We start from the raw sequence: 51,731 nt of genomic DNA, 5'->3' as shown, positions 1-51,731 counted from the left end.
GGCGCTTTCCGCGGGAATTTCCTAGCCGCCGCCATCGGCGGGGTTTGTCTCGCGCTGGCCGCGCAAGCCGGTGCCGTCACGTTCGCCACCGGCGATGCGCGCGCTGTCGCGCAACCTGCGATTCCCTCCCTCTGCCAGCCCGCGTTGAAGGCCAGCCAGACGCCGAACGGTCGCTTGTTCGAGGCGGCGCTGGAAAGCGCGCCGCCCGATACCACAACCATCCAGGCGGCACTCACTGCGTGCAAGAACGGCGCAGTGTTGCTCACCAGCGGCAGCGGCAACGCCTTTCTGACCGGGCCGCTGACGATTCCCGCTGGCGTCACCCTGGTCGTCGACCAGGGCGTGACCGTGTACGGCTCGCGCAACCCGGCCGATTATGGCAGCGGCTGCGGCAGCGCCGGTTCCAAGAGCGTCAGCTGCCTGCCGTTGATCGGCATCAAAGGTGCGAACGCGGGCGTGATGGGCATGCGCACCGGCGGGCGCCAGGGCACCATCGACGGGCGTGGCGACCTGGCCATGCTCGGCAAGAGCGCCACCTGGTGGGAATCCGGCGAAAACGCCAAGAACGCAGGCCAGGTGCAGAACAGCCCCGACCTGATCAAGGTGCAGAACGCCACGGCATTCACGCTCTACAACATCAACCTGATCAATGCGGCGTATTTCCATTTCTTCGCGCATATCGTCGACGGCCTGACCATCTGGGGCGTGCGGGTGAAGTCGCCGGCCACCAGCCCCAATACCGACGGCCTGGATCTGGACAGCGTGGTCAACGCTACCATCCACGACAGCGATGTGATGGGCGGCGACGACTGCGTGGCGATCAAGACCATCGCCTCCAAGTCGGCCAACATCACCGTGCGCAACTCGCGCTGCTACGGCACCCACGGCATCTCGATCGGCAGCGAAGTGATGTCCGGCGTCAGCAATGTGCTGGTCGACAATAATGCGCTGGTGTCCACCGACGATATGGGCAACCGCAGCACCGACAACAGCGGCCTGCGCATCAAGACCAGCCTCGCCAAGGGTGGTCCGGTCAGTCTGATTACCTATCGCAACACCTGCCTGTACGGCGTCAGCAGCCCGTTGGTGATCAACCCGTTCTACGCCGCCGCAACCAGCGGTACCAGACCGACCTTCGGCCAGATCGTGGTCGATGGGCTCAAAACCGACAACGATGCCGGCGGCAAGGGCTGGATCCTGAAAGGCTTCGATGCGCAGACACCGCTGGATCTAGTGTTGGCCAACGTGGCGCACAGCGACGCGTCGATCAGCGCCAGCAACGCGCAGATCGGGCTGAGCAACAGCGCCGTCACGCCGTCGGGGGCTGGCGTCACCACCGGCACCGTGCAGGTCGGCGGTGCGGTGCCCACCTGCTCGGGCGCACCGCGCTTCCCCGCGCTGTGATTTCGCTGGCGCTGCCGTCACTCGCCGCGCCAGACCCGCTGGCGCCTCGCCCGCGAACGTACGTCCTTCAGCATGGCAGATAGGGCTGCGGCCCCACACATCACCACCGCCCCGTGCCGGAACGTTCCGCCCGCAGGCGCCACCGAAACCGCATCCCGAATCCCCTGCCGCAAACGCAGCAGGCTTGACCTTGACTAAAGTCTTTGCGTTTCATGGCCTTATTGCCAGAAGTTCATCTGATGTCTGTTACCCTCGGCCGATGATTCGACGCACACTGACCTGCCTGCTCACCCTCGGCCTTGTCGCCTGCGCGACCCAGCCCAGCCCGCCATCCCCGTCACCGGCCGCCAGCGCGCCGCCGGCCAAGCCACCGCTTGCGCCATCGACGTCAGCGCCGCCGGCAAGCGCCGCCGCCGAGGCGCCTGCGCTTCCGCCAGTCGACCTGACCCCGGTCCCGTTCGAGATCGCCCGCGCCAACTTCGTGCGCGACACCTCGGCCAAGTACGGCATCGATGCCGCGCAGATCGAAGCGGTGCTGGCGCAGGCGCAATTCAAGGACGCCATTGTCACTGCGATGTCGCGCCCGGCCGAACGGGTCAAGCCGTGGAACGAATACCGGCCGATGTTCATCACCCAGGCGCGTATCGACGGCGGCCGCAAGTTTCTCGCCGAACATCGCGCCGAGCTGAGCAAGGTCGAAGCGGCCACCGGTGTGCCGGCACAGGTGATCGTGGCGATCATCGGGGTGGAAACCAGCTACGGCAGCAACGCCGGCAAGTACCGCGTGCTGGACGCGCTGTACACGCTGGCGTTCCGCTATCCGCGCAGCGGCGACCCGGCCAAGCTCGAACGCGAAGTGCGCCGCGAACTGTTTTTCCGCGATGAACTCGGCCAGTTGTTCGCGCTCGGCAAAGAGGAACAGCTCGACGTCACCACGTTGATCGGCAGCTACGCCGGCGCGATGGGCATGGGCCAGTTCATGCCGTCCAGCTATCGCCAGTTCGGCGTGGACGGCGATGCCGACGGCAAGCGCAATCTGTTCACCGACTACAACGACGTGTTCGCCTCGATCGCCAACTACTTCGTCAAGAAGGGCGGTTGGGTGCGTGGCGGGCAAGTTGCGGTGCCGGCCACGCTGGCCGCTGGGCACGAAGAATTCAATCCCACCGACTGGTCGCCGGTATACACGCTGTCCGAGCTGTCGGCGCGCGGCTATCACCCGAGCGCACCGGTGGTGGCCGGCAGCACCGCCACCCCGATCAGCCTGGACGACGCCAACGGCAAGCAGTACTGGCTGGGCTTCCAGAACTTTTACGCGATCACCCGTTACAACATTTCCAAGATGTATGCGATGGCCGTGTTCCAGCTGTCCGACGCCATCGCCGGCAAGGAGTTACCCCCGGCATGAACAGCATTGCAGGCCCCAAGTGGCTGGTCCCGATGGCGCTGATGCTTGGCCTGGCGGCCTGTAGCAGCGCACCGAAGAAAACTGCCGGCGGCAACGGTAGCGGTGCGATCAAGGGTGTGAAGGTCGAAGGCAAGGGTCCGGCGTATGTCGCCACCGGGTGCCCGTCCACCTCGCCGTATGCACCCGCAAAGGAAGACCCGTCCACGCGCGGCGACTACACCGCTGGCGGCTTGTACAAGCCCGGCGTGAAAGACTCCACGCCCGATCATGTGCCCAACGTGGCCTGCATCCCAGAGCCACTGGTCACCAATGAGCCGCGCTCGGCGGTGGGGAATCGTTCGCCGTATGAAGTGCTGGGCAAGCGCTATGTGGTGATGGACAACCCTAGCGACTATGTCGAACGCGGCACCGCCTCGTATTACGGCAACAAGTTCCATGGCCGGCTGACCTCCAACAAGGAGGTGTACGACATGTACGCCTTCACCGCCGCGCACAAGACCTTGCCGCTGCCCAGCTTTGCGCTGGTCACCAACACCGACACCGGCCAGTCGGTGGTGGTGCGCGTCAACGACCGCGGCCCATTCCACGACGGCCGCGTGATCGATCTGAGCTACGCCGCGGCAGTGAAGTTGGGCATCACCGGCAAGGGCACCGGCAATGTCGAAGTCCGCGGCCTGACTGAAGCCGACAACGGCAATCTGCTCGCCAAGCGCCGCAGTGGCCAGGCCCCGGTGAATACCGCCGTGGCCACGGCGCGGCCGGCTGCCGGCGCCAGTCAGATCGATGGCCTGGTGCAGCGCCTGCCGACACGCACCGTGCCGCCGCGTGCGGTCGCCACCGGTGCCGGCACCGGCGCCGCGGTGACCGCCTCCGCCACGGCACCCACTGGCGGCGCGCCGGTCGCTGCGGCTGGCGAGCGTTGGCGTTACCGCGTTGCCGACTCGCGCCAGCCTGGCAATGCCGACAACTTCGATGCCTGGATGAAGGCGCAGGGCGTGCGTGTGGCCACCGGCAAGCCGGCCGCTGCGGCCCCGCGACCGGCCGCGTCAGCGTCCGCCGCCGTACCCGCCGCAGCGCCGCCGGTCGCGGTTGCGGCGGTCAAGCCGTCCGAGAGCACTGCCTCGCGCCCGCTCAAGGCCGAGCCAGCGCCCGCCAAGGCACCCAGCGTGGCCGAAGCCGCACTCGGCGACATCCTGCTGCAGGTCGCCAGTTTCGCCAGCCGCGAAAACGCCAATCGCGCACTGTCGCAACTGGCCTCGGCGGGGATCGCCGGTGCCAGCGTCAGCGACATCGTCAGTGGCGGGCGCACGCTGTGGCGGCTACGCGTCAATGCGCGCGACCATGCAAATGCGTCGGAGATTGCCCAGCGCATCGCCGGACTCGGTTTCGGTCGTCCGCAGATCGTGGCCAATTAATGCGCATGGGTCGGTCAGCGCGTGGCTGATCGAGCGTGAGCGCACCCGCTGCGTGCGCATTGGCTGCATCGGCGTTACCGGGAACGGCTGAGCACACCCAATCGGCGGGCAAACATCGCGCATCTGCAAGGCGGATGCGGCCAAGGTCGGCTTCGGCATGCACGTCGCGGCCCCTCGCGTCGTCTGCATCCAGCCAGCGCCTGCGCGCCAGCGTCGCCTCGTTGGACGCGCTGCAAGCAATGCCCGTACCTGCGTGCCGCTTCCGGCAGCTCGCCTGAGGCACCACAAGCGTCCGTACGACCGCCGCCATCGCTGAACTGCGCAAGCGCATGCATCGTGCAACGCGTCGCCCTGATCGCCGTGGCGTCTTACAATTTCGCATTGCCCGGCTTTCGGGCCCGTCAGGAGTCGTTCTTCAATGAAATTCCGCTTCGCCGCCGCTGCCGTGGCCACGTTCGCCTTCGGCCTGGTCTGCGCCCAGACACCTGCGCCGCAGCCGACTCCTGCCGTGGCTGCCTCCCCGGCCGCCTTGCCGGTGCCGCCGGCACCCGCACCGGCCGTGTCCAAGTCCTGGATCCTGATGGACTACGCCACCGGGCAGGTGCTGGCCGGTGAAAACATCCACCAGCAACTGGCGCCGGCCAGCATCACCAAGGTGATGACCTCCTACGTGGTCGCCGCCGAGATCAAGAACGGCAAGGTCAAGCGCGACGACCAGGTCATGATGAGCGAACGCGCCTGGCGCGAAGGCGGTGCGGGCACCGACGGCAGCTACAGCGGCTTCCCGGTCAACCAGACGGCGCGTCTGGAAGACATGGAAAAGGGCATGGCGATCCAGTCCGGCAACGATGCCGCCATCGCGCTGGCCGAGCATGTGGCCGGCAGCGAAGAAGCCTTCGCCTCGCTGATGAACAGCTACGCCGCCAAGATCGGCATGAAGGATTCGTACTTCGTCAACGCGCACGGCCTGAGCGCCGAGGGGCATCACTCCACCGCCTACGACCTGGCCCTGCTGGGCCGCGCGATGGTGCGCGATTACCCGGAGACCTACGCCTATAACAAGATCAAGGAATTCCAGGTCGGCAGCATCAAGCAGAGCAACCGTAACCGGCTGCTGTGGCGCGATCCGGCGGTGGACGGCATCAAGACCGGTCACACCTCCGAAGCCGGCTACTGCCTGCTGAGCTCGGCCAAGCGCGGCGATCAGCGCCTGATCGCCGTGGTCATGGGCGACAGCTCCGAAGAACAGCGCGCCACCGATAGCCTGGCGCTGCTCAACTGGGGCTTCCGCTTCTTCGAAACCCACAGCCTGTACGCGCCCGGCAAGGTCGTCACCAAGCAGAAGGTCTGGAAGGGTCAGCAGGACGAAGTGCAGCTCGGCGTGGCACAGCCGCTGCTGGTCAGCCTGCAGCGCGGCCGCTACAACGACCTCAAGCCCAGCATGGAAGTACCCAAGAACCTGCAGGCACCGATCAAGCAGGGCCAGCAGGTTGGCACCGTGAAGGTCAGCCTGGACGGCAAGGTCATCGCCCAGGCCCCGCTGGTCGCCATCAACGCCGTCGAAGAGGGCGGATTCTTCAAGCGCCTCTGGGACGCGTTCTGGATGTGGTGGGAATCGGAGTAATCCAAACAAAAAAGCCGGCTTTCGCCGGCTTTTTTGTTTGCGGGATTGGGGATTGGGGATTCGAAAAAGCGAGGGCAGCGGCGAAGCCCCGCGCTGCTCTTCCAAATCCCGCTGGCCCGCTCTTGCGAATCCCCAATCCCCAATCCCGAATCCCGAATCCCGAATCCCGAATCCCGAATCCCAGCCGTCAAAGCATCCGGCTAATCGTAAAACTGCCATACACCGGCGTTTCGCGCTGGGTGTCGAATTCGCGGGTGCGGTGGTAGCGGGCAAGGGCGAATTTCCAGCGGCCGTACATCACCGCCAGGCCGTAGCCCACGTCGCCGACGAACGGGCGCTTGTCCACGCTGTGGCTGTTGCGGAAGGTGTTGCCGTCCAGCGTGATGTCGCGGATCACCCAGCGCGCGTCGGTGGTGACGAACAGGTGGCCGGACCAGCCGCTGGCGCGCCCGAGCCGGCTGGGAGCCGTGTTTTCGCCCGCGGGTCGGGTGGGGGTGCTGCCGAAGTCGTCCGGCAGTTTCCAGCCAAAGCGGGCCTCGCCGCCGGCATTCAGATGCGTGGCCATGTTGCCGACCGCGCCGCCCCAATGCGAAATGAAGTCCCAGCCGAATCCACCGGCATTGCCGCTGGCATCGGCCGGCCAGCGATGCATGCGCTCGTGCACCAGGTTGATCAGCGGCTCGTTGTGCAGCTGGTTGTCCCAGCCCTGGAATTTCTCGTCCCCGAGCGCATCGTGGATCGCATCCTGCGCTTCTTTCGCAAGCGCCCACGGACCGACAATGCCGACCTGCAGCTGCGTGGTGCGCAGGTGTGCATCGTTACGCGCGTTGTAGCCGAAGCTCGCCAGCAGGATGCCCGCATAAGGGCGGTCGTCCGGGATGACGTCGCGGCGGGTGTAATCGGTCGGGGTGAAGATCGCCTGGCCGAGCGAGAACACCATGTTCTGCTGATCGAATTCGCCCGGGTGCAGCCGTTCCAGATAGCTGTTGACCCACCGCGCAGTCCGCGGCAGGCACGGGTCGTCGGTGTAATCGACCAGGTTCGGCGACACCAGCGTCAGCACCGCACCGTTGGAATACCCCTGGTCCTGATCTTCGCCGCCGAACAGGTCGTTATCGACCCGGAAGTTCACCGCAGGCGGCGTGCGCCCAAGGCGGCTGGAATCGCACTGATCCGCCGCCAGGGCCGGCAGCGACAGCCCGGAAAGAGAAAGCAGCAAGGCAGCAGACAACGCGCGCGGTCGGAGCATGGAGGGCCTGGAGAGGGGAGCTGGAATCGGAAAAATGCCTGTGTCTTCTGTTGCGCTGTGTGAAGTGTGTGGTCGCGACTGCAGCCTCTGCCGCTTCGGCTCGCGACCGCGCTGCCAACTACCCATGGCTGGGTTCGGTTCAGCAGCGCAATCGCGTCACATTTTTAAAAGTTCGGTGCAGCTCGCATGGTTGCACTCCAGACCAGCCAGGCGCGTCGATCGGTCGCAGAGGCTTGGGTTTGCCCATCGCCGGCCCGATAATGGGCGGATGGATATCAGCACCGACAGCCCCGATCACGGCTTTCAGTTTCCCGGCACCTTCGAGCTCAGCGCCATGGGCACGGCTGAGCGTGGGCTGGAAACCGAGCTTCCGCGCCTGCTTGCCGCCACCGGCGTGGAGCTGCTGCAGGAGAGCGTGAGCTGGAAGCATTCTTCCAGCGGAAAGTATGTCTCGGTCAAGATTGGCTTCCGTGCCCAAAGTCGCGAGCAGTTCGAGGCCGCACATCAGGCGCTGCGCGATCATCCGGAAGTGAAGTGGACGCTGTAGCGGCCGAGCCTGTGAGCAGCTCCATGGCTGGCCTGCCTGCGCAATTACGCGACCTCGGCCCGCAAGACTACGCGCCTGTGTGGCGTGCAATGCAGCGTTTCACCGATGCGCGCGAAGAGTACACGGTCGATGAGATCTGGGTGGTCGAGCATGCGCCGGTGTTTACGCTGGGCCAGGCCGGCAAACCCGAACACGTGCTGGCCCCGGGCGAGATTCCGGTGCTGCAGGTTGATCGCGGCGGGCAGGTTACGTATCACGGCCCTGGCCAATTGGTGGTGTACCCGCTGCTGGACCTGCGCCGGCTGAAGATCGGCGTGCGCGATTACGTGTGCAAGATCGAACAGGCGCTGATCGATACGCTGGACGAGTGGAACATCGTGGCCGAGCGCCGCGACGGTGCTCCTGGCGTGTATGTGGGCGGGGCCAAGATCGCCGCGCTCGGGATCCGCGTGCGGCGTGGCTGCACCTTCCATGGGTTGTCGTTCAACGTGGCGATGGACCTGCAACCGTTCCACCGCATCAACCCGTGTGGCTACCAGGGTCTGCAGGTGACCTCGGTGCTAGACTTGGGCGGCCCCTCCGGGATGGACGCCGTCAAGGCGGTGCTGCTCGACCAGCTGGCGCGCCAGTTCGGCCTCGTTCTGCAGCCCACTTCCGCATTGCCCGACCTTTCGCTTCCGGCCTGAGCGCCCCGTATCGTCATGACCCAGCCTATCGCCCGTTCCATTCCCTTGCAGGTCGTCTCCGGCGACACTGCCGCGCCTGCGCCGCTGCAGACCGGCGTCAAGCAGATCGGTGGCGACAAGATCAACCGCTCGCCGGTGCAGTTTGTGGATGCGCCGGTGCTGCGGAAACCGTCGTGGATCCGGGTGCGGATTCCGTCCGGCAATGCGGTACAGAACCTCAAGGCCAAGCTGCGCGAAAACCGCCTGGTCACGGTGTGCGAAGAAGCCAGCTGCCCGAATATCCACGAATGCTTCAGCCACGGCACCGCGACCTTCATGATTTTGGGCGAGGTGTGCACCCGGCGCTGCTCGTTCTGCGACGTAGCGCATGGCCGGCCCAAGCCGCCCGACGCGAACGAGCCGGCCAGCCTGGCCGCCACTGTGGCCGATATGGGCCTGAAATACGTGGTGGTGACCAGCGTGGATCGCGACGACCTGCGCGACGGTGGCGCGCAGCATTTCGTCGACTGCATCTCGGCGATCCGGGCCAGCTCGCCCAACACGCGTATCGAAATCCTGACCCCGGATTTCCGTGGCAAGGGCCGCATGGACCGCGCGCTGGAGATCCTGGCATCGAGCCCGCCGGACGTGTTCAACCACAACATCGAAACCGTGCCGGACCTGTACCCGAATGTGCGCCCCGGCGCGGACTACCAGTGGTCGCTGACGCTGTTGCAGCGCTTCAAGGCGCAGCATCCGTCCATCGCCACCAAGTCCGGCATCATGCTGGGCCTGGGCGAGACGATGGACCAGGTGCAGGCTACGCTGCGCGACCTGCGCGCGCACGATGTGGACATGATCACCATCGGCCAGTATCTGCAGCCGACGCCGCACCATCATCCGGTGATGCGTTACTGGACGCCGGAGGAATACAAGGCGCTGGAAGACTATGGCAATGCGCTGGGCTTCAGTCATGTTGCCTCCGGCCCGATGGTGCGTTCCTCGTACCACGCCGATCGTCAGGCTGCAGGCGCCGGCGTAGCCGCCTGAGTCGGCAACAGGCGACCGGACGACTGCCGCGGCGGGTGGGCGATCGGTGCTGGCAGCAACACCGCGATGCTGGTGCGCTCAATGCCGGACGGCCTCGCGTATTGCGAGTGGACCGCTGACTCGACAGTCGCGACGTTCTTCGGCCGGCCACATCGCAATGCCAATCGACGACAGCCCCGTGCATCGCGCGGGGCTGTCGTCGTCTCTGGCCGTGCGGCGTGCAGCCGCAAGGTACGGTCTCGTTCACAATCCGCTACGGGCCCGGCGCTAGGCTGATTCAGCCAGCGGATGACAACGCCAGCAACTTTCGGCACTGTCATGCTGTCTGATCCGTTCACCGCCTCTCTTTCGTCGGCCCCGTGCCGAGAGCCATTCGATGACCTACAACGTTTCTTCGTGCATGAAGGCCGGCCTGCTGGCGCTGGTGTTGACCACTCCGATGGCTTTGCTCGCACGCGCCGATACTGCGCTGCCGGCCGCTGCCACGCCCGATCAGGCGACGGCCACCAAACTCGTGTATGGCCTGCTCTCCGACAGCCGCTATGCCTACCGGCCGCGCACGCTGGACGAGGCGATGTCCAAGGACGTGTTCAAGCGCTATCTGGAAACGCTGGATGGCGGCAAACAGTTCTTCACCCAGGCCGATATCGACAGCTTCGCACCCCTCCAGGCCGGTGTTGGCGACGCGTTGCGCGGCGGCAACCTGGAGCCGGCGTTCCAGGTGTTCTCGGTCTACAAGAAGCGCGTCGATCAACGCGTCAAGTATGCGCGCGACCTGCTCAAGCAGGACTTCGATTTCAGCGGGAACGACAAGTTCGAGTACGACCGCAAGGACGTGCCGTGGGCTGCAGACGACAAGCAGTTGGACGTGCTGTGGCGCCAGTCGGTGATGAACGATTGGCTGCGCCTGAAACTGGCCGGCAAGAAGCCCGACGACATCCGCAAGACGCTGGATAAGCGGTATGTGGCACTGGCCGATTCGGTCAAGCAGCTCAAGGGCGAAGACGTGTTCCAGTTCTTCGTCAACGCCTATACCAACGCCGTCGACCCGCACACCGATTACTTCACCCCGCGCACTGCCGAAACGTTCAACCAGCAGATGTCGCTGTCGCTGGAAGGCATTGGCGCGCAGCTGCAGAAACAGGACGACATGGTGGTGATCCGCGAGGTGATCCCGGGCGGTCCGGCGGCAGTGGATGGCACGCTCAAGCCGGGCGACCGCATCGTCGGCGTTGGACAGGCCAAGAGTGGCGCGATCGAAGATGTGATTGGCTGGCGCATCGACGACGTGGTGGCCAAGATCCGCGGCAGCAAGGATACCCAGGTGCGCCTGGAGTACATCCCGGCCGAGTCGGGCATCGATGGCAAGCACCGCACGGTGACCCTGACCCGTCAGAAGGTGCGCCTGGCCGAGCAGGCTGCCAAGGGCGAAACCATCACCTTGCCGGCCACCGGCAGCGAGCCGCAGCGCCGCATCGGCATCATCAAGCTGCCGGGCTTCTATCAGGATTTCGAAGGCCGCCGTCGCAATGCAACCGACTACGCCTCGGCCACGCGCGACGTCGCCAAGCTGCTGGCCGGCTTCAAGACCGACAAGGTCGATGGCGTGGTGCTTGACCTGCGCAATAACGGCGGTGGTTCGCTCGACGAGGCGATCGAACTGACCGGCTTGTTCATCGAGCAGGGGCCGGTCGTGCAGGTCCGCGAATCCGGCGGCCGCGTCACCGTCAATGGCGACAGCGACCCCAAGGTCGCCTGGGACGGCCCGCTGGCTGTGTTGATCAACCGCGGCTCGGCGTCGGCATCGGAAATCTTTGCCGGTGCGATCCAGGATTACGGTCGTGGTCTGGTGATCGGCGAAACCAGCTTCGGCAAGGGCACCGTGCAGAACATCGTCGACCTGGATCGCTGGCCTGCTGCCGAAGGGCAGCGGTATGGGCAGGTCAAGCTGACGATCGCGCAGTTCTTCCGCGTCAGCGGCTCCAGCACCCAGCACAAGGGTGTGGTGCCGGATATCGCCTTCCCGGCCAGCGTGGATGCCACAGAGTTCGGTGAGAGCACCTACGACAATGCGTTGCCGTGGACGCGTATCGCCGCTGCCCCGCATACCCAGTACGGCAACTTCGCAGCATTGCTGCCCAAGTTGCAGGCCCTGCACACTGCGCGGATTGCCACCGACAAGGAATTCCAGTGGTGGGAAGAGGACGTCAAGCAGTTCCGCGACGAAAAGGCCAAGAAGTACATTTCGTTGAATGAGGCCGAGCGCGTTGCCGAGCGACAGAAGCAGGATCAGCAGCGCAAGGATCGCCAGCAGATTCGCAAGCAACTCGGCCTGCCGCTGGATCCGCTTGCCGAAGACAGCGACGATGGCCTGACCGGTAACGAGCGCGACATCGTCAAGGACACTGCACGCGAAAAGGCGGCCGAAAAGCGCCCGGATCCACTGCTGCATGAATCGGCGGCCATCCTGGCCGATGCGCTGGGCTTGCTGTCGCAGGACAAGCCGTTGTCGGCGCAGGTGCTGCCGAAGTCGACCTCCCCGGGACGTTGGGCAGACTGAGCCACGCTGCCGATTCAATGCATGGACGCCACCGCTTGCCGGTGGCGTTTTCATTTAGCCAATAGCGTTGCCGCTGGCAGCGTCTCAGCCGATCGCCTGCCAGCAGGCCTGCAGGCCGAGCAGCAGCAAGGTGCCGAAAAATATCCGGCGGAATACCTCGGGAGAGATGCGGCGTCGCACCTTCGTGCCGGCCCACACTCCCACTGCGGTGGGCAGCAGCGCCAGCAGCGATGGCAGGCCGGCCGAGAGCGGCATTCCACCATGCCAGACCAGCGCCGTCGCCAGTGCAAGCGTTGCCGTGCCGAAGCACGCGGCCAGTGCGCGGATCAGCAGGTCGCGTGGCAGGCCCAGCGCAGAGAGGTAGGGCACCACCGGGAGGACCAGCACGCCGGTGGCGCCATTGAGCAGGCCACCGACCAGGCCGATCAGCGGGCTGCCCCAGCGCTCGTGACGTGGCGGCAGGGTCCATTGTCGGCGGGCAAGCCCAAGCAGGGCATAGGCGACCAGCAGGACCCCAAGCGCGCCGCGCAGGTGACGCGGATGACCGCCAATCATCAACCCGGCGCTCAACCAGGTGCCCGCCACCACCATGGCCAGCACCGGCCACAGACGCCGCAACAGCTCGGTCGCAGCTGGCCCCCAGGCCTGCTGCAGATTCGTCACCAACGAAGGCAGCACCAGCAGCGCGGCGGCCTGGCTGGGCGGCAGCCACAGCCCCAGCAGTCCCATTGCCACGGTTGGCAGCCCCATGCCGGCGACGCCTTTGACCGCGCCGGCCAGCAGGAACACAGCGGCAACCATGACCAGTTGCGACACGTCTTCATTCATGGGCAGCAGGATCGGTGCGGCAGCGGTGTCCGGCAAGCTGTCTTTGTTTGAGGCAGACTTCGGCCACGCCGAAGGCTGGAGGTGCAGATGCAGGTGGAATTCACCGACTTGCGGATCTTTGTTGCGGTGGCCGACACCGGCAGCATCACTGCCGGCGCCGACCGCGTGGCGCTGTCGCTGGCGGCCACCAGTGCGCGTATTCGCGCGCTGGAGCTGCAGATCGGCGCGGCCCTGTTCGAGCGTGGTCGGCGAGGCGTGACGCTCACCGCCGCCGGCCAGGTCCTGCTGCGGCATGCACGGGCATTGGCACGCCAGGAACAGGCCATGCGCAGCGAGCTTGGCGATTACGGACCCGGTGGACAGGTCACTCTGCGATTGGCTGCGAACACCGCCGCACTCTCCGAATGGCTACCCGAGTGCGTTGCGGATTTTTTGCTGGCCCATCCGCGGGTGGACCTGACCCTGGCCGAATGGGGCAGCGAGGAGGCTGCCGATGCCGTGCGCGATGAACGTGCCGACCTTGCCGTGGTGGCCGGGCATGCCAACTTCACCGGCCTGCAACGGCGTCCGTTCCGACAGGATCGCCTGGTGGTCGCGGTGGCCGCCAGCCATCCGCTTGCCGGCGCAGGCAGCCTGCGTCTGGCCGATATCGCGCCGATGCAGTTGCTGGCGTTATCGGCCGACAACGCCTTGCAGCGCCACCTGCGGACTCATCTGGCCCGGGCCGGCGTACAGCTGCGCATCCGTGCGCGCGTGCCGGGTCTCGAAACGCTGTGCCGCATGCTGGCACGCGGCGTGGGCGTGGCCATCGTGCCGCACGCGGCGCTGGCGTGCTCCAGTGTCAGGCAGCAACTGACGGCGGTGCCGCTGGAGGAAACCTGGGCGCGGCGCGAGCTGTCCATCATCTGGCGCGACGCCCCCTCGGTCACCCTGCAGGCCTTGCTGGAATGGCTGCAGGCCAGCGCCACGCATGCCGGCATTCATCCGGCCCGATGACCGCAGCGCTGCGGGCATCGGGTGGCCGTGTCACAGCCGGCACGCGCCTCGCTGCCGGCCAACGGCTCTTGCGCGTCCGTGTTATCAGCGTGGCCAGTCGAACTCGGCCATCACCGGATAATGGTCCGACGGCAGAATGCCGCCGGGACGATCGTCCAGGGTCGCAAAGCGGGAAGGACGCAATCCGCGATACAGGATCCAGTCGATGCGCCGGGTCGGGTGCGTGGTGAAATCCTGGAAGGTATTTTCCGGCCCGCTGCGCTTGCTGGCCTGTGCACGCGCATCGCGAAGCACTGCGGTCAGCGTGGGGTAGGTGATCTTGTCCGGATCGCTGTTGAAGTCGCCGGTCAGCACCACCGGGATAGTGGCAGGCAATTGCGCGATGCGCGACAGGATCAGGCGCGCGCTGCGCTCGCGGGCGGGCTCGTCCTCATCGCGATACGGAAAGTGCGTGTTGAACAGGTAAAAGCGGCGTTTGTCGCTGCGGCGCTCGAACAGCGCCCACGTGGCCATGCGTGGCAGTACATTGCCCCAGGTGATGCTGCCGGCGCGTTCGGGCGTGTCGGACAGCCAGAAGTTGCCCGACTCCACCACCTCCAGGACGCGCGCGTCCTAGAACACGCCCATGTGCTCGTCGCTGTCATCGCCGCGCCGGCCCTGGCCGAACCAGCGGTAGTCGGGCAACTGTTCGGCCAGAAAGGCCGCCTGTTCGCTCACCAGTTCCTGGGTGCCGAACACATCGGGATGCGTCTGTTTGATCAAGGCGACCATGGCAGCGCGACGCACCTGCCAGCGTTTGTCGCCATCGGTATCGGCCGGCACGCGCACGTTGAACGACATGACCCGCAGTGGCGCAGCCGGCGTGCCAGCCAGCGCGGGTAAGGCGATGCACAACAGTGCACCGATTGCCAGAAGGCAGCGCAGCACCTGCGCGATGGAGCGTGGCATGCAGGGAAATTCCTTGAAGAAGCAAGAGCGCCGAGTCTAGCCAGAGATGATGACCGCTGCGTCACGGCGACGATCGCCGATGCAGAGGAAATCGGCCGCTTGACGCCGTCGTGCATCGGCGTAGCATTTCACCAAGCCGGCGGACAGACCGCCAGCTCACCACTCAACCGTGAGGGATTCTCATGGCAACACCGTACGACTATCTCGTGTTTATCGGGCGTTTCGAGCCCTTTCATAACGGCCACGCCGCCGTCGCCCGCCACGCGCTGGGCAAGGCGAAAAAGCTCATCGTGCTGATCGGCTCGGCCGACACGCCCCGCACCATTCGCAACCCTTGGACCGTCGCCGAACGTGCGGTGATGATCGAATCTGCGCTGCCGGGCGAGAACGCGCGCTTGCTCGTGCGCCCGCTACGCGACCATCTGTACAACGAAAGCCTGTGGATCGCCGAAGTGCAGCGGCAGGTTGCCGAAGCGGTGCAAGCCGATGGCGGCACGCTGGATGCGAAGATCGGCCTGATCGGCATGGACAAGGATGCCAGCAGCTACTACCTGCGTGAGTTTCCGCAGTGGCCGCTGGAGGACGTGCAACACACCGCAACGCTGTCGGCCACCGAATTGCGCCGCTATCTGTTCGAAGCCGGCGACATCGGTTTCCACGGCGGGCTGTTGATGTTGCGTGGCAATGTGCCGGCGCCCGTCTACGACATGCTGGAGGCCTTCCGGCGCAACTCGCCCAGCTACGCGCAACTGGTGGCCGAATACCGTTTCATCGAGCAATACCGCGCCGCGTGGAAAGACGCGCCATATCCGCCGACATTCGTGACCACCGATGCGGTGGTGGTGCATTCGGGCCATGTGCTGCTGGTGCGGCGTCGCGCCGAACCGGGGAAGGGATTGTGGGCGTTGCCCGGCGGTTTCGTCGGCCAGGAGGAAGGGCTGCTGGATTGCTGCCTGCGCGAGTTGCGCGAGGAAACCCGGCTCAAGTTGCCGGTGCCGGTGCTCAAGGGCTCGTTGCGTGGCAAGCAGGTCTTCGATCATCCCGAGCGCAGTCAGCGCGGACGCACCATTACCCATGCATTCCATTTCGAGTTTCCGGCCGGGGAGTTGCCTGCGGTGCGCGGCGGCGACGATGCCGACAAGGCACGCTGGATTCCGATCGCCGAAGTGATGGCGATGGGCCCGCGCCTGTACGAAGACCACCTGCACATTCTTGAATTCTTCCTGGGCCGTGGCTGACGCGCAGACGACGACGTGCTGCCGCAATACCACCAGGGCGCACATGCCGTGACCGCTTGAACCGTGACCTCCCGCCGGCGGACAGACCGCCGGTTCACTCGACGCGAAGGAGCTTCCGTCATGCATTACCTCGATAACCTGCTGCTCAACACCGATAGCTACAAGGCCAGCCACTGGCTGCAATATCCGCCCGGTACCGATGCCTCGTTTTTCTATGTCGAATCGCGCGGTGGGCTCTACGAGCAGACCGTGTTTTTCGGTCTGCAGTCGCTCCTGAAGGACGCGATCAACCGGCCGGTGACGCACGCCGACATCGACGATGCGAGAGACTTGCTGGCTGCGCATGGCGAGCCGTTCAACGAAGCCGGCTGGCGCGATATCGTGGACCGGCTTGGCGGGCAGTTACCGATCCGCATCCGCGCGGTGCCCGAGGGCGCCGTGGTGCCAACGCACAACGTGCTGATGACCATCGAGTCCACCGACGCCAAGGCGTTCTGGGTGCCGTCGTATCTGGAAACCTTGTTGCTGCGCGTGTGGTACCCGGTGACGGTGGCCACGGTGAGCTGGCAGGTGAAGCAGATCGTGCGCGACTACCTGGAGCGCACCAGCGACGATCCGGAAGGGCAGCTGCCTTTCAAACTGCACGATTTTGGCGCGCGTGGCGTGTCCAGTCTTGGCTCGGCCGCGTTGGGCGGTGCCGCGCATCTGGTGAACTTTCTCGGCACCGACACCTTGTCGGCATTGCTGCTGGCGCGTGCGCATTACCACACGCCGGTGGCCGGGTATTCGATTCCCGCTGCCGAGCACAGCACCATCACCAGCTGGGGGCGCGAGCGTGAGGTGGATGCGTATCGCAACATGATGAGGCAGTTCGCGCGCCCCGGTTCGATCGTGGCGGTGGTGTCGGACAGCTACGACATCTACCGTGCCATTTCCGAACATTGGGGTACCACCTTGCGCGAGGAAGTGATCGCCTCCGGCGCGACGGTGGTGATTCGTCCGGATTCGGGCGACCCGGTGGACGTGGTCGAGCAGTGCCTGCGGTTGCTGGACGAAGCGTTCGGCCATCAGCTCAATGGCAAGGGCTACAAGGTGCTCAACCATGTGCGGGTGATCCAGGGTGATGGCATCAACCCGACCTCGCTGCGCGCGATCCTGGAACGCATCACCGCCGCCGGCTATGCCGCCGACAATGTCGCCTTCGGGATGGGCGGTGCGTTGCTGCAGAAGGTGGACCGCGACACGCAGAAGTTTGCGTTGAAGTGCTCGGCGGTGCGCGTGGACGGACAGTGGGTCGATGTCTACAAGGACCCGATCACCGACCAGGGCAAGCAGAGCAAGCGCGGTCGCCTGACCTTGCTGCGCGATCGCCACGATGGCAGCTACCGCAGCGCGTTGCTCGATGAGGTCGACACCTACGCGGACAGCGAAGACGCGCTGGTCACGGTGTGGGAAAACGGCGTGTCGCAACAGGAGTGGACGCTGGAGCAGGTGCGCGCGCGTGCCAATGCCGCACGTCGCTGACGCGCGGCGCGCAGGGCTCGCCATGCACGCTTCCATCGACGACATCTCCTTGTTGCCTGCTTCGGCGCTGTTGGCGCGTCTGCGCGCCGCAGCACCCCACCTGCAGCGGCGCGTGCCGCTGCAGGACGAGGCCAGTCGCTGGCATACGCTGCGCATCGGCGCGCGCACGTATCGCGCGGCGCTGCCGATCACCTTTCCCCCGTATGCCTCGGTGCGGCCGTGTTCGGCGCGCTGCGGGTTCTGTTCGGAAAATCTGCGGCAGCACCGCGGCGGTCGTGCGGCAGCGACGTTGCGACCTGGGCCTGCCTATTTCCGGCAATTGAGCGCTGTCTTGCAGCTGCTGCGCGATGTGCCGCTGTCGTATTCGTTGTCGGGTCTGGAAATGACCGACGATGCGGCGTGGTTGCAAGCCTTGCTGCAGACGCTGGCAACCACGTCGAACGGCCCGCGCATCGAGCAGCGCGTGCTGTACAGCAATGGCGCCGGGCTGGCGCGTACGGACGGTGCGCAGCTGATCGATGCGCTGGTTGGCTTCGGGCTGTCGTGGGTCGAGCTGTCGCGTCACCATCGGTTGCAGGAGCGCAACGACGCGATCATGCGTTTCCGCCCGGATGAGCCCATCGCCGATGTGGCGACCTTCGTGCAGACGGCACGGCGGCTGGCAGCGCGGCTGCCGCTGCGATTGGTCTGCATCGTGCAGCGCGGTGGCGTGGACAATGCCGACGCCATTGCGCAGTACATCGCGTGGGCGCGCAGCTGTGGCGCCAGCCAGGTGATCTTTCGAGAATTGTCGCGGTTGGACGATGCCTATCGCAGCAACGGCACGTTGCGCTATATCGGCGAGCACCGTGTTGGTGTGGACACCTTGCTGGCCGAGTGCATGCAGCAGCCCTGGTGGTCGCGCTGGCAACCCGATGGCCTGACCGAAGGCTATTACTTCTGGAATGTGCGGCTGCGCGATCAGACGGGCCTGCAGGTGGTCTTCGAAAGCGCCGACTACGCCGCGATGCATGCGCGTCACGCGACCGGCGATCTGTACAAGCTGGTGTTCTTCGCCAACGGCCGTCTCTGTGCGGGCTGGGACCCGGATGCCGATGTGTTGTGGGAACCCACCGATGGATGAGTTCGATCAGCGCAGCTGGTGGACGCCGGCCCCGGACGATGCCGCCTGGGCGCTGCCAGACGATCTGCGCGCGTCCGACCCGCTTGGCGGGCGCGATTGTGGCTGGGTCAATCAGATGCGCCCGTTTGTGCGCCATTTCAGCCGGCCGGGCGAGCAGGTGTTCGACCCGTTCTGTGGCTTTGGCAGCAGCTTGCTGGCGGCCGCGCTGGAAGGCCGCAACGCGCATGGCATGGAAATCGATCCGGCACGCGCGCAGTTGGCACGTGCGCGTCTGCAGCGGTATGCGGTGGAGGCGCCGGTGGTGGTCGGCAGCCTGGCCGTCACCGCGCCGGCGGGGCCGATCGACCTGTGTCTGACCAACGTGCCGTATTTCGGCTGCCACTGGCGTGGCGACGTGCTGCCTGGGCAGCTTTACGCGAGCAGCGATTACGCCAGCTATCTGACCGGCATGCGTGCGGTCTTCCATGCGCTGCGCAAGCAGATGCGGCCCGACGGCGTGGGCGTGGCGATGGTGCAGAACGTGGTGGTCGGCGGCCGCGTGATCGCGCAGGCCTGGGATCTGGGCCGCATCCTGGCCAGCCTGTTCACCCTGCGCGAGGAGCGGGTGCTGTGCTATCGGCGTCCGGCCGCCGCGCTGGCGCATGCCGACGCACAGAGCAATCGCAGCCACGAATACGCGCTGATCTTTCAGCATTGTCGTGCCCGGCTGGATCTGCAGCAGGCCGCGCAATTGTTGCAGGCGGTGCAGGCACAGGGCCTGCCAGTGGTGGAGCATGGCAGCTACGCGCGCTGGCTGGCGTCGCCGACCCTGGTGCCCGACGGCCCGGCCGATCTGGACCTGATGCTGCGTGGCGAACAAGCGCTGTGGGACCGCCTTACCCTCTGGCTGCAGCAACAGGGCTTCGCGTTGAGCCTGTGGGGCGAACCGTGCCGTGCGCCGGTGGCACTGGCGGTGGTGCGTGCGCACCATTACCTGCGCGCCGAGCGCATCGGTGCCGATGGCCGCCGCCTGCAGATAGACCTGCAATTGCCAGTGGATGAACCGCCGTTGCCCTGACCCGGCAACGCGACGCCGCGCGCACATGGGTTGCCGCTATGCTCTGTGCCGGTTTTGGATGCCGGAATCTCCCTATGTCTTGTTCTTCCCTGATCGCGCGCGGCGCACTGCTTGGCGCGCTGGCAACCCTGGCTGGCTGCGGCGGCAGCAAGGGCGACACGATGCTGATGCGCGAGTCGTTCAATTCCGACGACACCTATTCGCGCAGCGTGGCGGCCAGTTCACCGCAAGCCTGCGAGGCGGCGCGGCGTGTGCTGTTGAGCCAGGGCTACGCCGTCACGCGCGCAGATGCCGCCGCGGTGGAAGGCAGCAAGAACTTCCAGCTCAAGGAAGCCGACCAGAGCGAACAACTCAATCTGCGCATTTCCTGCGCCAGCCAGGACGGCGGCAAGGCGCAGGTATTCGTCAGTGCGTTGCAGGACCGTTACGCACTGAAGAAGAGCTCCACCTCGGCCAGCGTGGGCGTAGGCGTGCTGGGCTCGTTGTCGTTGCCGGTCGGCAGCAGCGGCGATTCGCTGGTGCGCGTATCCAGTACCACGGTGCAGGATGCGGCGTTCTACAAGCGCTTTTTCGAACGCCTGAATTCGTATCTCCCCAAGGTCACCGAAGCAGTACCTGCTGCGGTGAGTGCAGCGCCTGCGCCCGCACCTGCACATGCGGCCACACCAGCGCCGACAGCCGCAGTTTCCGCAACGCCTGCAGCGAACGCGTCGACGCCCGCATCGCCTGCGCCCGCTGCAGCCGCTCCCACAGCGGTCGCGCAGCCGCCGGTTGCGCCATTGCCGGTCGAAGCGCAAGACCCCCCACCGACACCGGCGAAGGTGCCGCAAACCGAGCCCGCCACGCAGCCGTGATGGCGTGTTCACGCTTCGCTACAAAGCCTGAATAGCCAGGCGTGCGCTTCACGTTGTGTTCTCGAGCCAGCGGCCAGAGTGCGCCCATGTCTCGCCGAGCGGGCGAGAAACGTGGAGAACAACGATGAAGATGCGCACTTCCCTGCTGGGTATGTCCCTGATCGGCCTGATGGCGACGAGCACCTTCGCACAGGCTCAAAATTATTCGCATCAGCAGCGTTATACCGAAGCGGACGAAGGTCGCAGGTTCAATGACGGCACCCGCGTGCGCTGCCGCAATGTCGAAGTGCAAAAGAACTCGACCGACCCGAACCGCATCGGCGGGACGCTGGCCGGCGCTGCAATCGGTGGCCTGCTGGGCAACCAGGTTGGCGGCGGTAACGGCAAGAAGCTGGCGACCGTGGCAGGCGCCGTGGCGGGCGGTGCGGCAGGACGTACCATCCAGGGCAATCGTCAGCAGGCCAACGGCAATCGCCAAGTCGAGCGCGTCTGCGAACGTCGCTGAGTCCGGTGCAGTGGTTGGTCTGAATTGAATCCTGTGAGCCCCGGCCATGCCGGGGCTTTCTACGTTTGAGAGCGGCGTCGTGCGGACGATTCATTGCCTATGCCATCAATGAGTGTTGTGCGCGCGCAGCACAGTGCGTCATCGCGCTCACCAGCGGCGCCGATGCGGCCGCGGCATGCGCGCCTGCGCCGACTTGCTGCGCTGGCATGTGCAAGTGGCTTGTTGGCGGGGCAGCTTCTGCAGGTCGCCGACGCTGCGCCGAGCCAGACCGCCCACGCCGCCAGCGCAGATTGCGTGGAAGCGCTGCTGCGACGGCTGGGATGGACCATCCATCGCGCCGCGGTGAGCGCGCCGTTGGTCCAGCGCGGCGCACCTTGCACGCGCGGCACGCTTGCGCAGGCGCAGTCCGCCGGCGACCTACAGCTGACGCTTCCGGCCGATTGGGACGCGCAACAGCGCGGCGCAGCGCTCACCGCCGTGCTGGACGACGCAGCCACGCACTGCGCCTATGCGTTCGAACTCGGTGCGGCCACCCTCCGCGCGGTAACGCACTTGCAGAACAACCCGCGCTACCGCTTCTCGGCGCTGCAGCTGGGCTGGGTCGGATTCGGCTGGCGTGGCGCAGCCGCGCAGGGCTGGAGCGGTTTTCGCAGTTTCGGTCGCGGGTATCAGCCGCGCGGCAGCAATGCGCAGGCGTTGGATGCGTTCTACCGTGGCCAGGTGCGTTCCGAGTGCGGCGTAGGCCGACAGGTGGCTCAGCTCGCTACCCAGCGCGAGCTATTCGGCGATGGCGGGTTCGATGAGGTATTTACGCCTGGCGAAGTGTCGATCGGCACGTTCCTGACCTTGCATAACACCGACAGCATCCTGCTCGGTGCGCATGCCGGCGAATTCTTCGCCGACGGCAAGGCGGTGAAAACCTCACAGCTCGGGCGGCAGGCGTTCGTCGGCGCACCAGGCTTCATCGCACATGTGTTCGATAAGTCCTACCTGGACGACATCCACAATCAGGCCGAAAACTTCGTGGTGGTGGATGTCAGCGATGCAGCCGCGCAGGCGCTGGCGCAGCATGGTGGCTTTGCGTACTACGACGCGCGCAACCGGCAGATCTGGGAGTTGGCCAAACAGTTGCGCGGGCCTGGCAAGCGCCGCTTCGAGCGCCTGCTTTACGAGCGCGATGCAGCGTTGCGCGCCACGCTCGACCCAGACCAGCAGGCACAGCTGCAGCAGCTGCAGACGCTGCTGGATGACCCGTTCTACCAAGGCTTTCTGGTCTATGTGCATCCCAAAGGCACCAAGCCGATCGGCTACCACGTGGCACGCCTGCTCGACCGTAATCCGCGCACGCCGTACGCCATCGATCTGACGTTGCACAATTTGCGCACCACCTTGTACTGGCGGTGGATCGACTGGCAGCTGCAGCAGTGCAGCGCCGCCACCGTCGCGGAACAATCCATTGAGAATTCCGCCACGCCGGCGTACGCCGAGCGTGGCACCCTGCACTGATCAGATCATGAGGAGCGATTATGGAACTGGGTATGGTGGGACTGGGCCGCATGGGCGCCAACATGGCCGAGCGCTTGGTCAATGGTGGGCATCGCGTGCATGGCTACGATCCGGGCGCGAACGCGCGCACCAGCGCGCAAGCCAAGGGCATCGTCACGGCCGATGCGCTGGCAGCGCTGGTGTCCGCACTGCCGAGCCCGCGCGTGGTGTGGTTGATGGTGCCGGCCGGCAAGATCGTCGATGACACGCTGGCGCAGCTGCTGCCCTTGCTGCAGGTCGGCGACATCGTCATCGATGGCGGCAATTCGTACTACAAGGATTCGCAGCGGCGTGCGGCATTGCTGCAGGCCAGCGGCATCGCGTTTGTCGACTGCGGCACCAGCGGTGGCATCTGGGGTCTGCAGGAAGGCTATAGCTTGATGGTGGGAGGCGACGAAGCGGCGGTGACTGCGTTGCATCCGATCCTGGCAACGCTCGCGCCGGCGCCGGACAAGGGCTGGGGACGGGTTGGCCCGAGCGGTGCCGGCCACTTCACCAAGATGGTCCACAACGGCATCGAATACGGAATGATGCAGGCCTATGCGGAAGGCTTCGCGCTGATGCAGCACAAGGCCGATTTTGCGCTGGATCTGCACCAGGTTGCCGAAATCTGGCGCGATGGCAGCGTGGTGCGTTCGTGGTTGCTGGATCTGACGGCCGATGCGTTGACGCATAACCCGACCATGGCCGGCATCGCGCCGTTCGTGGCCGATTCTGGCGAAGGCCGCTGGACGGTTGCCGAAGCGATCGATCTGGAAGTCTCGGCACCGGTCATCACGTTGTCGCTGATGGAGCGGCTGCGCTCGCGCGACAAGGATTCGTTTACCGACAAACTGCTCGCGGCGATGCGCAACCAGTTCGGCGGCCACGCGGTGATGACCACGACCTCGGCAGCGCCGACGATCGGTAGCAAGGACGCGTAAGGGCTGGGATGCGATGACGGTGCGCGCCGTCATCGCGGCGCGCACTGTTGGAAGTACAGAGCCGGTCGCGATCAGCCGCGTGAGGCATCCAGCCACTGCACTCGGCCGTCCGCAGCGCTGCGTTGCGCGAGGTCCACCAGCTGCATCAGCTGCACTGCATCGGTGCTGCTGACCGGCGCCGGGCCGGTGCCTGCCAGTGCGTCGCGAAAGGCGGCGTAGCACTGCCGATAGTCGCCCGGCAGGTTGTCGGGCTGATGGGTGTGGACGCGGCCTTCGTCGTCGACGCGGGTGAGCGTGCCTGGTACGGGGTCCACGCCCCAACCGACCGTGCCGGGGCGACGGCCGGCGCGCAGCTGGTCTTCCTGCGTATCCAGGCCATGCTTGAGGTAACTGCCGCGCGTGCCGTGCACGGCAAAGCGCAGGCTCCCATCGGCCACCAGCGACCCGGCGTGCAGAATCACGCGCAGCCGGGGGTAGTGCAGGGTGACATGGAAATAATCGACGCTGCGTGCATGGTCGCGCTGACGTTGCAGATCCGCGCCAATGCCCTGCGGCATACCGAACAACTGCATCGCCTGATCGAGCAGATGCGGGCCCAGGTCGTACCACAGTCCGGCACCGGGGCTATCGCTCTCGCGCCAACGGTCACGTACCTGCGGGCGATAGCGGTCGAAGTGCGAATGAAATTCCACCACCTCGCCCAGCTGGCCTTCTTCGATCAGCCGGCGCACGGTGAGAAAGTCCGCATCCCAGCGGCGATTCTGGAACACGCTGACGATGCGTCCCGCGGCGTTGGCGGCATCGACCATCTGTTGTGCCTGCGTCGCATCCAGCGCAAACGGCTTGTCCACCAGCACATGCTTGCCGGCGGCCAGGGCCTTCAGCGCGAAGGGCGCATGGGTGTGGTTCGGGGTAGCCAGCACTACGGCATCCAGTGCGGGATCGGCCAGCGCACTGTCGAGGTCGGCCACCACGGTGAGGCCGGGGAAATCGGCCTGTGGCTGTTGCGGCTTGGAAGACACCACGCTGTGCAGCTGCAGGCCGGGGGTGCTTGCGATCAGCGGTGCATGAAAGGTGCGGCCGACATAGCCATAGCCGACAACGGCCAGATTGAACAGTTTAGGCATTGAAAACGGTTCATCGCAACGACGGAGGGAGCCGGCATGGTATTGCACCTGCGCGTGTGCGCAGGGTTCACAACCTCTGCATGCAACGGTCACGTCTGCTCGACGAGCGCCACCGCAAGCTGCGCCCACATTCAACAGGAGGTGCTTGGTATGAAGAACATGACGCATGCACGCAAGTTGCTGGCGCTGTCGCTGTCGCTCGGTCTGACCCTCGGCGCGTCGCAGGCATTCGCGGCACCGCAGGAACATGCCGACCACAAGGATCATGCTGCCGGCATGAACGAGTCCAAGAAGCCGGTCACCGACACCTGGATCACCACCAAGGTCAAGGCCGACCTGCTGGCCACCGACAACGTCTCCGGTACCGACGTGAAGGTCGAGACCAAGAACGGCATCGTGACCCTGACCGGTGCGGTCGCCACCCAGGCCGAGCACGACAAGGCCGTTGCCGTTGCCAAGGGCATCGAGGGCGTCAAGAGCGTCAAGTCGACCGGCCTGAAGGTCACCGCTGCGAAGAAGTAAGCGCAGCTGCTGCGAATGCCGGGCCGCTGAGGCGAGGCGGCGACCCGAGCACCAGGCGCACTCCACGGAGTGCGCCTTTTTCGTTTTTTGAAGAACCGTCCGGCGTGCCGATGGCCGGCAACGCGCTCGCGCCGTTTTCACGCGTGCTACACGTATGCTATGCCCATTCAGCTATGTCACAGACTGACATGATTTCTCTGAATCATTAATCTGGCAAGCTGCGTGATCGGAGACAATGCCGGTCAGTCCTTGGCCCCTGCAGCGAGCGAATTCGGTCCAGCAATGCAAACAACGGTCCAGGCAGACAAAAGGGATCGCTGGCGCCTGCCTCTATTGGCGGTTGCCGTGTTCCTGATTGTGGTGGTTCCCTCGTTGTTGCTGCAGCAGATGGCCCGCAACGCCAACCAGGCCGCGACCTGGGTCTCGCATAGCCAGCAGGTGCTGGAAAACGCGCAACGGTTGGAAGCGGCAATGCGCAATGCCGAATCGGCAGCGCTGATGCGCTCGCATGGGGTCGAGCGCCCGGCACTGCTGGAACGGATGCGGCGCGGGCGTAGCGAGGCCCAGGCCGCGGTGCAGCGGCTGATTTTTCTGACCAAGGACAACCCCGCCCAGCAAGTACGCATGGGGCGCATCCAGAGCACCATCGAACGGCGTCTGCTATTGGCCGAGCGCATTGCGGTGACCACCGCGCCGGAGCAAATCCGCGCGCTGATCAACGACATGACCCTGAACAACCCGATCCGTGTGCTGATCGATGACCTGCAAAGCGCCGAAGGCCGTCTGCTGGCGCTGCGCAATGCGCGCGCCGAAACCGAGCGCATGCATTACGCGGTGTTGAGCTGGGCAGCGCTGGCGGTGCAGTTGCTGTTGCTGGGCACGGTGACCTGGCTGCTGCAGCGGCAGATCCGCCGCCGGTTGGCGGCCGAGCAGGAATACCTGCGCGCCAATGGCCGCGCCAGCTCGGTGCTGCAAACCGTGCGCGAGCCGATCGTGCTGCTGGATGCCAGCCAGCGCATCGTGTTGCATAACCCTGCCTTCGCCGACCTGTATGGCCTGGAAGAGCGCGGCAACGAGTTGATGGCGCTGGAGGATGTGGGCGGGGGCGTCTGGCGCGATGCGCAGATCCACCAGCGTCTGGCGGACGTGTTGTTGCGTGGACGCGAGTTGTGGGATTACGAACACGAGCAGCGCGCCGCCGACGGCGTGCTGCGCACCATGTTGATCAATGCACGCCGCATGCCGCTGCCCGACACCACCGACGAAGACGTGGTGCTGATGACGGTGAGCGACATCAGCCTGCAGAAGGCCGCGCAGTTGCGTATCCATGAGCTCAACCGGCAGATGGAAGGCAAGGTGGAGCAGGTCTCGGAAGTCAACCGCGAGCTGGAAGCCTTCAGCTATTCGGTCTCGCACGATCTGCGCGCACCGTTGCGGCATGTGGCCGGATTCTCCGACAAGCTGGCGCGTCATCTGGGCGATACGGCCGACGAGAAGTCGCGCCATTACATGGAAGTGATCAGCAGTTCGGCGCGGCGCATGGCCTCGCTGATCGACGATCTGCTGGTGTATTCGCGCCTGGGCCGCGGTGCGCTGCGCCTGCAGGCGGTGGACATGCAATCGCTGGTGGCCGAAACGCGTGCGATTCTGGATTCCAACGTGCAGAGCGAGAACACCGGCCACCGGGTGGAATGGCATATCGCACCACTGCCGGTGCTGGTTGCCGACGAAAACATGATGCGCCAGCTGTGGATGAACCTGCTTGGCAATGCGGTCAAGTACAGCGCCAAGCGCGAGGTGGCCAAAATCGAGGTCAGCTACACGCCGATGTCCGATGGCGGCCACCAGTTCAGCGTGCGCGACAACGGTGCCGGTTTCGATATGGAATACAGCGGAAAATTGTTCGGTGTGTTCCAACGTTTGCACAAGGCCAGCGAATACGCTGGGACCGGCATCGGCCTGGCCAGCGTGCGGCGCGTGTTGACCCGTCACGGCGGCCGGGTGTGGGCCGAAGGCGTCGTCGACGAGGGCGCCACGTTTTATTTCGTGTTACCTCCTGCGCTTGAAGCGCCCAACCAAGAGTTCACTGCATGACCGCCATCCGTACCATTCTTCTGGCAGAAGACAGCCCGGCCGATGCGGAGATGGCGGTCGACGCCTTGCGCGAAGCCCGCCTTGCCAACCCCATCGTGCACGTCGAAGACGGCGTGGAAGCCATGGACTACCTGCTGCGCCGTGGCATGTTCGCCGACCGCGAGGAGGGCCTGCCGGCCGTGCTGCTGCTGGACATCAAGATGCCGCGCCTGGACGGGCTGGAAGTGCTCAAGCAGGTGCGCAGCGACGAGACGCTCAAGCGCCTGCCGGTGGTGATCCTGTCGTCCTCGCGCGAAGAAAGCGATCTGGCCCGTAGCTGGGACCTGGGCGTGAATGCCTATGTGGTCAAGCCGGTGGATGCGGATCAGTTCTTCAATGCGGTCAAGACGCTCGGCACGTTCTGGGCGGTCATCAACCAGGCACCGGAGCTGGACTGAATCATGCCGCATGAGGGTGGCAACCTGGAGCAGCTGAAGATCCTTCTGGTGGAAGATTCACCGGAAGACGCCGAGCTGTTGTCCGATCAGTTGCTCGAGGCCGGGCTGGATGCGGCATTCGAGCGCGTGGACAGCGAGCCGTCGCTGCGCGCCGCGCTGGACGACTTCCAGCCGGACATCGTGCTGTCGGACCTGAGCATGCCGGGCTTTTCCGGCCACCAGGCGCTGCGCCTGGTGCGCCAGAACGGTGCCACACCCTTCATCTTCGTCTCCGGCACCATGGGTGAGGAGACCGCGGTCAAGGCGCTGCAGGATGGCGCCAACGACTACATCATCAAGCACAACCCGACGCGCTTGCCGAGCGCGGTGATCCGCGCGATCCGCGAGGCGCGTGCGGATCTGGAACGCCAACGCGTGGAAAGCGAGCTGATGCGCGCACAGCGTCTGGAAAGCCTGGCGATGCTGGCGGCCGGTTTGAGTCACGACCTGCGCAATATCCTGCAACCGTTGTTGATCGTGCCCGACCTGCTGGCCGGGCGCACCGACGATCCGCAGCTGCGTCAGCTGGCCAACGTGGTGGCCGAATGCGGCCGGCGCGGACATGAGATGGCCGAGTCGATGCTCTCGTTCGTGCGCGGGTCCAACAAGCCCCGCGAGCAGGTGTCCATCGCCAATCTGTTCCAGGCCGTGCAGATGCTGCTCAAGAGCAGCCTGCCCGATGGGGTTCGTCTGCAGATGGACACCATCGCTGCGGATCTGACCATCGAGGCCAACTACACCGAATTGCAGCAATGCCTGCTCAACCTTGGCTTGAATGCGATCCAGGCGATGCCCGAGGGCGGCAGACTGATCCTGGCAGCCGACCGCTATGATGCCTCGCGCGTGCGCATGAGCGTGGCCGACACCGGCTTGGGCATGAGCGATGAAACCCGCGCGCGCCTGTTCAGCCCTTTCTTTACCACCAAGGCCGATGGCACCGGGTTGGGACTGATTTCGTGCAAGCGCATCATCGAAAGCTATGGCGGAAGCATCGTGGTCGATAGCCGGCTGGGCGAAGGGACGCGCTTTGACATGATCGTGCCGATGCGTGCGGTGTCGACGGCGGTGACCGAAGCCGAACTGCCGCTGCCGCTTGGCCATGGGCAGCGCATTTTGCTGGTGGATGGCGAGGCCACGCGCCTATCGCTGCTGGGCAATGCACTGTCCAGCCAGGGCTATCAGCCGCAGCTGGCCAGCGATGGCGCCGCGGCGCTGCAACTGGTGCAGCAGCACGCGATGCCGGATCTGGTGATCATCGACAGCGACATCATCCTGCTCTCGGCAGTGAGCGTGCTGCTGAGCATGCAGGAGCTGGGGTACCAGGGCCCGGCGATCGTGCTGGAAGATGTCGGTGCGCCGCTGCAACGTGCGCATTTCCCGTCGGATCTGCCGGTGCACGTACTGCGCAAGCCGCTGGAAATGCGACGGGTGTTCCGCGCCGTTTCGCATGCGCTGGAAGTGGCCTGAGACCACGTTTGCGCGCACCCGGCGCCTGCGTCGACGGGTGCAACGCGATTGCAACAGTTGACGTCCACGCCGGCCGCATGCGCGAATAACGTATGACCACCGTGCTTCTCAGCCTCGGCAGCAACGTCCAGCCGACCCACTACCTGCGCTTGGCTGTCGCCGCCCTGCGCGCGCGCTTCGGCCAGATTGTCGTGTCACCCGCGTACCGCACGCCCGCGGTGGGCTTCGATGGGCCGGACTTCGTCAACAACGCAGTGGTATTGCAGACCGATCTGGATCTGGACGCGCTGGATCACTGGCTGCATGCGCTGGAAGATGCGCATGGGCGCGATCGCAGCGGCCCGCGTTTCAGCGACCGCACCCTGGATCTGGACGTGGTGTTCTTCGGCGACCGTATCGTCGAAGGCCCCGGGCATCTGCGCATCCCGCGGCCCGAGCTCAAACACGCATTCGTGCTCAAGCCGCTGGCCGACATCGCGCCGGACTTCATCGACCCGCTGAGCGGGCAGACATTGGCAACCCTGTGGCAGGCGCATCCGCAGTACGGCAGCGCGTTTGCCACGGTGGAGCTGGATGCAGCTGCGCCGGAGTTGAGCGTCACGCAATAGCGCTGCTCTGGCAGCGCGGTTGAACGCGGCCGAGCAAGCATGCAAATAGCGCCACGGCGTGCGGACTGTCTGGCAGTGCCGCACGCGCCGAGGCGGCAACCGGGCTCACGCGCATGACAGGGATAGCGTTGCTACGCAGCGAAAGCGCGCAGGCCCCGGAAGCATCGTTCAACTGAGCTGGCGGCCGCCATCGACGTGCAGGGTATGCCCGGTGACGAAGCTGGCGTCGTCCAGCAACCAGCGCACCGCTTCGGCAATTTCCTCCGGCGTACCGATGCGCGCCAGCGGCGTGCGCGCGAGCAGCGCCTGCTTGGCGTCGGCGGATTTGCCTTCTTCCGGCCACAGGATGGCGCCAGGTGCGACCGCGTTGACACGCACGTGCGGCGCCAGTTCCAGCGCCAGCGAACGGGTCAGCATTTCCAGCGCGCTCTTGGAGGCGCCGTATAGCGGGTGATTGCGCATCGGCTGCTGCGCATGCAGATCGGTAAGGTTGACGATGGCCCCGCGCCGCTGGCGCAACTGTGCGGCGGCGGCTTGCGCGATGAAGAACGGCGCGCGTGCATTGACCGCAAATAATTCGTCCCATTGCGCCGCAGTGGCCTCACCGATGGCGGTGGGGTAGAACGCCGAGGCGTTGTTCACCACGCCATCCAGACGACCGAAGGCGGCAAGGCAGCCGGCCACCAATTGCGCAGGCGCATCGGGCAGCCGCAGATCGGCGTGCAAGGCATGCGCGCTGCCGGCGCGCCGCGCGCACAGTCCGACCACGCGTGCGTCCAGCACCTCGGCGGAGCGGTGTGCATGCAGCGCAACGCAGTAGCCGGCAGCGTGCAGCGTGGTGGCGATCTGCGCGCCGATGCGGCGGGCTGCACCGGTGATCAACACCACCTTGGGACTGTCTGTCATGACGTACTCGCTCGGCGTTGCGGAGGGCTCGGATATCCTGTGCATTGTCCACGCAACCGGTGCCCGCATGCACGCCGACCTTCCCACACCCGATCCGGACGCGCTGGCCCACAGCGACCGGCTGGCTGCGCATGTGCGCGCCGAAATCCAGGCCGCCGGCGGTGCGATTCCGTTCTCGCGCTTCATGGAGCTGGCGCTGTATGCGCCGGCCCTGGGCTATTACAGCGCCGGCGCCAGCAAGTTCGGCGAGGCCGGCGATTTCGTCACCGCCCCGGAATTGGGGCCGTTGTTTGCGGCCACCGTTTCCGGCGCGTTGGCGCCGGTATTGCAGCAGCTCGGGCCGCAGGCGCGGGTGCTGGAAGTGGGCGGCGGTAGCGGTGCGTTTGCCGAAGTCACGCTCAAGCGGCTGCTGGAACTGGACGCGTTGCCCGAGCGCTACGCGATCCTGGAGCCCAGCGCCGACCTGCGCGAACGTCAGCGCGAGCGGCTGGGGCGCAGTCTGATCACGCCGGTATTCGATCTGGTGGAATGGCTGGATGCGCCGTTCCCGGACGATTGGGATGGCGTGCTATTCGCCAACGAAGTCATCGACGCATTGCCCACGCCGCGCTTTGCACTGCGCGATGGGCAGGTGTATGAAGAAACCGTGGTGCTGGATGACCAGCAGCACTTCGCGCGCGGCGAGCAACCGGCCGATGCGTTGCTGAGTGCGGCCGTGCGTCACCTGGAGCGCTATCTGGAGCAGCCGTTCGCCGATGGCTATCGCTCCGAGTTGCTGCCGCAGTTGCCGTACTGGATCCAGGCGGTCGCCGGCGGTTTGAAGCGTGGCGCGATGTTGTTCGTCGACTACGGTTACCCGCGCGGCGAGTTCTATCGTGCGCAGCGCGAGGACGGTACCTTGCGTGCGTTTTACCGGCATCGCATGCATGAAGATCTCTACCGTTGGCCGGGTCTGCAGGATCTGACCGCATCGGTGGACTTCACCGCGTTGGCCGAGGCAGGCACCGGCGCAGGTTTCGAGTTGGCCGGGTATTGCACGCAAGCAAGCTTCCTGCTCGGCAATGGGCTGGACGCATTGTTGGCGCAGGCCGATACGCGCACCGATGAAGTGGGGCGCATGCGTCTGCGCGAACAGATCAAGCGGCTGACCCTGCCCAACGAGATGGGCGAGCGGTTCCAGGTGATGGGCTTCTCGCGCGATGTCGATTTTGCCCCTGCATTCCTGTCCGGCGATCTGACATGGCGGTTGTGAGTTCGGCACTACGACCGTTTCACCGGCCGCGGTTGTGGGTGGGCCTGTGGATCGCTGCGATCGTCGTGGTCATTGCCGTGTGCCTGGGGCCACCGCCGGAGTTTCCGGAGTTGCCGTCCAACAGCGACAAGGCCGAGCATTTCCTGACCTTCGCGCTGTTGTGTTGGGGAGCGGTACAGTTGTTTGCGACTCGACGCGCACTGGTGTTTGCCGCCTTCGGGCTGGTGCTGCTGGGCATCGGCATCGAAATCGCGCAAGGCGCGCTGACCACCAATCGCAGCGCCGACCCATACGATGCATTGGCCGATACGCTGGGCATTCTCGCCGGGCTATGTCTGGCATGGACGCCATTGCGATTTGTGATGTTGCGGATCGATCAACGCCTGTTTGGACGGCGGTGACGGTGATTGAACGATGCCTCGGCAGGCCAGGTGCCTGCCCGCTGCCGTAAACGGAGCCGGACGCCGATGCGGTCCTGGTTGCCTGGCCGCGTGTTGCCGCAGCGATGTAAGGCATCGCGCGCCACGACCGCTTGCCCACGGCAGCGTACCGGGGCCGCGGCGGGGCGCCAGTTGCCGGCTTGGCGATGACGGTTCATGCAGCCGCTACGCTGCGGACCAGCGATTCGCACGTCGCCACCGCTGCCGCTGCCGTTACAGCTTCATTCTCAGCCCGAGATACAGCTGCCGTCCGGCCGCGGGCGAGAACATGGGCTGCGCCTGTGCCCAGAAGAAGCTGTCGTACCACACGTAGGCATACTCGCGACCGGTGGCATTGCGGACCTGCACGTCCACGCTCCAGTTCGGGTTGATCGTATAGCGCGCCGTGAGGTCGAGCGTCGCAAAACCGCCGTACTTGCCTGCCACGTTGCGCTCCTCGAGGTAGTAGTCGCCCTGGGCGCGTCCCTGCAGGCCCAGTTGCAACGCCTGGGTCGCGCGGTAGTCCACGCCGATGTTGCTGATGTAGCGGGGCGTGGCGATGACTTCGTTGCCTTGCAGCGAAAGCGCGGCGGCGCGGTCGTCGCGCGTGATCTTGGCTTCCTGGTAGGCATGCGATGCCCAGAGCGTCCATCGATCGCCCAGCTGTGCGCTGATCTGCGCATCCACGCCGCGGCGACGCGTCTTGCCCAAGGTGACGGTAGTGCCGGTGGCCGGCATGTTCGAGACTTCGTTTTCCGCATCCTGTTGCCAGACGGCGATACGCGCCTGACTGCCTGCAAATGGGCTGAATTTCATGCCCAGCTCGACGCCGGTGTTGGTGGAAGGGCGGATGCCGGCTTGCCCTGGGGTGAGATAGGCCGGGGCGGTGGAGCCGGTCAACACCTGGAAGGTACGGCCCCAGTTGGCATACACATTGGTGGTCGGGGTCAGGGCGTAGATCACGCTGAGTTTGGGCTGCCCGATGCTGCCGTAACGCTGCAGCGGTGCGCGCACCGCGCCCGGCAGCTGGGTGTCGCCGTCGAAGCGGTCCACGCGATAGGCCGGCACCAGCTTCAGGGCCTCGACCGGCTGATAGATGGCCTGCACGTAGGCGCCCCAATTGTTGAATGTATAGCGGTCGTCGTTCTGGATGCGCGCTGGCGCTGCGGTGAAGTCGGTGGGCTCGGCATAGTTGAAGCGCTCGCGCCGGTACCCATTGTCTTGATGTTCGTAGTTGATGCCGCCTTCCAGGGTCAGCAGGTCATTGGCGCGCCAGGTCAGGGTGTTGAGCATGCCCACCTGCGTTTCGTCCCAGCGTCGACGCTGACGCGGCGCATTGCCGGTGGGCAGGTCGCTGAAGGTCACCCGGCGGTCGTCCTCGTAGCGGTTGTAGTAAAGCTTGCTGCCCAGGAACAGGGCATCGGTCAGTTTCAGGTCCAGGTGCACGCCGGCCTGCTGCATGTCGCGGTCGTCGCCATCATTGCGGTTGCGGCGGTCCGAGCTGCGACGGTCGGTCTGCAGCTCTGCTGCGGTCATGAAGCCCGGCTCGTCGGCCTGGTTGCGGTACGCGCGTGCCGTCAGGCCGATGCGCATGCCCTCGTCGAGATTGCCGTAGAACCACTTGCCGCCCAGCACATACTTACTGGAACGATCGTGCGCACGATAGCCATCCGATGCCTGTGCGCCGATGAAGTAGTTCTGCGCGAATCCGTCGCGTTCGCGCCCTATCGCGATCTGCGCATCGCGGCTGGCGTAACTGCCGTAGGCAACGCGGGCATCGGTGTAGCTGCCGCCCTGGCGGGTGCCGAAGTTGATGTTGCCGCCGATGTTGTGCAGCCCGTAGCGCGGATCGTTGGTGCCACGCACCACCTCGATGTAGCTGATTTCCAGCGGAAACAGCATGTCGATGAAACGCTGGTTGCCGCTGTTGACGTTGCTGGGAATGCCGTCGATCAGGGTCTTGATCGCATTGAGATAGCCCTCGCCGTTGAAGGCGCGGAAGCTGACCTTGCCCGATTCGGCGCCCTGACGGGTTTCGGTCAACTGCATGCCGGGCATCTGCCCGAGCAATTCCCAGCTGTAGGACACGTTCTTGTCCTCGATCTGGTCGGCGCCCAGGACATCTACCGACGTCAGCACCTGATGCGCACTGAGCTGGCCTTCGTGATGTTGATGGACGTCGACCTTGCCAAGCGTCAGCGCTGAATCGGAGGACTGCGCGCGTGCGTCGGCAGCAAACAGCAGAGCGGCGACAGTCGCCACGAGGGGATGGATCTTCATGAAGCGGGCGATACCTGCGGGCCAGTGGAATCGTGTCAGTAATGACATGTTATAACATATTCTGACAAATTCAATTCGCGTCGCGCTGCTGCCGTCTTTGGGGACAGTCAGCAAGTCATTGTGTTGCACGCCTGATGGGCCGCTTGCGTGTCGGCGATGCGCCGCTCGCAGCGTGGGGAACAGCCAACAGCCAACAGCACTGCAGGCGATGCAGGTGCCATGTCGCTCCGCGTTGGCGGCGGATGGGGTCGATCCCGCCGGCGCGGTGTTGCGCTGCTTATCCGGGCATGCGCACTGCGCGCTCGCGCAGCCACTTGGTGGCCACCCACTTTTCGCCGGCCAAGACCGGCGCGCCGGCGTGCAGGCTGCGCGTCATCGGATGCGGGCGGTCGTAGCTGAAAAACACTGCATTGCCCTTGACCGCAGCGACATCCAGATGCGCGTCAGGAAAACGCGTCGCGCCGCCGCGTTCTGGCGTATTGAGGTACATCACCAGCGAGGCGACGCGTTGCCCGCCGGCCTGCAACAATACCGGGGTGCCGGCTGCGTCCGGGTCGAAGTAATCGTAGTGCGGCCGGTATTCGGCACCGGTGCCGTAGCGCAGTACCTGCAACCCTTCGCCGTGATCGACTGGCCAGTCGATCAGGCGCGCGATGCGCGCTTCGATACGTTGGCACAGCGCATCCTGGCCCACGCGCAGACACATGCTGTCGCTGGTGCGTGCTGCATGCACCACGTGCTCTCCGTTCGCATTGTCCACGGTGCGCGAGCGCGCCAGGCGCGGGCGGGCCAAGGCGATCAATGCATCGCATTCACCGCCGGAAAGAAAACCGCCGAGTACCACCACGCGCGGCAGCAACAGGCTGACCAAGACGCGTACCTCGCGGTCGCCCAAGGCAAGCAGTGATGCATCGGTGTCCTGTTGCAACGCGGGCACGCGCACCGGCATCGGCAAGCCGTTTGCTTGCGCGTGTTGTTGGATGTGGGCACGGACCAGTGCCTCGACCGCATCGATGGCGTCCTGTTCGTTCCAGCCTTGATCCAGGAGCGGCTGTAGCGCTTGCTCGGGCGGATGGCCGGCCACGGCTTGCGCCACGATCCAGTCGGCCAGCGGGCTCGGGATGTCTGTGTGTGTCATCGCTCTACATTGCATGGCGGTGTGTGGCATTGGTATGTCAATTGTGTCGCGGTAAGACAAATGACACAGATGCCCCCTATAAAAGTGACGGGGATCTTGAACGTGCTCGCCACTGCAGTGTGCGCAACGCCACCAATTCTTGACGACTCCTCTTCATACCGGACCCTTTGACCTGGAGATCAGCCGCATGGCCGTTCGCAACAGCAGTAAGACACTTCTCATGACGTTTGGTACCGCACTGGCGCTGTCGGCCTGTGGTGGCGGAGCCGACCGTGTCGCCTCGCCAGGGGAAGGTGCATTCCCGCCTGCACCGGCCCCCACACCGACGCCGGCGCCCACGCCTGCACCAACGCCGGCACCCGCACCGAGCGGCCCGGCCGCCGATTGCCCGAGCGGTTTTTCCAACGTCGGCACCATCGCCAACAACACGCTACGCGCCTGCCAGTTGCCGGAAACCATCAACGGCAACCTGGTAGTGCCGGCGCGCACGGGCACCGTGTATTCGATCAGCGGTCGCGTCAATGTAGGCACCGACCGCGGCGGCAACGCCACCGCACCGGCCGCTGGCAGCACGCAGGGCATTTTGACCATCGAGCCGGGCGTGACCCTGTTCGGGTCGGCCGGTAGCGACTACGTCGTGGTCAATCGCGGTTCGCAGATCTTTGCCGAAGGCAACGCGACTGCGCCGATCGTCTTCACCGCGCGTCAGGCGCTGGAGAGCACGGTCAGTGCCAACACCATCGGCCTGTGGGGCGGCATCGTGGTGCTGGGGCGTGCGGCGATCAACAACTGCCCGGGCACCACGGTGTCCGGTACGCCGGAATGTCAGGCGCAGGTCGAGGGGACCAACGCGTTCTATGGCGGCAACAACGCCACCGACAACAGCGGTTCGATGCGCTACCTGCGCGTGATGTATTCGGGCTTCGAAATTTCGCCCAATAACGAACTGCAGGGCATCACGCTGGCGGGTGTGGGGAGCGGTACCAAGCTGGATTATGTGCAGATCCACAACAGCTCCGACGACGGCATCGAATGGTTCGGCGGTACGGTCAACGGTAGCCATCTGGTCATCACCGGTGCCGACGACGATTCGCTGGATACCGATGCAGGCTGGAACGGTGCACTGCAGTTCGGCATCGTGGTGCAGCGTGCCGGCGGCGGCGATCGCATGAACGAGTGGAGCAGCTTGCGTCGCCAGCCGTATTCGCGCCCGAAGGTGGCCAATTTCACCTACGTGGGCAATGCGCGCGCCGGCGCGGCGATCATGCTCAACCAGGGCACGCAGGCCGCGTTCTACAACTCGGTGGTCACCCGTCCTGCGGGCGGCACCGGTGATGGCCTGGTGTGCTTCAACCTGGCCGATACCGACACGCTCGGCACCTTCAACTCGGTGTTCTTCGCCTGCCCGACGGCATTCGGCAGCGACGCGCGTGCCGCCAGCCAGTTTGCGGCCGGTACCAACAACGTCGCCAATGGCGTGTCCACATTGCAGAACACCTTCGTCAATGGCGCCAATGAAAACGCAGTGCCGGCATTCCAGGGCTTGAACGGGGTGAGCAGCTTCTTCCAGCAGGTGAACTACATCGGTGGCGTGCGCGATGCCAACGACACCTGGTGGCAGGGCTGGACCTGCGGCCTGACCGCCGATCGTCCCTGCTGAGGCATTGCATCGCAGGGCGGCCATCGGTCGCCTTGCGATGCGTCCAGCTTCATCTTTCTGTTGCCAGGGCTCCCACGATGCGAACCTCTGCTGTTGCCCGTCTGTCGCGGACGGGCCTGTCTCTTTCCATTTCCACCCTGCTGATGTCCGGCGCCGCCATGGCGCAGTCGACCGCCAGCGACGCCGATACCGGCAGCGGTACGTCCAGCGCGGCCGGTACCAGTGTGCCCAAGCAACTCGACCAGGTCGTGGTGCGTGGCGACTACATTCCCGAGCCGATGCTGCAAACCTCCGAAGTGGCCTCGTTCGTGACGCGCGAAGACATGGAGCGCACCGGCGACAGCAGCGCCGCGGTGGCGCTGACGCGTGTCACCGGGCTGAGCCTGTCGCGCGGCAAGTATGTGTATGTACGCGGCCTGGGCGAGCGCTATTCGTCTGCGTTGTTCAACGGTTCGCCGCTGCCCAGCCCCGAGCCGATGCAGCGCGTGGTGCCGTTGGACCTGTTCCCCAGCGACGTGCTGGCCAGCGTGACCGTGCAGAAGACCTATTCGGCCGATTATCCGGGCGAATTCGGCGGCGGCGTGATCGATCTGCAATCGCTGGCGGTCCCCGACAAGCCGTTCCTCTCGCTGACCGTGGGCGGCGGCGCCAACAGCGTCAGCACCGGCGAAAAAGGCCTGACCTATTACGGCTCCGGCGATGACGCGTGGGGCGTTGATGATGGTACGCGCAAGCAGCCTGCTGCCTTGCGCGATGCGATCAGGACCGGCCGCCGTGTCGATCTGGGCAGCTTTTCGCGCGAGGACATCCGTCGCATCGGCCGCAGTTTGAACGATGCCAACCTGTATGTGCTGCAGGAAAGGGACAGCATCGCTCCGGACGTCAATGTCGGCGGCAGCGCCGGTTACAGCATGGACGTGGGCGAGGCCAAGCTGGGCATTATCGCGGTGGCCAGCTACGACAACGAATGGCGCACGCGCAGCGGCAAGCAGCAGGACGGCATCTTTGTCGGCGACAGCGTCGAGTTCAATTCCGATTACGACTTCGCCACCACCCGCAACAACGTGCGCAGCAACGGCATGCTGGGGCTGGGCTGGGAATATGGCCGGCATACCATCGGCTGGACCACGTTGTACGTGCACGACACCTTGAAGGTGGCGCGCAGCCGCGCCGGCCGCGATGAGTTGGCCGGTTTCGATGTGCGCGACGACAATACCGAGTGGTACGCGCGGCAGTTGATCAACAACCAGCTTCGCGGCTCGCACGCCTTCGGCGAATACGACGACCTGAAGATCGAATGGCGCGCTGCAGTGGCCAATGCCAGCCGCGATGTGCCCTACGAAACTGGTATTCGCTACGAGCTGCTGGATGGCTATTGGGCGCACGATGCCTCGCGCGTGCAGAACTACACGCGCTTCAGCAAGGTCGACGACAAGGTCGCCAGCGGCGGCGTGGATGTCAGCTGGCGCTTGCCGATCGAGCACGATTTCACCGTCAAGGGCGGTCTGGCCTATCTGGACAACGACCGCAGCGCGTGGAGCCGCGAATTCCGCTTCCTGGCGCTGGATGGCCCGCTGCCGTTCCTGAACCAGTATCAGCGCGTGGATTATCTGTTCTCCGACTACAACCTCAGCAACGATCTGCTGCGGCTGCGCGAAACCACCGGCAGTTTCGGTGCGGCGGCCTACAACGCGACCTTGAAGGTCAAGGCGGCGTATCTGCAGGCAGAAGGCGAGATCATGCCGACGTTGCGCGCCACGGTCGGTGTGCGCTACGAAGATGCCACCCAGGCGGTGCATCCGTACGACATCTTCAGCGGCACGCGCCAGGACGGCGTGGCACCGTTGCAGAACAGTTATGCGTTGCCGTCGGCCACGGTCACCTGGAACCTTGCCGAGAACCAGCAGCTGCGCTTTGGCGCATCCAAGACCATTGCACGCCCGCAGTTCCGCGAAATGGCGCCACAGCAATATCTGGACCCGGACATTGACCGTCAGTTCTTCGGCAACCCGTTCCTGGTCGATAGCGAGCTGGTCAATCTGGATGCACGCTACGAATGGTTCTTCGAACCGGGCCAGTACGTCACCATCGGCGCGTTCTACAAGGACATCGACAAGCCGATCGAGGCCATCGTCAACGACGCACCGGGCGGCGGTATCGTGCAGAGCTTCATCAATGCGCCCAAGGCCAACCTCTACGGCATCGAGCTGGAGGCCAAGACGTATCTGGACGTGCTGATCGCAGCAGACTGGTGGGGCGACAACCGCGTGTTCGTGTCCGGCAACTACACGCGCACCACGTCCAAGGTGAGTGCCAGCGACGGCGATACCGTGCAGCCGTACGGTTTCAGTACGCCGGTGCAGGCGAGCCTGTTCATTCGCGATGGTTCCGCGTTGCAGGGCCAGTCCGACGACATCGCCAATCTGCAGATCGGTGTGGAGAGCGAGCGCACGCACAGCCAGGCGACGTTGATCGCCAACTACGTGGGCGAGCGGGTGTCCGCGCGTGGTCGCCCCGGGCAGCCGGATTACATCGACAAGCCGGGCACCTCGCTGGATTTGGTGATCAAGAAGGGACTGGCGTGGTCGGGCGATACGGTGTCGGTCAATTTTGCCGCGCGCAACCTGCTCAAGACCAAGTACCAGGAGTATCAGAAGGTGGGGAGCAATCGGGTCGACCTGTACACCTACCAGCCCGGCATCAGCTATGACATCAGTGTGACAGCACGCTTCTGATCTGAGGCGCAGTTGCAAGTGCCGCAAACGCCCGCTGTGCATTGCATGGCGGGCGTTCGCATTTTGTCGTGTGGCACCGTGTGTCGGCCTGTGTCATCGGTTTCTTCGAACTGACACATTGCCGCCGCATTCTGTCATCCAATCGAAATCCTAAGACGGATGTCCGCTTTGCAACGCGCCTGGCCCTCGTTGAATTCCTTGTTGCTGACGCCGGGCGTTCGCACGGCGGTGGCGGGCGGTGTGGTCGCATTGCTGGTGCTGCAAGGTGTGCGTCTGCTGTGGCTGGTGCTCACGCCGATCGGGCCGTTGGGCACGGCGCAGACCGGTGCGGTCGCTACGCTCGACGTGTCCGCATTGCTTCGCGATGTGTTCCATCGCAGCGCGTCCGACGCCAATAGCGATGGCATCGTGCTGCATGGCGTGCGTGTTGGCGGCAGCCAGGCGGCTGCCTATCTGAGCGGCAATGATGGCCGGCAAGGCGCGTACCGCGCAGGCGACACGGTGACGCCCGGCGTTGTGGTCCAGGCGATCGCGGCCGATCATGTGCTGCTGCGCGCTGGCGGCAGTGTACGTCGCATCGCATTGCGTGAATCTGCTACTGCAGCGCTCCCTCCAGCGGGAACGGGCGTCACCGCGTCGGCTGCGGTTGCGGCAGCTGTGCAATCGAATGTCGCCACGGCAGCAGACCCGACCGCGGCCACCGCCGTCGACCCGCAGCAGTTGCTCGCCAGCGCGGGTCTGCGGGCCAGCGCCGAGGGTGACGGCTTCACCCTCATGCCGCGCGGCGATGGCGCGTTGCTGCGTCAGGCCGGCTTGGCGCCGGGCGATGTGCTGACCCAGATCAATGGCCGCCCGCTCGATGCAGAACATCTGCGCGAACTGCAGGACGAACTGCGCAATGGCCAGAGCGCCACGCTGACCTACCGCCGCGACGGCCAGACCCGCACCATGACCTTGAAGCGCCCGCAATGACTGCCGTTCGCCCGCTCTGGCTGCTCTCGGCCACGTTGTTGCTCGCAGTGCCCGCGGTGCCGATGACCGCACTGCATGCCGCCGATGCGCCGGCAGTGCGCCTGCAGGACGTGGACCTGCGCGCCTTCATCCAGGACGTCTCGCGTGCCACCGGCATCACCTTCATCGTGGATACGCGCGTGCAGGGCTCGGTCAACGTGGCGCGTGCGCAGGCGATGTCCGAAGCCGATCTGCTGGGCATGCTGCTGGCCGTGCTACGCGCCAATGGATTGATTGCGGTGTCCAGCGGACCGGCGACCTATCGCATCATTCCCGACGACACTGCCGCGCAACAGCCCGGCAGCGCCGGCAATGGCAACCTGGGGTTCGCCACGCAGGTCTTCACCCTGCAGCGCGTGGACGCACGCAGCGCCGCGGAGATTCTCAAGCCGTTGATCGGGCGCGGTGGCGTGATCATGGCGATGCCGCAAGGCAATAGCCTGTTGATCGCCGACTATGCCGATAACCTGCGCCGCATCCGCACGTTGGTGGCGCAGATCGATACCGACCGTGCGGCCATCGATACGGTGACGCTGCGCAATAGCTCGGCGCAGGAACTGGCGCGCACCTTGACCTCGCTGTTCGGGCAAGGCGGCGAGCGCAGTAACGTGTTGTCGGTGCTGCCGGTGGAAAGCAGCAATTCCTTGATCGTGCGTGGCGATCCCGCACTGGTGCAGCGCGTGGTACGTACTGCAGTCGATCTGGACGGGCGCGCCGAGCGCCGCGGCGACGTCAGCGTGGTGCGCTTGCAACACGCCAGTGCCGAGCAACTATTGCCGGTGTTGCAGCAGTTGGTCGGCCAGACTCCAGGCAATGAGGCGCAGGCCGGACAGGATACTCGCACCAATGCGGTGGATGTGGCCGCCGCGACCGGCGCTGCGCAGGCGCAGGTGATCGCACCGGCCGCAGGCAAGCGCCCGGTGATCGTGCGTTACCCAGGCTCCAACGCGTTGATCATCAACGCCGACCCGGAGACCCAGCGCGCCTTGATAGACGTGATCCGGCAGCTGGATGTGCATCGCGAGCAGGTATTGGTCGAAGCGATCGTGGTGGAGATTTCCGACACCGCCGCCAAGCGCCTGGGCGTGCAGCTGCTGCTGGCCGGCCGCAACGGCACCGTACCGTTGATCGCCACGCAATACAGCGGCGCGTCGCCCGGCATCGTGCCGTTGGCCGCTGCGGCGGCTGGCACGCGCAGCGGCAATGCCGACGACGACTCGGTGCTGGAACAGGCGCGCAACGTGGCTGCGCAGTCGCTGCTGGGCTTGAGTGGCGGCTTGATCGGCCTGGCTGGGCAAAGCAACGATGCGGTGTTCGGCATGATCATCGATGCGGTCAAGAGCGACACCGGCTCCAACCTGTTGTCAACGCCCTCGATCATGACCCTGGATAACGAGCAGGCGCGCATCCTGGTGGGCCAGGAAGTGCCGATCACCACCGGCGAAGTGCTCGGTGCGGCCAACGACAACCCGTTCCGCACCATCCAGCGCCAGGACGTGGGCGTGGAGCTGGAAGTGCGCCCGCAGATCAACACCGCCGGCGGCATCACGCTGGCGATCAAGCAGGAAGTCTCGGCCATTGCCGGTCCGGTCAGCGCGCAATCGTCGGAGCTGGTGTTCAACAAGCGCCAGATCGAAACGCGCGTGGTGGTGGAGAACGGTGCCATCGTGGCGCTTGGCGGCCTGCTCGATCAGAACGACCGTCAGACCGTGGAGAAGGTGCCGCTGCTTGGCGATGTGCCCGGCCTGGGCGCGTTGTTCCGGCACAAGTCGCGCAACCGCGACAAGACCAACCTGATGGTATTCATTCGCCCCACCATCATTCGCGATGCAGCCGATGCCCAGCGCATGACCGCGCCGCGCTACAACTACCTGCGCGACCGCCAGTTGGCCGATGGCGACCCGGAAGCGGCGCTGGATGTGTTGGTGCGCGACTACTTGCGTGCGCAGCCGCCGCAGTTGCCGGCAGGTCCATCGCCCGTTGCGCCGGCACCGACACCTGCGCCCGGCGCACGTCCCGTGCAACGTTGATGCCATGAGCACTGCGCGCGCCAGAATTTCCTATGCATTCGCCAAGCGCCACGGCGTGGTGCTGCTTGGCAGCGACACCACGGCGCAGATCGGCCTGCGCGAAGGTGGCGATGTGCAGGCCTTGATCGAGCTGCGCCGCGCGTTGGGCATGCCGCTGCAGGTGCGCACGCTGGCAGCCCCCGTGTTCGACCGGCATGTGTCGGAGATCTACGCCGATGCCGGGCTGGAGCAAGGGGTGCAGGTGGAAGCGCTGGACCTGCATGGCAGCCTGGATTCGTTGATCGACGACATCCCCACCGCCGATCTGCTCGACAGCCAGGACGATGCGCCGATCATCCGCCTGATCAACGGCATCATCGCCGAGGCCGCACGGCTGGGTGCATCCGACGTGCATCTGGAATCCTACGAATCGCGCTTGCGTGTGCGCCTGCGCGTGGATGGCGTGATGCGCGAGGCGGCCACGCTACCCGGACGCATCGCGCCGCTGCTGGTGTCGCGTGTCAAGGTGATGGCGCGGCTGGATATCGCCGAAAAACGCATCCCGCAGGACGGGCGTGTGTCGCTGGTGATGGGGGCCAAGGCGCTGGATGTGCGCGTCTCCACCTTGCCCACGCGCGGCAGCGAGCGGGTGGTGCTGCGTATTCTGGATAAGGAACAGGGCACGCTGTCGCTGGCGCAACTGGGCATGCCACCTGTGGTGATGCACACCGTGCAGCGTGCACTGCAGGTGCCCAATGGCATCGTGCTGGTCACCGGGCCCACCGGTTCGGGCAAGACCACGACCTTGTACGCGTCGCTGAGCCTGCTCAACGATGGCTCGCGCAACATCCTCACCGTGGAAGACCCGGTGGAGTACGCCATCGACGGCGTCGGCCAGACCCAGGTCAACGCACGCGTCGGCATGACCTTCGCCGCCGGCCTGCGTGCGATTCTGCGCCAGGACCCGGACGTGGTGATGATCGGCGAGATCCGCGATACCGAGACCGCGCAGATTGCGGTGCAGGCCAGCCTCACCGGCCATCTGGTGCTCTCCACCGTGCACACCAACGATGCGGTGGGTGCAGTCACGCGGCTGCGCGACATGGGCATCGAACCCTTCTTACTCGCCTCCAGCTTGCGGCTGATCCTGGCGCAGCGGCTGGTGCGGCGCTTGTGTTCGCAGTGCCGTAGCGAGCGTTCGATCGATACCGGCACGCGTCAACTGCTGGATGCGCCGGCCGATGCAGCGATCTACACCGCCGTGGGTTGCAACGTCTGCCACCACAGCGGTTATGCCGGGCGCGTGGGCATCTACGAAGCGATTGCGGTGGACGATGCGATGCGCCGTTTGATCGGCGACAACGCCGACGAACACGCGCTGGCTGCTGTCGCCTTCGCACGCGCGCCGCGGCTGGGCGAGGCCGCACGCGCGGCCGTGCTGCAGGGCCTGACCACGTTGGAAGAAGCGCTGCGTGTGACCCGCCAACAGGACGACGCGCATGCCGCAGTTTGATTACACCGTGCTCGATCTGCATGGGCGTAACCGGCACGGCGTGATCAGTGCCGACAGCATAAACAGCGCACGTGCGCAGCTGGAACAGCGCCAATGGGTGCCGGTGCGTGTGGAAGTTGCGGCCGCGACCGCCAGCACGGCCGTGCGCGTGGCGCGCTTCAGTGGCAAGGATCTGGTGCTGTTCACCCGCCAGCTCGCCACGCTGGTGGAGACCGCACCGCTGGAAGAGGCCTTGCGCACCATCGGCACACAGTCCGAACGCCGCGGCGTGCGTCGGGTCACCAGCCAGACACACGCATTGGTGGTCGAAGGATTCCGCCTGTCCGATGCGATGGCACGCCAGGGCAAGGCGTTTCCTGCGTTGTATCGCGCGATGGTGGCCGCCGGCGAAAGCGCGGGTGCGTTGCCGCAGGTGCTGGAACGACTGGCCGATCTGCTCGAACGCCAGGCACAGGTGCGCAGCAAGTTGCAGTCTGCATTGGTCTATCCGGCAGCGCTGGCAGCGACCGCCGGTGCGGTGGTGATCGTGCTGATGACCTTCGTGGTGCCCAAGGTGGTGGACCAGTTCGATTCGATGGGCCGCGCCTTGCCGTTGCTGACGCGCGTGGTGATCGGCGTGTCGCATTTCCTGCTGCACGCAGGCATCCCGCTGCTGATCGTCCTGGTGCTGGCGCTGGTTGCAACGGTGCAGCTGCTCAAACGCCCGGCGCTGCGTCTTGCAGCGGACCGGGCGCTATTGCGCGCGCCACTGCTGGGCCGGTTGATCCGCGATCTGCACGCCGCACGCATGGCACGCACCCTGGCGATCATGGTCAACAGCGGCCTGCCATTGATGGAGGGGCTGATGATCGCTGCGCGCACCGTGGACAACCGCGCATTGCGGCTGGCCACCGACACCATGGTCACTGCGATCCGCGAAGGCGGCAGTCTGGCCGCGGCCCTGAAGCGCGCGGCGGTGTTTCCGCCAACGCTGCTGTACATGGCCTCCAGTGGCGAAAACAGCGGACGCCTGGCACCGATGCTGGAGCGTGCCGCCGATTACCTGGAGCGCGAATTCGAGGCCTTCACCACCGCCGCAATGAGCCTGTTGGAGCCGGCCATCATCGTGCTGCTCGGCGGCGTGGTGGCGGTGATCGTGTTGTCGATCCTGCTGCCCATCCTGCAATTCAACACCCTCGCGCTTGGCTGAGCGCGGCCGCTTATCTTTGGAGACCGTCATGCAGTCCATCCATTCTCATGCATGCCCTAGTTCGCTTACAGCACAGCGACGCATGCGTGGTTTCACCCTGGTCGAGCTGATGGTGGTCATCGTCATCATCGGCCTGCTCGCCACCGTGGTGATGATCAATGTGATGCCCAGCCAGGATCGCGCAATGATGGAAAAAGCCCGCGCCGACGTGGCGGTACTGGAGCAGGCGCTGGAAACCTATCGCCTGGACAACCTCAGCTACCCGAGTACCGAACAAGGGCTGCAAGCCTTGCTCAACCCGCCGAGCGGATTGACGCGACCGGAGCGCTATCGGCAGGGCGGCTACATCCGCCGGCTGCCGGAAGACCCGTGGGGCCATGCATACCAGTACCGGCGTCCGGGCCGTCATGGCAGCTTCGAGGTGTACGCATTGGGCGCAGACGGTGCTGAAGGTGGCGACGCCGACAATGCCGATATCGGCAACTGGCGCTGAGTGCCGGCCGTGTCTGCAGTGCTGGGCCCTCCACGGCAGTGTTCCCCGCGCGTGCCGATGCCCATGGCCAACCGATGCGCGCGTGGTTTTACCTTGCTCGAAGTGCTTGCCGTTCTGGTCATTGCCGCGCTGGCCAGCAGTTTGGTGGTGATGACCTTGCCGGATACGCGGCGCGATCTGCACGATCATGCCGACGCGCTGGCCAGCGCGCTGATGCATGCACGCGACGAGGCGATCATGAGTTTGCGCATGGTGGAGGTCAGCATCGATGCCGGCGGCTATGGTTTCCGGCGTCAGGCGCAGCAGCAGTGGGTCGCCTTGGACGAAGCGCCATTTGCCGCGATGCGCTGGCCGCAAGACGTCCAGGTGCAGCTGCCTGCCGACAGTACACGCGTGAGTGTGCGCTTCGACCCCACCGGTGCGGCCACACCGCAGCGCATCGCATTGGGCGATGGCCGGCAACAGATGCAGATAGTGGTAGATGCCGCAGGCGTGGTGCAGGTCGATGCGCCCTCTCGTTAACGCACGCGCATCGGGCGGATTCTCGCTGCTCGAACTGATCGTCGCGCTGGCGATCTTCGGCATGGCGGTGGTCGGCCTGTTGAACCTTTCCGGCGAGAGCACGCGCACCGCGGTGGTATTGGAAGAGCGCGCACTTGCCGCGGTGGTGGCAGAAAACCAGGCGATTGAAGCGACGCTGGCGCCGGCTCCGGCAATCCGTGCGCCTGCGAACGGGCAGGTAATGCTCGGCGGGCGCAGCTGGGAGTGGCAACGCCAGTCGCTGCCGGCCGGCGCTGCAGGCCTGTTGCGGATCGAGGTGCGCGTGCGCCCCGCAGGCCAAGTGCAGGAAGTTGCCGGTCTGAATGTCTTGCGGAGCGCTGAATGATCCGCAAACAGCGCACGCGTGGCTTCACCTTGATCGAACTGCTGGTGGCCTTGGCGGTGTTCGCGTTGGTGGCCGCAGCTGCGGTGGCGGTGATGCGGCAGAGCATCGATCAGCGCGATGCCGTGCGCGCGCGGCTGCAGCAGATTCGCGACTTTCAATTGGCCCATGGCCTGCTGCGCAGCGACCTGCAGCAGGCCGCGGTGCGCCGTACCCGCAACAGCGAGGGCAGCGCCGCACGCAGCGCATTTGTTGCGAGTGCGTCCGGGACGTACGGGCCCTTGTTCGGGTTCGTGCGACGTGGCTGGAGCAATCCGGACCAGGCGCCGCGTGCGTCGCTGCAATACGTGGAATATCGGGTCGTGGATGGGCGGCTGGAGCGCAGCGCACGCTCTGCGCTCGACGGCGCGGCAGCTGGCACGCCGCAAGTGCTGTTGCGCGGCGTGCGTTCGGCGGCGGTGGCATTCCATTACCGGGCGCAATGGAGCGATGGCTGGAGCGGTGGGCTTGAAGCGTTGCCGGATGCGATCGCGTTGGAGCTGGACCTGGAGCACTGGGGGCGCGTACGCCAACTGTTCCTGTTGCCGGAAGGGCGCAGGTGATGGCATTGCACGTACCTGCCAGGCAACGCGGCGTGGCCTTGCTCACGGTATTGCTGTTGGTTGCCGTGATGACCTTGCTGATGGTGGCCGTGCTGGAAGACCTGCGCTTTGGTCTGCGCCGCAGCGGCAATGGCGAAGCCATGACGCAAGCGCAGTGGTACGCCCTGGGCAGCGAGGCCGTTGCGCGGCAACGCTTGCAGGCGCTGTCCAAGCGCGATCCGCTGCGCACGACGCTGGACGGCGGCTGGAACGACCAGCCGATCCGCTTTCCACTGGATGACGGTGCGGTGAGCGTGCGTCTGCGCGATCGCGGCGGCTGCTTCAATCTCAACAGCGTGGTCGTTGGTGCGCCCGAACAATGGCAGCGTAGCGATGAGGGAGCACGCCAATATCGCGCATTGCTCGACGTGTTGGGCATCGCCCCGCAACAGGCGCATGCGTTGACCGACGCATTGGTGGACTGGATCGACTCCGACACACAGCCGGGCGTGCACGGTGCCGAAGACGACCGCTACCTGCAGGCCGCCGCACCGCAGCGCACCGGTGCAACCCTGCTGGAAGGCGTCAGCGAATTGCGCGCCATTGCCGGTTATACGCCGCAACTGATTGCGCAACTGCAGCCGTATGTCTGCGCATTGCCGGAGGGCCGCTTGTCGCCGATCAATATCAACACGCTGCGCCTGGACGATGCGCCGGTGCTGGTGGCGTTGACCGGAGGAGCGCTGGAGCTGCCGGCCGCGCGACGCGTTATCGCTGCACGGCCGGCTGGAGGATGGCGCGACATCCGGATGTTTCTCAGCCAGCCGGCGCTGGTGCAGGCCGAGTTGTCCAATGCGGTGATGGAACAGCTCGCACTGCGCACCCGTTACTTCTCTCTTTACAGCCAGGTCGACCATGCCGGCGCGCAGGTCATGCTGGAAGCGTTGCTGCAACAGGAAACGGCAGGCCGGGTCCGACTGGTCGCACGCCAATGGAGTTCTGACCAATGACCACCACGTTGTTGTTGCTGCCAGCCGATGCAGCCGCCGAATCCATTGCGGTGCGTGTGGATGCGCAGGGGCAGGTGCAGTCGGTGGGTCAAGCCACCACGCCGCCCGAGCCACCCGCGCGCACCCTCCTGGTGGTGCCGGGTGTGGATGTGCATCTGCGCTGGTTGCGCTTGCCTGGCCGCAGCATGGCGCAATCACGGGCCGCCGCGCGTCTGCAACTGGCCGAGCATCTGGCGATTGAGACGCAGGCGCTGCATGTGGTGATCGCCGATAGCGCTGAGGCCGATGGCACGCGCCTGATCGCCGCAGTGGACAGCGTAGCGATGCAGCAGTGGCTGGCGCGCGCAACGCAACTCGGCTTCGCTCCCGATGCGGTGGTGCCGGATTGCCTGTTGCTGGAGCCCGGTGTCGATGCGACGGTAGCAGTGATGCACTGGGACGGCCGTTGGCTGATCCGCGGCGCACAGCTGGCCTGCAGCCTGGAGCCAGAGGCAGCGCGTCTGCTGCTGGGCGATCGTGTGCCGGCAGTGCCGCCGGGGCCCGACCCGACGCAGTCGATCGCCTGCTTTGCGCGCTACGCTGCGCACGTGCCGATCGATCTCCTGCAGCACCCGTTCGCGAACAAGGCCGCTGCTGAGCAACAGCGCGCTCCGCGCCGGCTGGCGGTGCTGGCTGCGCTGGTGCTGCTATCGCCGGGGTTGCTGTTGCTGGCCCAGACCTTGCGCTACGAGATCGGTGCGCGTGTACTGCAAGCGCGCGCCGCCACGCAGTTGGGTGCGCGCGATGCAGCGGCGGTGCCAGCCGCATTGCAGGCGCGTCGGCAGGCCGGCACGGCGACCGATCGCCTGGCGGTGCAACTGAGCACCTTGTTCGGCGCAGTCGATACCCTTCCAGCGGCAGAATTGGATCAGCTGGACTACAACGCCGCACAGCCGTTGCGCGTGACCTTGCTGCACAACGATGACGCCAGCCTGCAGCAGCTCTCGGCGCGGCTTGCGGATGCCGGCTGGCACGTGGATCCGGGCAGCAGCCAGGTCGAAGACGGTCGCATGCGGACACCGTTGACGCTGGGGCCACTACGATGAAGGCACCTGTGCAACGCGGCACGCACTGGTGGCAGGCGCGGGCGCCGCGTGAGCGGCGCATGCTGGGTGTGATGTGCGCCGCACTGGCGGCATTGGTGGGCTGGTATGCGCTTTACGTCCCATTGCGGCACTGGCATGACCGGGCTTGGGCGCGCTATGCGGCTGCTGCGCAGCTGGTGCTCGATGCATCTGCGCAGGCAGCGTCGACCAGACGCGCCGCCGCACCGGGCTCAGCGGCCCTGGCCGAGATCATCGCAGGCAGCGCACGCGATGCCGGCGTCAACATCACCTCCCAACAGCGCAGCGCCGCGGGCGGGGTGGAGGTGCAGATCGAGGCCGTCAGTGCCGCCGCGCTGTTCGGCTGGCTTGAGCGATTGCGACAGACGCACGGCCTGGCGCCGACACAACTGAGCGTGGCACGCGATCAGGGCCAACTCCGCGTACGCTGCGGGTTTGCGGAATCGGGACCGTGACACGCGTGCGTTGGGGCTTGATCGTGTTGTCGATGGCGGGCGTCGCGCTGCTGGCATTTGTCCCGTTGCGCCTGGTGCTGCCGCGCGAGGGGCTGCCGTTCTCGGTGCTGGATGTGGAGGGTCCGATCTGGGCCGGCACGTTGCGGCAGGTGCAATGGCAAGGCATCGTGTTCGGCGATGTGGCGGTGCGGCCGCGGGTCTGGCCGCTGTTGCGTGGCCAACGTCAGGTGCATTTGCAGTCCACACAGTTGCAACTGCTGTTGGTGGACGGTGCACAACGCGGCATTCGCAATGCACAGGGCCAACTACTGGTGCGCCAGCCGGGTGGCGTGGCACTGATCGATCTGGCATTGCAGCTACAGCAGGTCGATCTGCTATTCGATGCCACCGGCTGCGTGCAGGCGCATGGGCGGGTCAGCCTGCAGTTGCTGGCAAGCGGGGCGGGCGCGCTGCCCGGCCTGCCGCCGCTGCGCTTGTCCGGGCAGCCGGCGTGCCTGGATCACACCGCCGTGCTGACCTTGCTGCCCGACACCGCATTGCCCGCCGGCGTGCAGGCCGAGGCGCAGCTGCAACTCTGGCCCGACGGACGCTGGCAACTGCAGTCGCGCGTGGATCCAGCGCAGGACGCAGTGTTGGGTGTCGGACTGCAATTGCTGGGCTTCGCTGCTACTCCGGAGCGCGGGTTTTTGCGCAACGATGAAGGTCGATTGCACTAGAAACGCCATGACTGGCGACGTGCCACCGTGTCCGTCTTCTGCACCATGAGCGTGCATGCGTCACGGTCGATGTGGTCGTTGCGGCGATTGGACGGCGTATAGGCTCATCCGTTGACAACGTTGTCGTCATGGCGCGGCACGCAGTCATCGGGGCACGGATTCGCCTGCGCAAGTCCACGCGATACGCGCTTTGGAACACACATGAGCACGCTGCGAAGGACGCTGACGCAGCCAGCAGTGATTGCAATGCCGGGGCCGCAACGTGGGCGCCGCAAAATTGGTCTGGTCGCAGGGAATTGGTCAGTGACTGGTCATGTGACAACGATGCCCGGTGGGCACCCAATATCCTTGCACGCACCGTTGCAGGTCAATGGCGGCAAGGATCGAGTGCATTATCAGAGTGCTATCGAACACTTTCGAAAGTGACTGTTGACACGATCTTTTAGAGACCATAAGAATCAACTCCACTGAATTGGTACTTTCCAGTCAGGGCCGTTGATCAGCAATGGCATGCGTGCCCGTCCTGGGACGGACGCGGCATCGGCACCCACGGGGGGCTTGCGGGGTGCTTGCAGACAACAGATCGCAGGCGGTTCCGGACGTCCGGAACTGGTGACCTGT

General features: G+C 65.4%; 44 protein-coding genes and 1 pseudogene. 38 read left to right on the top strand and 7 right to left on the bottom strand.

Annotated elements, in window-relative coordinates:
* Positions 1 to 33: 33 nt before the first annotated feature.
* From J7360_RS03590 to J7360_RS03575, 4 genes are all read left to right on the top strand, one after another.
* A complete protein-coding gene (locus tag J7360_RS03590) occupies positions 34 to 1,404 on the top strand; it encodes a glycosyl hydrolase family 28 protein (RefSeq protein ID WP_209033277.1) in 1,371 nt (456 codons plus the stop codon).
* 259 nt (positions 1,405 to 1,663) lie between these two features.
* Entirely contained in the window at positions 1,664 to 2,812 is a 1,149-nt protein-coding gene (mltB, locus tag J7360_RS03585; RefSeq protein ID WP_057662702.1) for a lytic murein transglycosylase B, read from the top strand.
* Positions 2,809 to 4,227, top strand: a complete 1,419-nt coding sequence (locus tag J7360_RS03580; protein ID WP_057662703.1) for a septal ring lytic transglycosylase RlpA family protein — start codon at positions 2,809 to 2,811, stop codon at positions 4,225 to 4,227. The genes mltB and J7360_RS03580 overlap by 4 nt, the downstream gene beginning before the upstream one ends.
* A 418-nt stretch (positions 4,228 to 4,645) precedes the next feature.
* Positions 4,646 to 5,851: a D-alanyl-D-alanine carboxypeptidase family protein gene (locus J7360_RS03575; protein WP_209033270.1), complete on the top strand. Its 1,206-nt coding sequence runs from the start codon at positions 4,646 to 4,648 to the stop codon at positions 5,849 to 5,851.
* Between the two features lie 187 nt (positions 5,852 to 6,038).
* Here J7360_RS03575 and J7360_RS03570 read toward each other — a convergent pair whose 3' ends face one another.
* Positions 6,039 to 7,100: a lipid A deacylase LpxR family protein gene (locus J7360_RS03570; RefSeq protein ID WP_057662708.1), complete on the bottom strand. Its 1,062-nt coding sequence runs from the start codon at positions 7,098 to 7,100 to the stop codon at positions 6,039 to 6,041.
* Between the two features lie 268 nt (positions 7,101 to 7,368).
* On the opposite strand from J7360_RS03570, the gene J7360_RS03565 reads away from it, so the two are divergent.
* The 4 genes from J7360_RS03565 to J7360_RS03550 all read left to right on the top strand — a co-directional run bounded on the left by J7360_RS03565 (position 7,369) and on the right by J7360_RS03550 (position 11,922).
* Entirely contained in the window at positions 7,369 to 7,647 is a 279-nt protein-coding gene (locus J7360_RS03565) for a DUF493 family protein (RefSeq protein WP_209033268.1), read from the top strand.
* The gene (gene lipB, locus J7360_RS03560; RefSeq protein WP_057662710.1) at positions 7,635 to 8,333 is read left to right on the top strand and encodes a lipoyl(octanoyl) transferase LipB; all 699 of its coding nucleotides are present in this window, start codon (positions 7,635 to 7,637) and stop codon (positions 8,331 to 8,333) included. The genes J7360_RS03565 and lipB overlap by 13 nt, the downstream gene beginning before the upstream one ends.
* A 15-nt stretch (positions 8,334 to 8,348) precedes the next feature.
* The gene (gene lipA / locus J7360_RS03555) at positions 8,349 to 9,362 is read left to right on the top strand and encodes a lipoyl synthase (protein WP_007968529.1); all 1,014 of its coding nucleotides are present in this window, start codon (positions 8,349 to 8,351) and stop codon (positions 9,360 to 9,362) included.
* A gap of 400 nt (positions 9,363 to 9,762) precedes the next feature.
* Entirely contained in the window at positions 9,763 to 11,922 is a 2,160-nt protein-coding gene (locus tag J7360_RS03550) for a carboxy terminal-processing peptidase (protein ID WP_173361965.1), read from the top strand.
* Positions 11,923 to 12,006: 84 nt separating this feature from the next.
* Here J7360_RS03550 and J7360_RS03545 read toward each other — a convergent pair whose 3' ends face one another.
* Positions 12,007 to 12,750 carry a sulfite exporter TauE/SafE family protein gene (locus tag J7360_RS03545; protein ID WP_057662733.1) on the bottom strand — a complete coding sequence of 248 codons (744 nt, stop codon included), beginning with the start codon at positions 12,748 to 12,750 and terminating at the stop codon, positions 12,007 to 12,009.
* Between the two features lie 81 nt (positions 12,751 to 12,831).
* Between J7360_RS03545 and J7360_RS03540 the strand changes: the two genes are divergently transcribed.
* Complete coding sequence (locus J7360_RS03540; RefSeq protein WP_176215054.1) at positions 12,832 to 13,746, top strand: LysR substrate-binding domain-containing protein; 915 nt, start codon at positions 12,832 to 12,834, stop codon at positions 13,744 to 13,746.
* A gap of 84 nt (positions 13,747 to 13,830) precedes the next feature.
* Here the strand turns inward: J7360_RS03540 and J7360_RS03535 are convergent.
* Positions 13,831 to 14,694, bottom strand: a pseudogene (locus J7360_RS03535) (endonuclease/exonuclease/phosphatase family protein).
* Positions 14,695 to 14,876: 182 nt separating this feature from the next.
* On the opposite strand from J7360_RS03535, the gene J7360_RS03530 reads away from it, so the two are divergent.
* From J7360_RS03530 to gnd, 8 genes are all read left to right on the top strand, one after another.
* Complete coding sequence (locus tag J7360_RS03530; protein WP_007968536.1) at positions 14,877 to 15,932, top strand: bifunctional nicotinamide-nucleotide adenylyltransferase/Nudix hydroxylase; 1,056 nt, start codon at positions 14,877 to 14,879, stop codon at positions 15,930 to 15,932.
* A 120-nt stretch (positions 15,933 to 16,052) separates the two neighbouring features.
* Complete coding sequence (locus tag J7360_RS03525; protein ID WP_057662714.1) at positions 16,053 to 17,456, top strand: nicotinate phosphoribosyltransferase; 1,404 nt, start codon at positions 16,053 to 16,055, stop codon at positions 17,454 to 17,456.
* Positions 17,457 to 17,478: 22 nt separating this feature from the next.
* The gene (locus J7360_RS03520) at positions 17,479 to 18,579 is read left to right on the top strand and encodes a hypothetical protein (protein ID WP_057662717.1); all 1,101 of its coding nucleotides are present in this window, start codon (positions 17,479 to 17,481) and stop codon (positions 18,577 to 18,579) included.
* Complete coding sequence (locus tag J7360_RS03515) at positions 18,572 to 19,636, top strand: DNA methyltransferase (RefSeq protein WP_209033266.1); 1,065 nt, start codon at positions 18,572 to 18,574, stop codon at positions 19,634 to 19,636. The genes J7360_RS03520 and J7360_RS03515 overlap by 8 nt, the downstream gene beginning before the upstream one ends.
* A gap of 74 nt (positions 19,637 to 19,710) precedes the next feature.
* A complete protein-coding gene (locus tag J7360_RS03510) occupies positions 19,711 to 20,490 on the top strand; it encodes a DUF2242 domain-containing protein (RefSeq protein WP_057662725.1) in 780 nt (259 codons plus the stop codon).
* A 124-nt stretch (positions 20,491 to 20,614) separates the two neighbouring features.
* Positions 20,615 to 20,995: a glycine zipper 2TM domain-containing protein gene (locus J7360_RS03505; protein ID WP_005911143.1), complete on the top strand. Its 381-nt coding sequence runs from the start codon at positions 20,615 to 20,617 to the stop codon at positions 20,993 to 20,995.
* Between the two features lie 162 nt (positions 20,996 to 21,157).
* Positions 21,158 to 22,501, top strand: coding sequence for a hypothetical protein (locus tag J7360_RS03500; RefSeq protein ID WP_057662728.1), 1,344 nt, complete (start codon positions 21,158 to 21,160; stop codon positions 22,499 to 22,501).
* A gap of 20 nt (positions 22,502 to 22,521) precedes the next feature.
* On the top strand, positions 22,522 to 23,463 hold the full coding sequence (gene gnd, locus J7360_RS03495; protein WP_057662731.1) for a phosphogluconate dehydrogenase (NAD(+)-dependent, decarboxylating): 942 nt from the start codon (positions 22,522 to 22,524) through the stop codon (positions 23,461 to 23,463).
* Between the two features lie 71 nt (positions 23,464 to 23,534).
* Here gnd and J7360_RS03490 read toward each other — a convergent pair whose 3' ends face one another.
* Positions 23,535 to 24,590 carry an oxidoreductase gene (locus J7360_RS03490; RefSeq protein WP_057662552.1) on the bottom strand — a complete coding sequence of 352 codons (1,056 nt, stop codon included), beginning with the start codon at positions 24,588 to 24,590 and terminating at the stop codon, positions 23,535 to 23,537.
* A 150-nt stretch (positions 24,591 to 24,740) separates the two neighbouring features.
* Here J7360_RS03490 and J7360_RS03485 point away from each other — a divergent pair, with 150 nt between their 5' ends.
* From J7360_RS03485 to folK, 5 genes are all read left to right on the top strand, one after another.
* On the top strand, positions 24,741 to 25,112 hold the full coding sequence (locus J7360_RS03485) for a BON domain-containing protein (RefSeq protein WP_008572114.1): 372 nt from the start codon (positions 24,741 to 24,743) through the stop codon (positions 25,110 to 25,112).
* A gap of 282 nt (positions 25,113 to 25,394) precedes the next feature.
* On the top strand, positions 25,395 to 27,206 hold the full coding sequence (locus J7360_RS03480) for an ATP-binding protein (protein ID WP_209033264.1): 1,812 nt from the start codon (positions 25,395 to 25,397) through the stop codon (positions 27,204 to 27,206).
* Positions 27,203 to 27,643, top strand: a complete 441-nt coding sequence (locus J7360_RS03475; protein WP_057662547.1) for a response regulator — start codon at positions 27,203 to 27,205, stop codon at positions 27,641 to 27,643. The genes J7360_RS03480 and J7360_RS03475 overlap by 4 nt, the downstream gene beginning before the upstream one ends.
* 3 nt (positions 27,644 to 27,646) lie before the next feature.
* On the top strand, positions 27,647 to 29,149 hold the full coding sequence (locus J7360_RS03470; protein WP_209033262.1) for a response regulator: 1,503 nt from the start codon (positions 27,647 to 27,649) through the stop codon (positions 29,147 to 29,149).
* 92 nt (positions 29,150 to 29,241) lie between these two features.
* A complete protein-coding gene (folK, locus tag J7360_RS03465; RefSeq protein ID WP_057662542.1) occupies positions 29,242 to 29,757 on the top strand; it encodes a 2-amino-4-hydroxy-6-hydroxymethyldihydropteridine diphosphokinase in 516 nt (171 codons plus the stop codon).
* Positions 29,758 to 29,925: 168 nt separating this feature from the next.
* Here the strand turns inward: folK and J7360_RS03460 are convergent, their stop codons facing one another.
* The gene (locus tag J7360_RS03460; protein WP_057662539.1) at positions 29,926 to 30,663 is read right to left on the bottom strand and encodes a pteridine reductase; all 738 of its coding nucleotides are present in this window, start codon (positions 30,661 to 30,663) and stop codon (positions 29,926 to 29,928) included.
* On the opposite strand from J7360_RS03460, the gene J7360_RS03455 reads away from it, so the two are divergent.
* Entirely contained in the window at positions 30,662 to 31,915 is a 1,254-nt protein-coding gene (locus tag J7360_RS03455; protein ID WP_176215050.1) for a class I SAM-dependent methyltransferase, read from the top strand. The two genes, J7360_RS03460 and J7360_RS03455, sit on opposite strands and share 2 nt — an antisense overlap.
* Positions 31,903 to 32,316, top strand: coding sequence for a VanZ family protein (locus J7360_RS03450; protein WP_007972755.1), 414 nt, complete (start codon positions 31,903 to 31,905; stop codon positions 32,314 to 32,316). The genes J7360_RS03455 and J7360_RS03450 overlap by 13 nt, the downstream gene beginning before the upstream one ends.
* Before the next feature lie 252 nt (positions 32,317 to 32,568).
* Here the strand turns inward: J7360_RS03450 and J7360_RS03445 are convergent, their stop codons facing one another.
* Together J7360_RS03445 and J7360_RS03440 are read right to left on the bottom strand one after the other, a co-directional pair.
* Positions 32,569 to 34,614, bottom strand: a complete 2,046-nt coding sequence (locus tag J7360_RS03445; RefSeq protein WP_209033260.1) for a TonB-dependent receptor — start codon at positions 34,612 to 34,614, stop codon at positions 32,569 to 32,571.
* Positions 34,615 to 34,891: 277 nt separating this feature from the next.
* On the bottom strand, positions 34,892 to 35,752 hold the full coding sequence (locus tag J7360_RS03440; protein ID WP_209033258.1) for a 2OG-Fe(II) oxygenase: 861 nt from the start codon (positions 35,750 to 35,752) through the stop codon (positions 34,892 to 34,894).
* Positions 35,753 to 35,939: 187 nt separating this feature from the next.
* Between J7360_RS03440 and J7360_RS03435 the strand changes: the two genes are divergently transcribed.
* The 14 genes from J7360_RS03435 to gspN all read left to right on the top strand — a co-directional run bounded on the left by J7360_RS03435 (position 35,940) and on the right by gspN (position 51,110).
* Entirely contained in the window at positions 35,940 to 37,412 is a 1,473-nt protein-coding gene (locus J7360_RS03435) for a hypothetical protein (RefSeq protein WP_022558245.1), read from the top strand.
* 77 nt (positions 37,413 to 37,489) lie between these two features.
* On the top strand, positions 37,490 to 40,147 hold the full coding sequence (locus tag J7360_RS03430; RefSeq protein WP_209033256.1) for a TonB-dependent receptor: 2,658 nt from the start codon (positions 37,490 to 37,492) through the stop codon (positions 40,145 to 40,147).
* Between the two features lie 159 nt (positions 40,148 to 40,306).
* On the top strand, positions 40,307 to 41,119 hold the full coding sequence (locus J7360_RS03425) for a type II secretion system protein N (protein WP_209033254.1): 813 nt from the start codon (positions 40,307 to 40,309) through the stop codon (positions 41,117 to 41,119).
* A complete protein-coding gene (gspD, locus tag J7360_RS03420; RefSeq protein WP_057662521.1) occupies positions 41,116 to 43,188 on the top strand; it encodes a type II secretion system secretin GspD in 2,073 nt (690 codons plus the stop codon). Before J7360_RS03425 ends, gspD begins: the two co-directional genes overlap by 4 nt.
* Positions 43,139 to 44,680, top strand: coding sequence for a type II secretion system ATPase GspE (gene gspE, locus J7360_RS03415; RefSeq protein ID WP_057662518.1), 1,542 nt, complete (start codon positions 43,139 to 43,141; stop codon positions 44,678 to 44,680). The genes gspD and gspE overlap by 50 nt, the downstream gene beginning before the upstream one ends.
* The gene (gene gspF / locus J7360_RS03410; protein WP_057662516.1) at positions 44,667 to 45,869 is read left to right on the top strand and encodes a type II secretion system inner membrane protein GspF; all 1,203 of its coding nucleotides are present in this window, start codon (positions 44,667 to 44,669) and stop codon (positions 45,867 to 45,869) included. The genes gspE and gspF overlap by 14 nt, the downstream gene beginning before the upstream one ends.
* Positions 45,870 to 45,897: 28 nt before the next feature.
* Positions 45,898 to 46,362, top strand: a complete 465-nt coding sequence (gene gspG / locus J7360_RS03405) for a type II secretion system major pseudopilin GspG (RefSeq protein WP_209033252.1) — start codon at positions 45,898 to 45,900, stop codon at positions 46,360 to 46,362.
* A gap of 57 nt (positions 46,363 to 46,419) precedes the next feature.
* Entirely contained in the window at positions 46,420 to 46,884 is a 465-nt protein-coding gene (locus J7360_RS03400; protein ID WP_057659280.1) for a GspH/FimT family pseudopilin, read from the top strand.
* Positions 46,868 to 47,248 carry a type II secretion system minor pseudopilin GspI gene (gene gspI / locus J7360_RS03395; protein WP_057659282.1) on the top strand — a complete coding sequence of 127 codons (381 nt, stop codon included), beginning with the start codon at positions 46,868 to 46,870 and terminating at the stop codon, positions 47,246 to 47,248. The genes J7360_RS03400 and gspI overlap by 17 nt, the downstream gene beginning before the upstream one ends.
* Positions 47,245 to 47,847 carry a type II secretion system minor pseudopilin GspJ gene (gene gspJ, locus J7360_RS03390; protein ID WP_007968584.1) on the top strand — a complete coding sequence of 201 codons (603 nt, stop codon included), beginning with the start codon at positions 47,245 to 47,247 and terminating at the stop codon, positions 47,845 to 47,847. The genes gspI and gspJ overlap by 4 nt, the downstream gene beginning before the upstream one ends.
* Positions 47,847 to 48,836: a type II secretion system minor pseudopilin GspK gene (gene gspK / locus J7360_RS03385; protein ID WP_057659284.1), complete on the top strand. Its 990-nt coding sequence runs from the start codon at positions 47,847 to 47,849 to the stop codon at positions 48,834 to 48,836. The genes gspJ and gspK overlap by 1 nt, the downstream gene beginning before the upstream one ends.
* A complete protein-coding gene (gspL, locus tag J7360_RS03380; RefSeq protein ID WP_209033250.1) occupies positions 48,833 to 49,921 on the top strand; it encodes a type II secretion system protein GspL in 1,089 nt (362 codons plus the stop codon). The genes gspK and gspL overlap by 4 nt, the downstream gene beginning before the upstream one ends.
* The gene (gene gspM / locus J7360_RS03375) at positions 49,918 to 50,394 is read left to right on the top strand and encodes a type II secretion system protein GspM (protein WP_057659288.1); all 477 of its coding nucleotides are present in this window, start codon (positions 49,918 to 49,920) and stop codon (positions 50,392 to 50,394) included. The genes gspL and gspM overlap by 4 nt, the downstream gene beginning before the upstream one ends.
* A gap of 5 nt (positions 50,395 to 50,399) precedes the next feature.
* Positions 50,400 to 51,110 (top strand): type II secretion system protein N, encoded by a 711-nt coding sequence (gene gspN, locus J7360_RS03370; RefSeq protein WP_057659291.1) that lies wholly within the window; start codon positions 50,400 to 50,402, stop codon positions 51,108 to 51,110.
* The last annotated feature ends 621 nt before the right edge of the window (positions 51,111 to 51,731 follow it).

This window comes from Xanthomonas sp. D-99, from assembly GCF_017746145.1.
Classification (GTDB): domain Bacteria; phylum Pseudomonadota; class Gammaproteobacteria; order Xanthomonadales; family Xanthomonadaceae; genus Xanthomonas; species Xanthomonas cissicola.
Note: the sequence above shows the minus strand (reverse complement) of the source record. Positions and strands in the feature narration are given on the sequence as shown.

Coding starts and splice junctions, on each gene's coding strand:
- J7360_RS03520 (WP_057662717.1), top strand. CDS start 17,479: ATGCACGCTTCCATCGACGACATCTCCTTGTTGCCTGCTTCGGCGCTG.
- J7360_RS03470 (WP_209033262.1), top strand. CDS start 27,647: ATGCCGCATGAGGGTGGCAACCTGGAGCAGCTGAAGATCCTTCTGGTG.
- J7360_RS03515 (WP_209033266.1), top strand. CDS start 18,572: ATGGATGAGTTCGATCAGCGCAGCTGGTGGACGCCGGCCCCGGACGAT.
- mltB (WP_057662702.1), top strand. CDS start 1,664: ATGATTCGACGCACACTGACCTGCCTGCTCACCCTCGGCCTTGTCGCC.
- J7360_RS03575 (WP_209033270.1), top strand. CDS start 4,646: ATGAAATTCCGCTTCGCCGCCGCTGCCGTGGCCACGTTCGCCTTCGGC.
- gspD (WP_057662521.1), top strand. CDS start 41,116: ATGACTGCCGTTCGCCCGCTCTGGCTGCTCTCGGCCACGTTGTTGCTC.
- J7360_RS03525 (WP_057662714.1), top strand. CDS start 16,053: ATGCATTACCTCGATAACCTGCTGCTCAACACCGATAGCTACAAGGCC.
- J7360_RS03460 (WP_057662539.1), bottom strand. CDS start 30,663: ATGACAGACAGTCCCAAGGTGGTGTTGATCACCGGTGCAGCCCGCCGC.
- J7360_RS03400 (WP_057659280.1), top strand. CDS start 46,420: ATGCCCATGGCCAACCGATGCGCGCGTGGTTTTACCTTGCTCGAAGTG.
- J7360_RS03430 (WP_209033256.1), top strand. CDS start 37,490: ATGCGAACCTCTGCTGTTGCCCGTCTGTCGCGGACGGGCCTGTCTCTT.
- J7360_RS03455 (WP_176215050.1), top strand. CDS start 30,662: ATGACGTACTCGCTCGGCGTTGCGGAGGGCTCGGATATCCTGTGCATT.
- J7360_RS03450 (WP_007972755.1), top strand. CDS start 31,903: ATGGCGGTTGTGAGTTCGGCACTACGACCGTTTCACCGGCCGCGGTTG.
- gspK (WP_057659284.1), top strand. CDS start 47,847: ATGGCATTGCACGTACCTGCCAGGCAACGCGGCGTGGCCTTGCTCACG.
- gspI (WP_057659282.1), top strand. CDS start 46,868: ATGCGCCCTCTCGTTAACGCACGCGCATCGGGCGGATTCTCGCTGCTC.
- J7360_RS03440 (WP_209033258.1), bottom strand. CDS start 35,752: ATGACACACACAGACATCCCGAGCCCGCTGGCCGACTGGATCGTGGCG.
- J7360_RS03475 (WP_057662547.1), top strand. CDS start 27,203: ATGACCGCCATCCGTACCATTCTTCTGGCAGAAGACAGCCCGGCCGAT.
- folK (WP_057662542.1), top strand. CDS start 29,242: ATGACCACCGTGCTTCTCAGCCTCGGCAGCAACGTCCAGCCGACCCAC.
- gspF (WP_057662516.1), top strand. CDS start 44,667: ATGCCGCAGTTTGATTACACCGTGCTCGATCTGCATGGGCGTAACCGG.
- J7360_RS03510 (WP_057662725.1), top strand. CDS start 19,711: ATGTCTTGTTCTTCCCTGATCGCGCGCGGCGCACTGCTTGGCGCGCTG.
- J7360_RS03490 (WP_057662552.1), bottom strand. CDS start 24,590: ATGCCTAAACTGTTCAATCTGGCCGTTGTCGGCTATGGCTATGTCGGC.
- J7360_RS03580 (WP_057662703.1), top strand. CDS start 2,809: ATGAACAGCATTGCAGGCCCCAAGTGGCTGGTCCCGATGGCGCTGATG.
- J7360_RS03500 (WP_057662728.1), top strand. CDS start 21,158: ATGCGGCCGCGGCATGCGCGCCTGCGCCGACTTGCTGCGCTGGCATGT.
- gspL (WP_209033250.1), top strand. CDS start 48,833: ATGACCACCACGTTGTTGTTGCTGCCAGCCGATGCAGCCGCCGAATCC.
- J7360_RS03425 (WP_209033254.1), top strand. CDS start 40,307: ATGTCCGCTTTGCAACGCGCCTGGCCCTCGTTGAATTCCTTGTTGCTG.
- J7360_RS03435 (WP_022558245.1), top strand. CDS start 35,940: ATGGCCGTTCGCAACAGCAGTAAGACACTTCTCATGACGTTTGGTACC.
- gspJ (WP_007968584.1), top strand. CDS start 47,245: ATGATCCGCAAACAGCGCACGCGTGGCTTCACCTTGATCGAACTGCTG.
- J7360_RS03445 (WP_209033260.1), bottom strand. CDS start 34,614: ATGAAGATCCATCCCCTCGTGGCGACTGTCGCCGCTCTGCTGTTTGCT.
- J7360_RS03485 (WP_008572114.1), top strand. CDS start 24,741: ATGAAGAACATGACGCATGCACGCAAGTTGCTGGCGCTGTCGCTGTCG.
- J7360_RS03530 (WP_007968536.1), top strand. CDS start 14,877: ATGGCAACACCGTACGACTATCTCGTGTTTATCGGGCGTTTCGAGCCC.
- J7360_RS03480 (WP_209033264.1), top strand. CDS start 25,395: ATGCAAACAACGGTCCAGGCAGACAAAAGGGATCGCTGGCGCCTGCCT.
- gspG (WP_209033252.1), top strand. CDS start 45,898: ATGCAGTCCATCCATTCTCATGCATGCCCTAGTTCGCTTACAGCACAG.
- J7360_RS03570 (WP_057662708.1), bottom strand. CDS start 7,100: ATGCTCCGACCGCGCGCGTTGTCTGCTGCCTTGCTGCTTTCTCTTTCC.
- gnd (WP_057662731.1), top strand. CDS start 22,522: ATGGAACTGGGTATGGTGGGACTGGGCCGCATGGGCGCCAACATGGCC.
- J7360_RS03550 (WP_173361965.1), top strand. CDS start 9,763: ATGAAGGCCGGCCTGCTGGCGCTGGTGTTGACCACTCCGATGGCTTTG.
- J7360_RS03545 (WP_057662733.1), bottom strand. CDS start 12,750: ATGAATGAAGACGTGTCGCAACTGGTCATGGTTGCCGCTGTGTTCCTG.
- gspM (WP_057659288.1), top strand. CDS start 49,918: ATGAAGGCACCTGTGCAACGCGGCACGCACTGGTGGCAGGCGCGGGCG.
- lipA (WP_007968529.1), top strand. CDS start 8,349: ATGACCCAGCCTATCGCCCGTTCCATTCCCTTGCAGGTCGTCTCCGGC.
- J7360_RS03505 (WP_005911143.1), top strand. CDS start 20,615: ATGAAGATGCGCACTTCCCTGCTGGGTATGTCCCTGATCGGCCTGATG.
- J7360_RS03565 (WP_209033268.1), top strand. CDS start 7,369: ATGGATATCAGCACCGACAGCCCCGATCACGGCTTTCAGTTTCCCGGC.